This window comes from Microcoleus sp. K4-B3 (assembly GCF_036704615.1).
Taxonomy (GTDB): domain Bacteria; phylum Cyanobacteriota; class Cyanobacteriia; order Cyanobacteriales; family Microcoleaceae; genus Microcoleus.
This window is the reverse complement of record NZ_JAUBSF010000012.1, coordinates 1-57,076: the sequence shown is the minus strand read 5'-3', so window position 1 is coordinate 57,076 and position 57,076 is coordinate 1. Positions and strand designations below refer to the sequence as shown.

Here is a 57,076-nt window from a genome sequence, read left to right as displayed (position 1 = left end):
GAGCAGTTCCCGCGGGTTCTGTTGTGTCATGGGTAGCGCTCTTTTTTTGGGGGGGGTGGAGAGCCGGCAAATAATATTAACCGATCGGCATTCGGCGGACAATATTTATTTACCACATTAACTTCTACTTTGGCATTCTGAGAGTATTTCTAGTATCTATTGACCTTTGGGCCCGCGAGCCGGTATCAAGCACATAGCCGAAGAAAGAAATTTGTTGTAAAAATTTACAGTAAGGGGCCGATCCTGTGCCCTGTCGCGCATCAGCGAAACAAGCTAGAAAGTTCTATAACTTTGGTTTGCAGGGTTGAGATTTCTTCTCGCCCCCGTTTTAAAGAAGCTTCTAAGTCTAGCAGCAAGGGCAAACTTTTTTGCAGTTTTTCTAAGCTGGCGTTCTTGACTTCTTGTCGAAAATAGTATACTCGTTTCGGATTGCCTAGGTCTAGAGCTTGAGCAATTTTATCATCGCGATCGCCCGCTTGGATCATCGCCTTTACCCACAGCCAAATCCGAAACTTACCAGTCAAGCCAGCCACAATCCTCAAACCAGGCTCGCTGCGGCCAGTTAAGCCTGCCAATAAATCCAAAGCCGCGGAGGTATTGCCCTCGCGAATCGCATCGGCTAGCTGGAAAGTATTCTGGGCGTGACAGTGCACCAGTGCGGCAACTTCTTCGGGGTTCAGAGGTTGGCTGCGGTTGCCCGCAAACAGCAGCAATTTTTCGAGTTCGCTGTATAGCTGGCGGGTATCGCTGCCAATGGATCCGGCCAAAAGTTCGATCGCTGTGGCCGTCAATTTGACGTTCATTTCGCCGGCGACTTGGCGCACCCGCTGGGCTAATTCTTTGTCATTCCAAGGCGGAATCGGCGAAAATTCCCGCACTTGGGCGGACTGGACAAGTAACTTGGTAGACTTGAGCCGGCTGTCGGGTTTTTTGACGGATGTCAGCAGCAACACGGTGGTAGGGGGAATCACCGGCAGCGTCCGTTCAAATTGCGCTAACAGTTCTGGAGAGCACTGCTGCGTTACAGTCGTATTTGCCAGCCAGACAAAACGGCTGCCGGTACCGAAGGGGGGCGTCAAGGCTCGATCGAGCCCTTCGACCACAGCGTCGGCTCGATCGGCAATAATTTTGTCATAGTTAAAACTAGCCCAGTTGGGGTCGAGGACAGTTTGGCGCAAACTTGTCACAGCTTGCGCGATCGCAAAGTCGTCTTCCCCCCAAAACAGGTAAATTTGCATGAAAAACGCTCAGTAGCCAAAAAATCAGAGTTGCACGGGAGGCTTGTCCAACATATCCTGAATTGGGCTGTTGGAAGCCCGCACCATAATATAAAATTTGGTGTGGGAGTTTGTCACCGCGAGGAAATCAAGATTGGATGATACTTATCAAGCTTACGTAAATCGGGTGGCGCGAATGACGCTGCTGGACTCCTACAAGTCCCAGGTGGAACACATTCAGGAATCTCCTAAATTTAAGCCCGACGAAGCCGGTCACAGATATCCTGTACCTTTTCCGGGTTATTCGGTGATTACGCCACCTGCTGGGGAAGATCCAGAAAATGCTGCACTTTATAGTAATTTGCACTCGATCCAACAACGGCTATTGCAGGAAATAGCGGATGGTGCGCTCGTGGCACTGCCTCCTGATAGCTTCCATTTAACCGTAGCCGATTTGATTTGGAGCAGCGCTTTTCGAGATGCCTCCGATAAAAATCCAGAATTTGAGGAGCAACTGCGCTCGCGCATGGCCGATCGTTTTGCCGCCTGCAAACCCTTGGCGGGCGGCGCTCCCATTCGCTGGATAGTGCTGGGGTTGATGGTGATGACTAGAGCTGTGGGTGTTTGTTTGGCACCGACGGACGAAAACTCTTACAAGCAAATTCTTGAGTTGCGCCGATCGATCTATCAAAATCCCGATTTAATGGCTTTGGGAATCGAACAGCAATATCATTTTACGGCACACATTACTCTGGCTTATTTTGGGGACACCGGGCCGAACTTAGACCGCGATCGCTTGTGCGCTTTGCTGTCAGAGTTAAACGAGCAATGGCTGGACACGCCGCAAGAACAGTCCGTAAACCGAGTGGAACTGCGGAAGTTTGACGACATGACCACCTACCTCCGGCAACCGGATTGGCCTGTTTTTGAGTTTTAACGAAGGAAGAGGGAAGAAGGAAGAAGGAAGAGGGAAGAAGGAAGAAGGAAGAAGGAAGATTTTTTCCCATCTCCCACTCACCCCATCTCCCACTCACCCCATCTCCCACTCACCCACTCTCCCTCTCTCCCCTTTGACCAAAAAAATGGGATACAAGCCTCCCCCTTCTAAGGGGAATTTCGGTTGGGAATCTCTCCGAGAGGTTTTTGAATAAACAGCACCGCATTTATTCAGGCGGGTTATAAAATTGTTGTATGTTGAATCTAACCTACGAGTACAAGCTCATTCCTACCGATACGCAACGCCAAACTTTCGACCAGTGGCTCAATATTTGCCGCAAGGTCTACAACTTTGCATTGCGAGAACGAAAAGATTGGGTTAATTCTCGTAAGTGTGATATCAATTCGTGCAGTATTAAGCAGGAATACATTATCCCTGCTGATGCACCGCGTCCAACCTTTGCCCGCCAATGCAAATCATTGGCATTGGCAAAGAAGTTAATTCCTGAGTTGAAATTGCCTCACACCCATGTCTTGCAGCAGGCGTTGCGCCAACTAGAGGCAGCGTTTGTGGCGATGTGGGAACGAGGACACGGTTTCCCTAGATTCAAAAAACGGATGCGCTCATTTGTGTTCCCTCAATTGAATCTAGAATCCGTTAAACAGTTTGATGGTGCCGATTGGGTCAACTTGCCCAAGATTGGAAGCGTCAAAATGCACCTGTCGCGTCCAATCCCTCAAGGGTTTGATGTCAAGCAAATTCGCGTTGTTAAGAGGGCTTCTGGCTACTATGCCATGCTCACTTTGCAATGTGATATCCAAGTGCCTCAAGCCTCACCTTCAGGGCATGGATTAGGGATTGATTTAGGGTTAAAACATTTTTTGGCAACTTCTGATGGTGAATTGATTGATAGACCTCGATTCTTTGTGGATGGACAACGCAAGCTGAAATTGCTGCAACGTCAACTCAAGCGCAAGAAAAAAGGCTCTAGAAAGTTTCGTCAAATTCATCACCAAATAGCCTTGCACCACGAATACATCTCGAACAGTCGCAAAGACTTTCATTTCAAGACCGCACATCATTTATGTACCTCCGCCCAAACAGTATTTGCTGAGGACTTGAACCTCAAAGCAATGTCAGCCGGAATGATGAGCAAGCACACGCTTGATGCAGGGTTTGGTCAGTTCTTGAATATCTTGAGCCATGTTTGCTTTAAGCGAGGTGCGTACTTCGCGTCTGTAAACCCGAACGGAACAAGTCAAACTTGTCCAAGATGTCAAACTCATACAGGCAAAAAAGAACTATCTGAACGGGTGCATAAATGTCAAACGTGTGGCTATGAAACGAATCGAGATGTTGCAGCCGCGCAAGTAGTATTGCAGCGTGGATATACAGCGGTTGGGCAAATCGCAGTGAATTTTGGGGAGGGCAAGCTACGTGAGTGGTCCCAATGAACCAAGAATCCCTGCTCCTGTAGGACAGGGAGTTGTCAAAGTACACGTTGTTGGTATAGGTTTAGATGGAGCTGCTGGGCTGAGCGAATCGGCGCGGCAGGTTGTAGAAATGGCCGCTCTGCTAATAGGGAGCGAGCGCCATTTGAGCTATTTTCCCCAGCACGACGCAGAGCGCTGGGCGTTGGAAGATTTGACCGAAGCAATTCTGGAAATTCGGCGCTGGTGGGCGACTGAACCCGAATTAGATCCCTCTGCGGGAACGGTGGAACCCCGTGATCAACCGATCGTAATTTTAGTAGCCGGCGACCCGCTGTTCTACGGCTGGGGAAAGTTGCTAATTGCCCAATTGCCGGCAGAAAAATTGACTTTTTACCCCCACGTCAGTTCTGTGCAGTTGGCTTTTAATCGCTTGCAAATCCCTTGGCAAGACGCTCATTTTGTGGGTTCTCAAGGACGTTATTTTGAGGAACTGACTGCCAAACTCAAGCTCGGTGTCGAGAAAATTGCAGTGCTCGCCGACGAAACTCATACTCCGGCGGCCCTGGCAAATTGGGTAAAAGCTCTAGATTTGCCTACACGCTACGAGTTTTGGGTTTGCGAAAATTTGGGTTCTGCTGACGAGCGGGTGGGCCTGCGTTCTCTGTCAGCTTTGCTGGGAGAGTCTTTTGCACCGCTGAGCGTGGTTGTGATGCTGCGGGAGTCCCCGCCGAGGGCAGAACCTTTGGATTTGGAAAAGTTGCCTTTGTTGGGAATACCGGATGCAGCTTTTATCGGTTGTGGCGACAAGCCGGGTTTGACGGTGGAACGGGAAGTGCGGGTGTTGGTGCTGGGACAATTGGCTTTGCAACCGGGACAAGTTGTCTGGGATGTGGGCGCTGGTAACGGTTCTGTGTCGATCGAAATTGCTCGTTTATTCCCGCAGTCTGAGGTGTACGCGATCGAACAAACGGTTTCTGGTACTTCTGCGATCGAGTTCAACAACGGCCGTTTTGGGCTGCAAAATGTGTTTTCGATTTATGGAACTGCCCCGGAAATTTTGCACCGCTTGCGTCCTCCGCACCGGATTTTTATTGGCGGTAGTGGCGGAGGGTTGACTAAAATTTTGGGCGTTTGCGCGCTGCGGCTGATTCCTGGAGGCTCGATCGTGCTGGCTTTGGATGCTTTTGAGGATATTGCTACTGTTTTGAGCTGGATGGGCGATCGGGTGCGCCGGGAACCGCACTGGAGTTACCGAATCGTGCAAGTGCAGTTATCTCGTTCTGTGGCTGGGGGAAATTCAACTCGTTTTGACGCGCTGAATCCGGTTTCGATTGTGACGATCGATCGACATTTGAATTAATGTCTGAATTTTAACCGCCGATTAACGCAGATTAATGCCTGTGTTATCTGTGTTTTTTCTGGTTTTAGTTCTCGCTTGATTGAATCTAATCTTTTTTTACCGCAGAGGGCGCAGAGGGCGCAGAGGAAGAGAGGAAGAGAAGAGGTAATTTTAAAGGGGTTTGGGGTATTAGGTTTTAATTTTTAATTAAGAACAGTACGGCTGCTGTTGCTAGCAATAACAAAATTCCGGCGACACCGGCTAGGGGTTTTGCTGCTATTCCTGTAATCCATTCCGGTGCGCGGCCTGTGGGATTAATTGCGCCTTCTGTATCTACGGTAGTTATACCCCAAATCCAAGCTGCGTGAATGCCGATCGCCAATCCTAAACTGCCATTGTTGGCGATGCGGGCTAATGTTAAAACCATCCCCATCAGCCACAATCCGGGAAGTTGCGGTAGAGTTTCTTTGGCGGCCCAAATTAGGTGGGCGATCGCAAAAATGAAACTGGCGATCGCTGCTGCGATTAGCACTGAGTAATCTTGCTGGAGGATTGTTTGCAAGCAGCCGCGAAAGATTAACTCTTCTGTGGCGCTAATCCACAGTGCTAATAACAGAGTCAGCAGACTAGCAGGGTTAAAAATTAAAGTCCAAAAATTAATTGGTTTTTCGACTGTTTCGGTAGAATTTTCGCTTTTTTGTAGCTCGAGCCAGCCTGCGGTTAATTGCAGACCGAATAAAATTACTAAGCTGATTATTCCTAATCCTAAGCCCCGCAGTAATGACATCAAAACTGCGAGTTGCCAATCCCAACCCCAGTTAGTAAAAGATGTGTTTTCGATCCAACTTGTCGCCCATAAAATGAAGGGGACAATCACGTAGAGGGAAGCTAGTAAAGGTAGTTTTTTGTTTCCCAGGGGTTGGGGTGGATGCCATTTGAGGGCGATCGCCAGCACAATCGCTGCGGGAAGCCACACAACCATCCAAGTTGAGAAAAACAAGATTATTTTGACAATTGCTGGTATTGACGGCGACAGCAGTCGCAGGTTAGTTATACTATTCCACATTTAATGGGTTGCGATCGGTACGCGTCTAATCAGTTAAAAACTTGACATTACTGGACAAATGGCAATAAATGTAACCATCAAAATGGTGAATGGGCGTGGCAGGGTTTCCAACGAATACTCTGCAAGTCTACCTTTTCCACAGTCAAATCAAAAGCACCCGATTTCCTGACGGTAACTTTCGACACTTGGAGTTGGAGGGGTGTAAGTGTCCCCACACAGCCAGCATCGAGCCAGTGAGTGCTGAGAACCTAAATGCAGAATATAATCGAGCATAATATATAAGTGAGGGTGTGATGACACTAGATTTTCACAGATTTTTTAAAGCATCCAATCCCAGCCGGACTCTTGATATCAGCCAACCTGAAGATAGACAGTATTACATCGATTTTTCAGCAGTGCGAGGGAGCAATCTGATCAAAGAACTGGGTCGTGCTATAATCTTCTCCCAAGATGAGCCAACTTGTCAGTTATTCACCGGACATATCGGTTGCGGGAAATCCACTGAATTATCGCGACTAAAAGCAGAGTTAGAACAAAAAAGTTTCCACGTAGTTTATTTTGAGTCTTCTCAAGACTTCGATATGGGAGATGTGGATATCAGCGATATCTTACTGGCGATCGCCCGTCAAGTCAGCCAGAGTTTGGAGGCCGCTCACATCCAACTCCAACCAACCCGTTTCCAGAATTTACTCCAAGGAGCTGCCAACCTTTTAAACTCAGAAATCACCGGAATCAAAGCTAAAGTTCCTGTCGTGGGCGATATCGGCATAAATGCAGAACCAGGAAAGTTTTCCCTAGCAGTAGGAATAGGAGAAATCACCACCAAAGCAAAGGATAGTAAAGATATTCGCTCTCTGTTAAGACAACACTTGGAGCCGCGAGTCAATAATATCTTAGAAGCCATTAATCAGGAACTAATTGAACCAGCCCAAAAGCAGCTAAAGCAGCAAGGCAAAGCCGGAATGGTCGTGATTGTTGACAATCTAGACCGGATTGATAACAAGCCAAGGTCATCAGGAAGAACTCAACCTGAGTACCTTTTTGTAGACCGAGGAGAACAACTGAACAAACTCAAGTGCCACGTTGTCTACACCGTCCCCTTAGTTCTAGCGTAAGGATTCAGGTCAAAAAAACTTCAGTGTCAAAAGCTGGTAAAATAAACGAATGAAAAAGCCCGCAGCCACCAGAGAGCAGAAAAAAACCGAAATCCAGCAGTTGAGCCAAGCTGAACTGGTGGAAATGGTACTGGGGCTGCAAAAAATTATTGAAGAATTACAAGAAAAACTAGCCATTGCTACGGGGAAAAGTCGAACCACCAGTCAGACTTCATCAAAGCCCCCATCAACGGATCTGATCCAAAAATCAGAGAAACCAACAGTCCAACCAGAAGCAGACCAAAAAAAGAAACCAGGTGGACAACCAGGTCATCCCGGGAAAACCCGAAAAGGGTTTGGACGAGTAGACAGAACCGAAATTAGCTCACCCGACATCTGTCTCAATTGTGGCAGTAAAGAATTAAGTGAAGTAATTAACATTCATAGACAGCAAGTAGCAAGTCTAGTAGCAAAACCAATCGAAGTTGTTGAATATCAAACACAATCGTGTAAATGCCTCGAATGTGGTGCAGTAGTCAGAGGAGAACCACCAAGCGGAATAATTCCAGGACAAGACTTGAGCGTTAATCTTCAAGCACTCTTAGTCTGGCTGGGGAATTATGGACATCTTTCCTACGACAAGCTGACTGAATTGTTGTGGGAACTCGGCAGGATAGAAGTGTCCGTAGGAACACTCCAAAAAACCAATCAACGAGTAGCAGCAGCAGTAGAGCCAGCTATCAAAGCACTGTGGGAATGGGCCCCTCTACAATCAAACGTTCATGTAGATGAAACACCCCCGGTGTGTGATGGGGGTTAAAGAATGGCTATGGACGGCTAGTGGAGAAGGATTTTGTTTATTTCATGCCGCAGATACCAGGGGGCGCGTGGAACTAGAAACCATGCTGGGCAAAGAATTTGCGGGAGTCTTAAGCTCAGATGATTTCAGTGTTTATAATGGTGTGAAAGTCGCAGCTCAACAGAAGTGTCTGGCCCATTTACGACGGCATTTTAAGAAAGTGCTGGTACTTCCTGGCAATGATAATGCAGCAGTCGCTCAAATATTTCTGTCATTAATAGATGAAGCTTTTATCGCCCATGAGTCGTGGCGCAAGACGAAGGAGCAACTCACATACTACTCATGGGCTCAGGATTTCAAAATACGATTGAATCTTGCTTTGGAGACTTGGTTGAACAAAGTTGGTTATACCGCAGGTTTGTTACTCAAATCCTTACGGGATAAGGCAGAACAATGGTGGTATTTTCTCTCTGACCCCTCGGTTCCTCCAGATAATAATTTAGCAGAACGTTCTCTACGGTTAGCTGTAACTAAGCGGAAAGTTTCTGGCGGCTCTCGTTCGATGAAACGATTTGAGGAAACGGCTGATCTACTTAGTGTGATTCAAACCTGTCGTTTTCAAGCTCGTTCAGTAATGACTTTTTTCCGTGAGGCTATGAATGCCCATTCTTGTGACTTGGCTATGCCTGAGCTCATTCCCATTCTTCAGACCTGAATCCTTACGTTCTAGCTTTCTCCAATGACAAAGAAAATTTGACTAATCGCTTTGGCTCCGATCCTCAACTGTTGCCGATGGTGCGAGTGCATGAACGAGACGGCAGTGTATGTTCAGAAGGCATTACTTTGCTCCGACAAATGATTCTAGCAAGAGCTTTCCCTAATGTAGATTTAGACCAACGCATCAACTTAATCTCAGAAGTGTTTGACGCATCAGAAACGTTAGATTACCTCTGTCAAGTCAGCGGCGGTCATGTGCGGAACTTGTTAGTGCTGCTTAATAGCTGTATGAAAAAAGACGACCCGCCTTTTTCGCGCGATTTGGTAGAGCGAGTCATTAGCCAGCGGCGCAGCGAACTGAGTAAAGCAATCACGCCCCATGAATGGGAACTGCTACGGCTGGTAGCGCAACAAAAAACTGTCAGAGGTGAGGAAGAATATCAAACTTTACTGCGGAGTTTATTTGTCTTTGAGTATCGCGATGCAGATGAAAGTTGGTTTGATATCAACCCTATTTTAGCAGAGGCAAAGGAGTTGCAATTATGAATGATTCCTCACCCGAATTAATACAGATTAATCAAGAGTCTTTGAAAACCCTGATCCGGGGAATTACTTGCTTTCAAGAAGAGTTTTCCTTAATTTTAGCGGTTTGCAACTACAGAACATTGCGGGAACAAATTGTGCAGCGGTTGCGGGAACAATGTCCGGTTCAGATGCGGGAATTGGTGCTAGAAAAGTCCGTTCAAACTCTCTACACCCGGATTACAGAAGAACTGGGTACAGAACAACCTAATGCACTAATGATAGTTGGTCTGGAGTCTGTGCTCGAAATCGACCCGGTTTTGACGGCGACTAATCAGATTCGAGAGGAGTTTCGCAACTTTACTTTTCCTGTAGTGTTGTGGGTGACAGATGCGATCCTGTGCAAGCTGATTCGGTTGATTCCAGATTTCCACAGTTGGGCAACGACGGTGGAGTTTCAAATGACCGTGGATGAGTTGGTTCAATTCATTCGGCAAACGGTTGATGAGGTGTTTGCTAAGGTTTTAAATTCTCGCGATAACGTATTTTTAGATAATGCTGCACTAGGCATTGAGAAGGGTTCTCCGCGTTGCGCTGAGCTCAAGTCAGCTTGTGAAGAATTGCAACATCGAGGGGTGACGTTAGACCCTGAGTTGGAAGCTGGTTTGGAATTTATCTTGGGTCGAGTTGCGGATAATTCCGATGTTACATCTCGCCACCATTACGAGCAAAGTTTGGCTTTGTGGAAGCAAACAGGCGATCGCGCTCGTTGTGGACTTTTACTATTTTATATTGGACTGTGGTGGCGAAATTACGCAGTGCGACATCGTGTGGAACATCAGCAAGCTGGCGATCGCGCCAGAGAGTATTTTCAGCAGTCAATAGAGGCTTTTGAACAAGCCGATCGCCCCGACTTAGCGGCTAAATTTATCAATTTTTGGGCAGAGGTGCTGCACCGGCTGAAGCATTGGCACAAATTAGAACTCGTGGCGCAAAAAGCCTTAGTTCTCCATCAAACATATTACAACCAATTCAGACAAGCCCGAGTTTATGGCTTTCTCGCTGAAGTGGCGTTGTCTAAATCCTTGTGGATTGAGGCAAAACAAGCGGCCGGGCAGGCTCTGTTTCTACTAAATGATGCTACAGAGACTATATCAAATCCATCACCGGAACAAAGTGCTTTATTGGATTTAGAACTTTTTTTTCATCAGGGTTGGTATTTGTTTTCCCTAGCGAAAGCACAACAGCAACTCGGTCAGCTATTAGAGGCTATCGCCACTTTAGAAACTGCCAGAAATCAAACCAAATCTCAATACGACCCAGAGCTTTACATCCAGATTTTGACAAATTTGCGAGAATACTATTTCCAACAAGGACAATACCTCAATGCCTTTCAGATTAAACAAGAGCGACAAGCGATCGAAAGTCAGTTTGGTTTTCGAGCTTTTATCGGTGCAGGGAGGTTGCAGCCAAAACAACAGATTGCCAACCCAGCGTTACCCTCTGCTGAACCGCAAGACGAAGTTGCCCAGGAAATCGCCTCTTCGGGACGGTTGCACAGTGTCGAACGCTTGCTGGAACGAATCGAGCGAGATGACTGCAAACTGACGATCATCCACGGGGAATCAGGGGTTGGCAAAAGTTCAATTGAACAGGCTGGACTAATCCCTGCTTTAAAACAAAAGCCGATAAATGCCCGCAGTGTTCTGCCAGTTTTACAGCAGGTTTATGCAGATTGGGCTGATGAACTGGCTAAGTGTTTATCAAAGGAACTGGCCAATATTAAAAAAGGATTTTCTTTAACCATTTCTAGTGTCGAAGAAAGAGAAGATGACGAATCTAATTTTGGGCTTAACTCTCCTACCTTGAGTTTAACAGACTCTCTGCTCGCTCAATTACGGAAAAATGCGGAGCATAATCTGTTAACCATTCTGATTTTTGACCAATTTGAAGAATTTTTCTTTATTTGTAAAGACAGCGTACAAAGAAAAAAGTTTTATGATTTTTTACGCGCTTGTTTGGAGATTCCTTACGTCAAAGTAATTCTTTCCCTTCGAGAAGATTACCTGCATTATTTATTAGAGTGTACGCGCTTCACTAGATTTGATGTAATTCATGATAATATTTTGGATAAAAATATTATTTTTTACTTAGGTAACTTTAAGCCCGATGAGGCAAAGTTAGTTATTCAAAGTTTAACTGAAAGGACTCAGTTTGAGTTAGAACCTGCTTTGATTGATGAACTTGTCAAAGATTTAGCAGGAGAAGTTAACGAGGTGCGTCCAGTCGAACTGCAAATTGTGGGCGCACAATTACAATCTGAGAATATTACGACTTTAGCTCAATATCGACAAAAAGGGCCCAAAGCAGCACTGGTAGCCAGATTTTTAGAAGAAGTTATTAAAGACTGCGGTTCAGAAAATAAGCAGCTTGCTGAACTTGTTTTGTGGTTACTAACAGATGAAAATAGCACTCGTCCCCTCAGAACTCGTGATGATTTAAAAAAAGCTTTAGAAGACTTACTAACAGAGATCAGTCACCTAGAGTTAGTTCTGGAAATTTTTGTGAAGTCTGGGTTGGTATTGCTGTTACCTAGTTTTCCCGACAATCGCTATCAACTGGTTCACGATTATCTGGCTGATTTCGTGCGTCGCCAAAAAAATAATGAACTGATTGAAGAATTGGAAAAAGAAAGAGCGCAAAGAAAGCGCAGTGAAGCTGAGTTAAATCGGGTGCTAAAACGACAATTAAAACTGGCGATGGCCGGCGGGGCTATCATGGCAGTTCTCGCAGTTCTCGCAGGTGTATTTGGAGTTGAGGCGAAAATTGGTGAAACTAATGCTGAACTCAAACAAATTAGCGCTAATTCCGAATCCTTGCTGGCTTCAGAGAAAGAGTTAGAGGCGCTGGTAGAAGGTTTAAAAGCTGGGAAAAAGCTTAAACATGGATGGAGAGTAGAACCAAATACTAAGAATCAAGTGGTGTCGAGATTGCAGGAGGTTGTTTATAACGTAAGAGAGCGCAACCGATTGGAGGGTCATACCGATACTATCACAGATATTAGTTTTAGCCCTGATGGCAAATTCATTGCTTCTAGTAGTAAAGATAAAACTGTGAAACTTTGGAACCGCGACGGTAGCGAGAAAAAACCTCCTTTGGAAATAAAATATGGGAATGAATTTACAAGCGTCGCGTTTAGCCCTGACAGTCAAATTATTGCCGCTGGAAACAAGGATAGTAAAATTTACCTCTGGCGTCTGAATGGCACATTCATTAAAACTTTAAAAGGACACACAGATTGGGTAACAAATATTCGATTTAGTCCAGACGGTAAGACGATTATTTCTGCTAGCCGGGACAATAGTGTAAGACTTTGGAAAATTGATGGCACTCCAATTAAAACGCTGCCAGGGCATACTTCGACTGTTAACATCGTGCGTTTTAGCCCGGACGGTCAAAGGATTGCTTCAGCTAGTGAGGATGGTACTATCAAACTATGGAGTTTAGAGGGTAAGCAACTTCAATCTATAAATAGTTCTGGCGTTCTTGACTTGGCATTCAGTCCAGATAGCAAAACTCTGAGTGTAGCTAGTCGGGACAATACCCTCAAAATTTGGAAAATTGATGGTATTTTACTCACAACATTTAATATAGCAGATTTTTACATTCCTGTTTTCGCTTGTTTCAGTTCTGATGGTAAGTTGCTGGCCGCTTTTCACAAATTCGATGGGGAAAGTCTTTGGAAGATAGAAGGTAGTAAAAGTGAACAGTTGAAAATTTTAAGTATGGCCGCTCCGACAACTGGCAACTTGAGCCCCGATGCTAAAACTATTGCCTTAGCTAGTAAGGATAATGTAGTTAAACTTGTGAGTCTTGATTCAGAGACTTTGGATAACCAGGAAGATCGAATGAAGAGAAGCAAAATTGTCGGCTTCAGCCCTGACAATTTTCCCGTTTCTATTGATGATAACCAGTTGAATTTTTGGAACAGCGACGGAACAGTAAAAAATTCGCTAGAACTTGCCGACCGCATGGAAAACGCAAGTTTTAGTTCCGACGGTAAGGTAATTGCTTTAATGGGTACTCAGGCGACGACAAAACTCTGGAACAGTACAAACAAATTACTGAATACCTTCGAGCTGAATTCGTCATTTCCCGAATTCAGTCCGGATGGTAAGCTCATGGTTACTGTAGAGAGAAATAATACAGCCAAGCTGTGGAGATCGGATGGCAAGCTAATTAGAAGTCTGCAAGGTCAGAAAGCACGCATTACGAAGGTAATTTTTAGTCCTGACAGTCGGCTGATTGCTACTGTCAGCCAAGACAATATAGTAAAGCTGTGGAACCAAGATGGCAAGTTCATAGGCACTTTGCAAGGTCACACAAAGAAGATTTCAGAAGTTATTTTTAGTCCTGACAGTCAGCTTATTGCTACTGTCAGTTTGGATGATATAGTGAAGCTGTGGAATCGCGACGGTTTACTGATTCAAACAATTGAAAAGTCGAGTGGCAGATTAAATCGAAGGAATCCTTCCGATAACAGTCAAGTAAGATTCAGCCCCGACAGTCAGATGTTATTTGTCCCTAGAAATTACAATGACGTGCAACTTTGGGGTCGAAATGGAAAAGTGATTCAAACCCTCAAGGGGCATAATGGGCTAATTTATAGCGCGATTTTCAGCCCCAACAGTCAGATTATTGCTACCAGGAGTTCCGATGGCCTGGTGAAACTTTGGAGGCGGAATGGGGCTTTGATTACCACTTTACCGGAAGACTTCTATAACGTTAATGTCAGTTTTAGCCTTGACAACCAATTGCTTGTATCAGTTGATTCTAGTAGTGTCAAACTTTGGGGTAGTGACGGTAAAAAAATCGCGCCTCTCGCAGAGAATAGCGATGATTCCCCTAAAATTAGTTTCAGTCCTGACAGCACAATTATTATATTGAGATCTGAGGATAACGTCAAACTTTACAACAGAGAAGGTGGGGTAATTAAAACTATTAAAAATGACGGCGGTGACGTTCCTAAAATTAGTGTTAGTCAAGATGGAAGACGAATTGCCTCTGTTGAAAGGAATAATGTAGTAAACCTTTGGAGTAGTAATGGTAAGCTTATTCAATCCCTGACGGGACATCACAGTAAAATTACTTTAGTCAGTTTTAGCCCGGATAGTAAGATGCTTGCCACTGCGGACAAAGATAATACCGTAAAGCTTTGGCAGAGCGACGGTACACTCGTTCTAACTCTTAAGGGACACGGGAACCGGGTTGAAAGTGTGCACTTTGGAGCGGATGGCAAGACATTTGCTGTTTCCGGTGTAGAAGATGTGGTGCAACTCTGGAACAGCGATTACAAAAAGATAGTTGCCACATTAAAAGGACACGGCGATCGCATCAATAGTGTCAGTTTTAGTCCTACCAGTCAGCTAGTTGCCTCTGCCAGTGATGATAAAACAGTGAGACTGTGGGATTTTAATGGTAATGCACTCCATATTTTAGACAAGCATACAGATAAAGTAAATCGCGTCCGTTTTAGTCCAAACGGTAAGATACTTGCATCTGCCAGTGATGACAAAACCGTAAAACTTTGGAACTTAAAAGGTGGATTGATTAAAACTCTTGAAAAACATAAAAGTCCTGTTCGGGATGTAATTTTCAATCCGAATAGTTCAAAGATCGCCTCAGCTAGCGATGACAGCACTGTTATCCTCTGGGATTATCAAAGTGGCCAGGGCGAACGCATCTAAATTTCATGTTAACAGAATCTGGTATATTGGAGAAGAATTATTGAGTAACTACAAAACATTTAATTAGGGTTTACCTGTATGAAACTCAAACCTAAAATCACGATCGCCGACCATTTTGCTGACTTAGAAGATCCCCGAATTGAGCGAACGAAGCATCATCAATTAATTGATATTATCACCCTCTCAATTTGTGCCGTGATTTGCGGTGCTGATACATGGGTGGATATCGAAAGTTACGGGCGTGCTAAATACGAATGGTTAAAGACAATTTTAGAATTGCCGAATGGCATCCCTTCGCATGACACAATTGCGCGAGTATTTTCTCGGCTCAAACCGGAGCAATTTCAGAAATGTTTTTTGAGTTGGATTCAATCTATTAGTTGCTTCAATCCCGGAGAAGTAATCGCAATTGATGGCAAAACTCTTCGCCATTCTTACTCACGGGGAGGAGATAAAAAAGCAATTCATATGGTCAGTGCTTGGGCGACGAGTCAAAGATTAGTTTTAGGACAAGTTAAGGTTGATAAAAAGTCGAATGAAATCACAGCTATTCCGACTTTACTCAAAGCATTAGAATTAAATGGAAGCATTGTCACCATTGATGCTATGGGCTGTCAGAAGTCAATTGTGAAGTCAATTGTCGAACAAAAAGGAGATTATGTAATCACCTTAAAAAAGAACCAACCATCCCTGTATGCCAGAGTAGAAGAGTTGTTTAAACAAGCAATTAGACAAGGATTTTCGGGATTTACCCATACAGCTTATTCGACGAATAAAGAGAGTAAGCATGGTCGCTCAGAAATTCGACATCACTTAATGTTGAGTGACATCAAAGAGCTGATTGACCCCGACAATCAATGGGAGAAATTCCCGAGTATAGGTATGATAGAATCCGTGAGGATAGTGAAGGGAAAAACAACTATTGAAACTCGTTATTACATTAGTAGTTTACCAAATGATGCTCAAAACCTGGGTGAATCAGTCCGCAGCCATTGGGGAATTGAAAATTCTTTACATTGGGTATTAGATGTGGGTTTTCGTGAAGATGAGTGTCGGATTAGAAAAGATAATGCTCCGCAAAACTTTGCTATGATTAGACACATCTCGCTCAATCTTTTGAATCAAGAGAAAACTTCAAAAACTGGAGCAAAAAATAAGCGACTTCGAGCCGGGTGGGATGATGACTATTTGACCAAGATCCTCGCTGTTGCAGTCAACTAAATTCTCACGAATAACTCATTATTAACTCTTATACAACTTGGAAACAGTGGTTGTAATAGTTTTATTTTCTCAAAATTAGCAGAAGCGTAAAAACCACCATTAATCAGTTACTGTTTTCTTACTAAAGTCATTAGAAAGCGTGTCTGTAGCTTCTTTGAATGGTGAATTTATCTCAAAATATACTCACCACTGATGAACAGTGTTCAATAAGATGCGTTTCCCCTGTCAAAGTGGCAAGCTTGAGCATCGCCTATCAGGACACAGTGCGTCTGTTAAAAGTCTTAGTTTCAGCCCAAACGGTGAGATGCTTGCCTCGGCTGATGATAGTGGTGCAGTTAAAATTTGGAGCCGTGATGGGATAATGTTAAAAAGCTTTAAACAGGATAGCTTTACTGGTGATAACATCAGCTTAAACTCTGATGGGCAGCAGATTTTTACTTGGATGCGGGGCAAAGATAATTACTATTACCGTAAACCCTTGCTTTGGAGTATGAATCTCAATAATCTTTTAAAGATTGGTTGCCAGAAAGCAGGGGATTATCTGAAGAATAACCCGAATTTACAGGACGATCGCTCTCTTTGCGACAAGCTCTGAAATGGATAGTCAATAATTTCGGTATACTGAATTAAGTGTACCCTGTCAGGCGCGCGTGAATAAGACCCTCAAACCGTCGAAAAATCCTTGCGGGCGTTAAATATTCTTCTTTTAACAGGTGATATCATGTCCGGTTGATTCGTCCTTATATGGGGGGGCGGGTTTATAAAGCTGCGGGCTTTAAAATTAAGAAAACTCGTGAATCCGCCCCTACACAACTTGACATTATACAAGAATGAATCAAGATGTTTAAGTATATAACTAATGACTACCGATCGAGCTTGCGCTGAATTTGCCTCAAAGATTGGTACATTTCCGGCAAACGGTTGTATACGGCTGCGGCTTTGAGAAATAGTTTGTGGGGAATTGCTGGAACGCCCGTCACGATCGCACCTGCGGGCACGTCGCTGTGAATTCCGGCTTTAGCAGTGGCGATCGCCCCATCTCCGATTTTGGCTTGATTAGCAATTCCCACTTGACCTGCCAAAATTACATTGTTGCCAATTTTTACCCCGCCAGCCATGCCAACGTGAGCGGCAAACGCACAATTTTTCCCTACTTGACAGCCGTGACCTACGTGTACTAAATTGTCGATTTTTGTATTTTGGCCGATCCGGGTTTCTCCGACAGCGGGCCTGTCGATCGTGCTGTTGCAGCCAACCTCAACGCCCTCTTCTAATACAGTGCACCCAGACTGCTCCATTTTCACCCATCCTGTGGCTGTCGGCACGAACCCAAAACCTTCGCTGCCGATCGCCGCACCGCTGTGAATCACGCAATTTGCCCCGATGCGAGTACGTTCGTGAATGACACAATTAGCGTGTAAAACTGTGCCGTGGCCTATTTCCGCATCTGGGTAAATTACGACATTTGGATGAATGCAAACGTTGCTGCCAATTTTGACTTTTGCTTGAATCACGGCGTGGGGGCCGATATAGACATTTTCACCAATTTCTGCTGAGGGGTGAACGACGGCTGAGGGATGAATTTCGGATGCTGGGCGAAACGGTTGATAGAAAAGGGCGATCGTTTCAGCAAACAGCAATCGCGGATCTGCTGCGGCAATCCAAGCAATGTTGCGATCGTCACATTGAGCTTGGAGGCTTTCATCTAAGGGCAAAATTAAAGCAGAAGCATTTGTCGAGGCTGTATGAGCGGCAAATTTAGCACCTTCTATGTAACTGATTGTGCCCGATGCAGCTTCATCGACTGGGGCCGCGCCAGTAATTTCCGGATCGGCAGCAACCGACGCTGTGAGGCTGTGACTGGTGGCTAAGTTAAGTTTTTGTACTATTTCGCTAAACTTCATCTATAAAAATTTGTTGTTAGCACAGATGGATCATAGTTAAAATTACCAGCTTTAGAGCACGATCTGAGCAGTTGCCATTTAAAAAACAAAAACCCCGGTTTCTTGAAGAAGTCGGGGTTGTAGCGCTCGATTATTTTTGGCAATTATTTTACAGAAACTGCATCTACGTCAACGGTGCTGCCGTTGGCTTCAGAATAATTGGCACCGGTGGCTTCGGATGCTGAAGCTGTCTCTGTTTGGCGAGATTTAAAGTAGTCGATCGCCATTTGTGAAACTTCGGAAATCAGCAAGACTGCGATCGCCACATCGTCAATTTGTCCGACGACGGGGAGAAAGTCTGGGGCAATGTCGATCGGGCTTACCAGATATGCCAGCGTTCCCAGAATAATCCACCAGCGGTATTTGGGGTTGCGGAGGGTGTCGCGGTACCAGTTGTAAACAGATTGTATAGAAAAGTTCATGGGGTTGTCCTCTACTTATATTTTCAATCTTGACAAATTCTCGCTCGAAATGCTTGTGGAGATATCCCCCCTAGGGTTGGGAAGAGAATTCTACCTGGGAGTATAGGGAATCGGGGAGGGAGAAGTTGTCAAGCTGTGTCGGAAGGGCGGGGACTCTTGACAACGCCCCTACAGAAACCTGACAGATGAAAGCCGATGGAATTAATCTGTATTTATCTGCGCTGATTTGTGGTTTAAAAAAACATTCATATTGTTGACGGTAGATTCGTAATCTATTACTTGTATATCGTGATTAAAGCAAGTTACTTAGATTGGGATTTTTTAACCGCAGATGTCAGCAGATAAACACAAATGAACGCCGATGGGATTTATCTGTGTTTATCTGCTGTTTAAAAAAATCTTCATCTCTCTCACTCACGAATTTTGAAATATCCATTTTTGGTCGCCGATCGCAATTTCGCAACCATTTGGCAGCCAAAAAGGCTCGTTAGCAGCCAGCCTCTGCCCACCCACAAAAGTGCCGTTGGAACTGCCGCTATCGACAAGCTGATATCGCTGTTTACCAAGTTCGTCAGTGGCGCGGCGGATTTGAGCGTGGTAGCGCGAACTTTGCGGATCTTGTAATACTAATGTGTTGGTTGGTTCGCGTCCAATTGTAAAGGGATTGGCTGTTAGGGCGATCGCTTCTCCAGAAAGTTTGTAGATTAAATATGCGGTTGTTTTGCGATCGCTGCTTGCGAGTACGGTTGGTGCAAGTTGGGGAGGATTTCTCCCAGCAGGGAGGCTGTTTTGAGCAAGTTGTTCTGTCAGTTGTTGTAAATCTCGATCGAACCCTGCTGCTGTGTCAGAAGCTGGAAGACTCGCAGGAGAATGACCTGAAATTAAGTTTAACTGCTGTACGGGAGATTGAGGAACAATCGGACGGCCAGCTTCGGCAATTCTCATTTGCAGTGCGGCCGCATTTTCTGCTTCCTGTCGGGCACTCATTCCCTCAACTTGGCGAATAACTCCGTTGGTTTCGGGAAAGCTGACATCGCCAATTCGCACGTCTTCTAAGTTAAAACCTAGAGTATAAAAATCTTGGACGCGATCGAGCAAATTTTGGCGCAGCAACAGCCGTCCTTGACTGATAAGCTGTTGTAGGGGTATTTGCCCGATCGCTAATCCCATACAATCCTTAACTGCACTTGCTAAAACAGCTAAAGGATCGGACAATTCCAAAGCTACTCGTTTCGGATCTATAACTTGATAAATAACAGTCAGAGTGGCATCAATTAAAAACCGATCCTTAGACAAAAAATCTCCGTGCGACTGTACGTCTAAATTGCGGAGTTTGGTGTCTACGATGACAATTTGACACTGTTCCAGCAGGGGAAGGGCAAAGCTGAAATGCCGCCCGGATTTCAGGGTACGCACGGCGCGGCCGTTTTTGACCAACAAACCCGTGTAACCCGCCCCTATAAAGTCCATACTAAAGCCGGCCCAGCGTTCGGGTGTGACGGTTTGAATCAGTGGAGAAGCGTTGTTCATGGGAGGGAGTTGAGGGAGCGAAGATTCTAATTTTAGGGTAACAAATTGCTGGGGACGAGCGATCGGGCGGTGTGCCGGTTCAGCAACCTCTATTCTATACTTCTGGACTCCCCGCGATTCAGGCCGGACTGGATCTAGCTTGCATCTAGTTGGTGGTGAGGGCGATCGAAATACTGTTCGTAGGGTGCGTCTGATCCTTCAAACCTGTTGAAATCGAAAGAATTAATGTCTAACGCACCCTACAATTTGGTTTAACGGTGACTAAAGGTCAGTGATTTATTGGCTATACTTAAGGCATCATGCTAGGAGCGTAAGTCAGATGAATACGATCGCGATCGCCCTTTCAGATGAGCGCCTCCTGAAGTTACAAAAACTCGCCAACGACTTGAATGTATCGATAGAAGAATTAGTTTTAATAGGCATAGAAAACTTACTCGCACAGCCAGAAAGTCTTTCACCAAATACTGCTCAAAATATTCTCAACAAAAATGCTAAAATTCCCCCTGATATAGTTGACAACTTTTATGTATCAGCTTGGATAGATTGGGGGAGAAATCAAGGCTACGCGATTGAAGAGAATGTAGAGAAGACCAGAATTTGAACATGAACTCGATGGATTGGTTGGCGACAGGTACGGAGTTGTAGGTCAAATTCTTAAACGTGCGGTAAATCAGTATTTTAAATAGATGACGCGGGATGTCGGCGGCAATTAAAGTTTCCAGAGCGCGATCGCGCTGCATCTGTTTGTGCTAAGATTAAAGAGCTTAAACATTACTGATTAAGAGCGTTTAACTAAGATGTCTAAGGAATCAGTCATCACAGAACATATCGAAATTACGCCTGGGGTACTTGGTGGTAAGCCACGCATTGCGGGCCATCGAATTGCTGTAGCACACATCGCCGAAATGTATCTAAAAATGGGAATTTCTATAGAAGAAATTGCCGGCAAGTATGACTTACCACTTGCCTCAGTTCATGCTGCAATGACCTATTATTACGATCGTCGAGAAGAAATCGATCGTCGCACTGCTGAAAGTCGAGCTATTGTGGAAGAATTAAAGCGAAATAGTTCACCATCTCCGTTACAAGAAAAATTGAGGGCAATTAGAGGTGAGTGAGCCAATTCGTTTTCATTTAGACGAACATATTGACTCTAACATTGCGCGTGGTTTGCGTCGTTACGGGATAGATGTTACAACAACAGTTGATGCAGGATTGCGTACTAAAAGCGATGAGTCACACCTGGCATTTATTCGCGAACAGCAGCGCGTGATAGTAACGCACGATGACGATTTTTTAATTATGGCAAGCGATACCACAGATTATCCGGGGATTGTCTATTGTCCTCCTAATTCTCGTTCGGTGGGCGAGATTATCCGTAGTTTGATTTTAATTTATGAAGTGTATGCGCCTGAAGAAATGATGGGGAGGATTGAATATATTTGACATGATTTTAAGGAGATCGCACTTTCGGAAAATAAGGGCAATCGCACTTTGAAAAAGGGACAATTGCGCTACACCCAAAGCATTATCAGACTGCTTTGAGGTATTGCGTTACAGGCTTCAAATCGATGTCATCGTTGGAAATCAGTATTTTAAATAAATGGCAGGTGATGCCTGCTGCAATCAAAGCTTCCAAATTGCGAGCTTTGAGCAGTCCTCATAAATGCCGACTTGCCTGACTTACGCAAGCTAAACAGGCTTTTCATTCTCCCGCGAACTAAATGCAGAAAGCGATCGCCCATTGATAGAGTTTCAGTGCTACACTAAAATTACAGCATTGTTCGGTGGCAATTGCGTGATACCCTACTTGCACGAGGAAAATATATGGTAACTACGCTCGAAATTGACAAAACTCTCCTTCAAGAAGCCCTTGATTTGAGTAACCATCCAACACCTACTACATTAATCGAAGCAGCTTTACGCGAGTACATTCAACGTCGCCGCAAACAACTAAAAGTAATGGAATTGTTTGGGACTATTGACTACGATGAAGATTATAACTACAAGCAACAGCGACAAACTTTATGAATGTTCTTGTTGATAGTTACTTTTGGTCGTTGGCCTTGCGGCGCAACACAACAAATGATGCGATCGCTATTGTTAATGTACTGCGTGATTTGATTGCAGATGGACGAGTTGTTTTACTGGGTGCCATTCGTCAGGAGGTGCTTTCTGGGGTACGCTACAAGGAACAGTTTGCTCGATTGCGAGAGTATCTTCGTGCTTTTCCTGATTTAGAGCTAACAACTGAAGATTATGAGTTAGCCGCAGAGTTTTTCAATACCTGTCGCAGTAATGGCGTTCAGGGTTCAAATACAGATTTTCTGTTATGTGCCGTTGCTCATCGTCGCGGTTACAGCATTTTCACTACAGATAAAGATTTTGAGAATTTCCGATCTCACATTCCTGTCGTATTACTATCAGGGTGATTTCTCAGTTTATATCTTAACTTAGGGATACCGATCGCACTTTTGGATTTGAGATGTCCGAGGGACGATCGTACTTTAGGAAAAGGGACAATTGCGCTACACCCAAAACATTATGACACTGCTTTGAGGTATTGCGTTACAGGTTTCAAATCGATGTCATCGTTGGAAGTCAGTATTTTAAATAAATGACGCGGGATGCCGGCTGCAATCAAAACTTCCAAATCGCGATCGCACTTTGACAAGTCCTCATAGATGCCGACACTGAAAGTAGCATCGCACTTTGGGAAAAAGACCATCGCCCCTAAGAAGAAAAGGGGCGATACCACAACATTTCAAAGCAGAATAGGGGAAAGTGGGGAATCAGGAAACGAAACATCAGGAGGCACAAACACAGGCGTATCTGGTCGAGGTATAGGCGTACTCAGAAGAGGTGGCTGATTAGCTAACAAGTTTGCAGTTGTGATACTGGAAGCCTGAACATTATTCAGTTGGGCTAATTGTTCACCTGTACTTTTCACAGTAAGGAGAGTATTAGCACCTGCGGTTTGAATCAAGATGTCACCGATATTTAAATTGGCTGGTACTTGGATGAAATCAGTCGTATTGTCAAAGTCGGTGATGATGTCTAAACCGCCACCTGTTAACAGGGCAAATGTATCTCTTCCCTGTCCGCCAGTGAGTGTATCAATGTCCCTGTCACCTGAGAGAAAATCATCGCCTGCATCACCAAAAAGTTGATCGTTGCCTTTGCCACCAAATAAACTGTCGTTTCCTTCTCCACCTGAAATGCTATCTTGACCGTCGTTTCCGAGAATTAGTTCGCTGATGGTAGAGCCTGTAACTGTATCATTGCCACCTAGAACAAAGACACCACCAGAAATATCTGTTAGTAGTCTAGGGGATAATTCGATTAATTCTGCTGTGTTATCGCCGAACAAGCGAAATAGACCATTATTATTGATGAATCTTAATGCCATCGTTATTTGTTCTCAACTGTAAATTTGACTGGATTGGAGAGGGATAAAATTAGGAGCGAGCGCTCTTTCAAGATACGAATGGCGAGCGCTCAGATGTAGTCTCGATCTAAATTATAGGGGGCATAAAGGATGCAGAGATGCTTAGATTATGCCCAATATGAGCGGAGCAATCGGCATTAATTGTTACCTAAGTCCAGGTTCTTTGATTGCTACCGTTAGACACATAATCTAAACCAGTTATACTTGAGTTTCCGTTACTTAAATCGGCTGAGATAACACCCTCATGAGCCCGATCAAATACAAACAGAGAAGGCTGTACTTTACCGAAGTTATCAAATCGATTAAGAGTGAGAAGAGATGGGAAAGATAATGATGGTTTTGAAGCCAAGTCTTTGAAAACATCAATAACACGGTTATGATAATCTCTCGCAGCGTCTTCCCCTACATAACCAGTGAAATTAACTAGGTAGGAATAATCCGCAGTTGTAGCTTGCTCATTATCACCTGCTATAGCGCCCACGTTAGGACTACTACTATCTGAAACGACCAATGCAATAGATTTAGTAGCGGTCTTACTAAATTCTACGATACCATCATCTCCTGGGTTATTGCCATCAATGTCGTAATCGCCAGCAGGAGAAGCTGGATCGAGTGCAACAAGATTCTTAACACCTCCACTTATTCTTCCTATCTCAGAGGCAACGTAAGAGCCTAAACTATGACCTAAAAGAATAGTTCGTTTAGGATCTATTCCTAATTCTTTCAACTTATTAGTAGCCCATTGAGCAACTGGCCTAATCCGCTTCGCAGCGTCGTAAGGAATCGTCAAAAGAGCCGGCTTACCAGGGTCATTTGCTGCCTCTTTCCAGTCTAAGTAAAGTACCTGAGAGTTTGGGTAATATTGACTAGCTGCTACTGTTTCCGCTAAGTTAATTATATTGCCATCTTCCGTACCATTACCACGACCATGAATCACTACAACGGTGTCTTTGTTGGAGTCAATATTGCTACGAGCTGCTGTCCCTTTTTTACCATCCTTATCGTAAAGCAATAGCTCGACTGGAAATGGCTGGTTTTCTACCGTGATATCTTTGTTACTATCCCAAGAGAGGGAAAAACTGGCATCGCCTCTTTCTTCAGCATATCCAAAATTTACCCAATATTTACCATTTTGTGTAGGAGTAAATGTGTAGTTTTTACCATCATAAGCATTCTTAAGCCAAGCCCCATTTTGACCACTAACATTAATCCATTCATTCCCACTATTAGCGTTAACTGGTATGGTTCTTAGATAGTAATAATCATCTGCTTTTACTGAAAAGTTGTAGGTTACACCTGCTTCAAAATCTGCTTCTCTGTATAAATCCACCCCAAATTTATCAGAACTTACACCGACATTACTCGGAGCCCCATTACCCCAATTTCGAGAAATAACGTTTCCGTAAGAAGCAGCATCCCTGTCATTATTACGAGTAAATGGAATGAATCCTTTTTCAACGATTTCTCCTGAACTCCAATCAAAAATGTTTCCTCCCCAGTCTTGGGAAAAATTAATTCCGTATAATGTTGCATACTCTACTGAAAGTATTTTTCCATCTATCGCAACAGTCCCCCGATCGTCCTCACTCTTCAACCCCTGAAGCTCACCCTCACTCAACTCCTTCCCCTGAACGATCGCCCCAAAAATCGCCCCCTCATCTCCCAGTGAATCCGTAACATTCAACCGCGCATCAACAGAGTGCCCTATCTCTTCCAGCAACACATCCGCCACCGCCGCCGGATTCGCCCCATTCCGAGTCAAAAATTCCTTCGATAAATAAATCGTATCCGTCGCCGCTGCAAAAGCCCCATTCGCCCCATCAATCTCAGCAGACGAGACAACCTTCACCGGCGGGATATCACTAAAATCTCCCTGAAACCATCCTTCAGCTAAGGCTTTCGCACCCACAGCATCCCAGTTTTCCCCAAAAGCCAAATTCATCTTAGCCACGAAATCTGGCCCGGCCGCAAACTTACTCAGATCCCCATAAACCTCGGACATCGCCTGACCTGTTAGCAAATCGACAGAGCTATCCGGTAAACTGCTGTTGGAGTCGGCGATCGCCCCATTAGCCATCCGGGTTAGCGCAGCATCGGGCAAGATGATATTTTCATAGGCTTCTGGCGTTAAAGTCGGGATATTAACTTCCTCACCAACACCCCCGGTTAGGACGCGGTTAGCATCTAGCTGCGGGATAATTGCCTTAGTCGGTTCTAGGCTGGCATTCCAAGGGGCGATCGCACTTTCGTTATTAAATTCAGGCGTGAAAAAATTAGACACGTTATTCTCCCGTGTTGATTAGAGACAAGTACATAGACTTGCCCTGTGTTTGCTTGGATTAAATAAACTGTTTGTTGTAAAAGCCGATCGGCCGATCGCCCTCATGAACCCTTAGCCCCGAAGTAGCGCAACAGTAGCGGTACTTCTCAAGCTCTATTTATCTATCAGGCTGAGTCCGCAAGTTTTATGCAAAATACTGCTTTTTTGTTACAAAACTTTACTTAGCGCCCTCTGACTTTTGCAAATACTAGCTTTGACGTTAGTTGAAGCGATCGCGCCTCCCCGTTTATCTAAGTATTTACACTTATATATTTAGTCTTAGTAAAATAATACACTAGCTACCGCTACCAAGCAACTAACAAACGCTAGCAATTTCGGTTATGCTGTCGTTAGTCACATCTCAACACACCCGACAATGGTACCAAAGGAAGATTTATTTGCCGAAGCCGCGAAACACTGGGACTTAGAAAGACTATACCAAGCTTTTGCGGAAGCTAAACGGCAAATCTCTCCTCGATCGCGCAGGGGACTAACAGAAACAGAAAAACTTTACCTCCGAGGATTGCTTTCCGGTTGCAGTCCCGCCGAAATCGCCCGCCAACTGTTTCAGAGTTCCAAAAGTGCAGAGGTTTATTTATGTAAAACTTTATACCAATATGTTAAAAAACTCGCAGATGTACCTAACGAACCTGTAGGCAATTGGCGCAATATTTGCGATCGGCTACAGGCAGCCGGATATAAAACTCAGTCTTCTCCTGAATTTAAAATAAATAATTCTGTACCTACAGAAGCATTAGTAAAAATAGTTAATATAGGTTTTGATTCTAATACAGGAACAATTGATATTAACATCCGGGTTTCAATCCCCTCAACTTCAGAAACTCCGAAAACAGAAGATTTGGATAAAGATGGTTAGATGGGCGATCGCCCCTCAACAAACCAATCTAACTGAAGGCGTAAAGCGCCGCTATCCCGTAGGGAATCGCCTACAATAGAATCAACACTCCTCATCTCAAACACCATGCAAATTGTTTTGCCACCTGAAGTCGAAGCCCTCGTGCAGCGCCAACTCACCAGCGGCAAATACAACAGCGCGATAGACGTTATCCTTGCAGCCATTAAACTACTCGAACAACAGCAAGACATTTATCAAGGACGACTGCAAGAACTCCAACAAGACGCACTGATTGGTCAGCAAGCATCCCAACGCGGTGAAGTCGTAGACGGTGCAACCGCAATGGCACAAATTCGAGCTAATTTGCGATCGCGTTACACTTCCTCAGAAGCATGACTTCACAATTCCGCCTCACTCAACCCGCAATTCAAGACATCGAGCAAATTGCAGACTACATCGCCAGTCAATCGGGACTGGATCGAGCCGATCGCTTTTTAAGCAATCTTGACGCTAAATTCGCCAAAATTGCTCAGTTTCCCAATATTGGACGACAAAGACACGAAATTTTACCATAGCTTCGCAGCCTCTCCACAGACAACTATCTCATCCTCTATATGCCGATCGGACAAAATGTAGAAATCTTTCGAGTTGTCAGTGGTTATCGAGATTTATCCGCCCTCTTCGCCGATGCTGATGATTGAATTTAACTAAACAACGATCGCCCTTTCATTCACCTGACCAAAAACGCCGCACACTCAACATGAGAAGTCTGAGGAAAGAAATCCGCCGGCTGCACTCGCGCTAACTTATAATCCCCATTTTCGCACAAAATCTTCAGGTCGCGAGCCAAAGTAGCCGGCTTGCAGCTAACATAAACAATACGATTTGGTTTGATTTCCTTGATAGCTTCCAAAACCGCGCGATCGCACCCTTTCCTCGGCGGATCTAGCAGCACAATATCCGGTGTCAATCCCAAGGAAGGCAGCAAACTCTCTACAGTTCCCACCTGAAACTCGACATTTCTCACGTCATTTAACTCACCATTTAATGTGGCTTGTTCTATCGCCGCCGGTTGCACTTCTAAACCTATGGCTATTTTTACTTGTTTTGCCAGGGGTAAAGTAAAAGTCCCAATTCCGCAGTAAGCGTCAACCAAAACCTCGTTGCCCTGCAAATTCAATTCCCCTACAATTACCTCTAACAATGCTTCAGCCGCCTCTGTATTTACCTGGAAAAAAGTATCAGCCCTTAGCTGAAAATTCAAACCAGCAAAGCTTTCTCGCAGATAAGCACGACCCGCAATGCAGCGAGTTTCTGCACCAAAAATCACATTAGTTTGAGCTGGATTTATATTCAAACAAACACCTGCCAGTTGAGGATATTGTTTCAGCCACTCTGATGCTTGCTCTTCAATTCCCGGCAAGTCTCCAGTGCGAACTATTAAAGTTAGCAGCATCTCGCCAGTGCGCCGTCCGATCCGCAAGGACAAATGACGCAATTCTCCTGTATGTTTCTTTTCGTCGTAGACTTGCCAATCCCGCCAGTGGATGTCTTCTTTGACTTCTTTTAACAAAGGATTGAGGCGCGGGTCTTGCACCGGGCACTGATTGAGATTGACTAATTTGTGGGTGCTTTTTTGATAGTAACCTGCTTGGACTTGACCTGTTGCAGATATTGCCACGGGATAAGTCGCTTTGTTGCGGTATCCCAAAAATTGGGGAAATCCCTCGATTTTTCCCGTTAAAATTTCATCAACTTGCGGATTGGTAAATCCGCCAATCCGTTCTAAGGCTTGAATGATTTGATTTTGCTTGGCTGCAAGCTGATATTGATAATCTACGTGCTGCCACTGACAGCCGCCGCACTTGTCGGCGACAATGCAGTTAGCTCGGATGCGGTGTTCGGATGTTTCGAGAAGTGTGTCCAGCTTGCCTGTAGCATAGGTGGATTTGACTTGCACGAGGCGGACAAGGACTCGATCGCCCGTCACGGTATCGGGCACAAACACTACTAACTCACCAAAACGACCAACTCCGTCGCCGGTGTCTGTCAAGTCGGTAATCTCTATCTCAATCAGTTGACCTTGCTGGCAAGGGTTTGCCAATTTCGTCGAGTTTGGGGTGGGGAATTTAGATTTGGTCACAAGTAGTCGTGGTAGGATTTAATATGGTAATGCAATATCGCTCTCTCTTTCCTGAGATAAGTCGTAGCGAAGCGGGGCGCAAGCCATCGCACTCAAGCTCAATTGCAGGCTGTCTTCCTGCTGCTGAACGTCTTGCTGCTAAAGCCAAGCTTCAACCGGGGAGTCGAGCTTGCCGCGAGTTGCCTCGATCCCGTCGGTGCGATAGGCTGTTGGGGCGATGTAGCAAAAACTCGTTAAATAGTCAAAGTGTCTGCCGACATCCAAACTCTCAGTCGCAGTTTTTGAGATTTTCCCCCAGTACCCTGGAACACAAGGAAACTGGCTTGAACATCAAGCATAACGCTTGGGGAGATTTACCCTCTACTTCTAGGATTGATAAATGTTAGGAGCAAGGCCAGTCTGCGAACCAAGAATCCCGTCGCCAACAGATGGGAATGTTTATTAATGTTATCCTCAAATTTGAATAACAGTCAACGACCCAGGTCTAAAGACACTGGGCTTCTAGCCTAAGACTTAAACCACAGTTGACCAGACTAAGTACCTTGTGTACTACGTTAACGGTAAGAGTTTAAGACCTACCAAGGAATACGAAGCTAGTTCCTTGCTCTAGAAATTTAGGATTAAACAGATTTATTGGGTTAAGTCAGTGTCCTAAATATAGTACCGGCCGTTAACTTTGTCGAAGCTCACATCACCCCGAAAGGGAGGCTCGAAAGAGCAAAACCGTTATGCGATCGCGGGTTGCGAAATTTGAGGTAGTAATGGTCAAGAGTGAAACTGCATTACATTCATTACACTCCCATCAAGCAATCCCCGTTTAATGGAAAGATTAACGGCGGTTGAAACCGCCCGCGTCGTTTCCATCTCAGCCCTGAAGAAACTGAGTTTCCCACTTACCGAGTTTTTTTTATGAGCGTAGTTAGCCAATTTATTCTCCAAGCCGACGACGAACTTCGTTATCCCAGTACCGGCGAACTCCAAAGTATCAATGATTTCTTTAAAACCGGAGAACAGCGGGTGCGTATTGCTACTGCGCTGTCTGACAGTGAGAAGAAAATTGTTGAAGAAGCTAGTAAAAAACTCTGGAAAAAACGACCTGATTTTATCTCTCCTGGGGGCAATGCTTACGGCCAGCGCGAACGGGCTTTGTGTCTGCGCGACTACGGCTGGTACTTGCGCCTGATTACTTACGGTATCTTGGCGGGTGACAAGGAGCCTATCGAAAGCATCGGTTTGATTGGCGTTCGGGAAATGTATAATTCTCTGGGCGTTCCTGTTCCTGGCATGGTCGAAGCTATCCGCTGTTTGAAGGAAGCTTCTTTGGCTTTGCTCAATCAGGATGATGCTAAGGAAGCAGCTCCTTATTTCGATTATATCGCTCAGGCAATGTCTTAATTGCTTTGGTGATTGCTTTCATGAATGTGGCGGAGCATTCGCGGGTGATTTTTGGGGTGATTTGATCTCGCAATTGCTCGCAAATGTTTCGCTTCTGTTTTTGGCAAGGAAATCTGCCTAATTTCTGCTAGGAAGCAATGCTGTTTAAGCTTTCCCAGATGTTGAGTTCGTATTGTCTTTTAATGCACATTTGATTTAAAAAGTCAAGGTTTTTTGGGAGACATTGTTTTTTGAATTTCCGGCTGTCGTAGTGAATAGATGTTTTGAGCTGCGAGAGTTCTCCCAGGGTGGGGCAGGTTTGGATATGATGGGCGATCGCATTTTGCCATTCTTCCAGCTTCCGGTAGCTGAGAAATTGTCCGCCTCTGTCTTGCCGGTGCACAAACACCACGAAAGCCCAGGATTCGACTCGCTTAATTTGATTTTGGCTGATTTTGAGCAGTTGGGCGATCGACCTGACGGTGATGCGGAGCTTTTTCGAGGGTTGGATGCGGCGAAATAGTGGTGTCATAGCTGTCTATTTAGTTTGTTCCAACATTGTAACACAATATGCTTAACTTGCAAACTTAAAAAGTGAAACTAGAAAGTCAGGCGTGATAGCTTAGCTTTATGCAGATAGGTGATGACTGATGGTTGTAGCAGAAGCTAGGCGAGAAAAAGAATACTTGAGACGGAGATTTACTGATACCGGGCTGCGGCGGTTGGGTAAATTCCTGCGATCGTGGCGGGAAGCTAGGGGGTGGAGCGTTCACGAACTGAGCGAAAAGACCAAGCAGCATGAGGCTCAATTTTATAATCTAGGGGGAGAGCCTTTGCCCAAAGTTTTGGGGGTCAGCATTGCAGGCATTTCGAGAATCGAAAATGGCTATTACAACAAGCCTGCACCCGATCTTTTGTGGCTGTTCCTCGATGTTCTCGAACCAGTTCACCCGGTTGAAAAGCGGTTGGTTACTCTAGAAGACTTACTGTTGATCGGAACTGAATTTTGGAACCCAAACGTCGAGGCGTAGGATTGACTTAATAGTTAAATTGGATCTGTAAAATGCCCGGATTTCTTGACTTTAAGGCTGTCGTCGATCGGGAAAAACTGCGCCCTGTGCGATTTACGGATACGGGACGCGGTAGATTGGGCAAACTTCTGAAAGCAGCTAGAGAGATTCGGGGCTGGTCAATTATTGAAACAGAAATGGTCACAAAAGAATACGAGGCCGCTCTGTTTCGGACAGCCGGAGATCCTGTACCAAAAGATGTCGGTATTAGTAATGCTACTGTTAGTCGCTACGAACGCGGGAAGTTAGAAAGTTTGGATTGGCGATCGCTCTCTCTGTTATGCTTTGTCCTCAAGCCGATCGATCCGGTGACTGGGGAAGCCCTGGAACCGACAAATGCGCTTTATATCGCCTGCGAACATCCGCCGTATAATGACGCGAAGCTCTATGACTAGATTATTTGCAGATAGGTAATGTCAGGACTCTCTAACAAGGCTGTGGTAGACAAAGAGCAGGAATTGCGTCCCGTTCGCTTCACTGAAACGGGGCGGATGCGTTTGGGGAAGATTTTAAAAGCAGCAAGACAGACAACAGGCTGGTCTGTCAGCGAAACAGAGTTCAAAACAAAGGGATATGAAGAGGCGCTGTTCACAGCTACAAATCAACCCGTACCCAAAGATGTGGGTATCAGTGCCGCAACAGTCAACCGTTACGAACGTGGGAAGCTGGATAATTTGGATTGGCGATCGCTCTCTCTGTTATGCTTTGTCCTCAAGCCGATCGATCCGGTGACAGGGGAAGCCCTGGAACCGACAAATGCGCTTTATATCGCTTGCGAACATCCGCCGTACAATGACGCGAAGCTTTACCAAGATAATTGGGTCTAAAGCCCCTTCTTAATAGGACGGCTTTAATTGATTGCCGATTTTTGTTTTAATCGTTTAGTTGCGTCAATATCTATTTTTCAAATTTCATTGCATTCTATTTAAAATAGAATACAATGATACTATACCACAGGTAGAATAACCGCCGATACACATGAGACACCAAGCTCAAACGACTGGTCGGGAAACAATAATGGTTAGTGGGTGGCGAAAACCACGAAAAACATAGCTAGGCTGACTAAGGTAAGCCAAAACCAGAAAAATAAATTTTGGGAAGTTAAAACGTACCGTAGGGCATCCGGTAACATGAGAAGTAATTCTCGAACGCTTGGGGAGATAAAACCCTCTGGGACTAACTAAATTAGGCTCAATATTTGGTTCCTTTGAACGGATATTTGGTTTAAGTATTGCCGCAAGGATAGATAGTTTTAAGGTATGTCGCCAGAACCAAGAATCCCCACGCCTTGAGGCCCGGGAGTGTCAAGAGTAGTTGATTGCTGACATCTGGCAGTATTGTTAATCAGCTTTTCAGGGCGGGCTAGAAGCCCACCCCACAAGCAAAATATTGAGTTGTTGTGGAACAGGCATCTTGCCTGTTCTTAACAATAGTGCGGGCTAGAAGCCCACCCCACAAGCAAAATATTGAGTTGTTGTGGAACAGGCATCTTGCCTGTTCTTAACAATAGCGATCGGGAGTGATTGATTACCGATCGCCCTTTTGTTTAGCAATTAAAGCTTTAGCTTGCTGCCACAGAGATTCTAACTCTTCTGGGGCATAATCTGACAAAGGTCGATCGCACGCAGCCTCTACCTTGGCAAACCGCTGCACGAAGCGATCGTTTGTTCCTTGCAAAGCAGCCGACGGATCTAAATTGTACCAGCGAGCTAATTGAATCAAGACAAACATAATATCTCCCAATTCTGACTGCTGCGCTGCCTTATCCTCGTGTTTGAGAGCGTGTTCAAATTCTGCCATTTCTTCGTGAAATTTATCCCAAACGCCCTCTACACTGTCCCAGTCAAAACTCACTTCCGCAGCTTTTTGAGAGATTTTCATCCCGGCGGCGATCGGCGGCAAAGTGCTGGCATAACGGCTCATTTTCGAGGCTAAAGTTGGTGGCTTTTCTGAAGTTATGCCTTTTTCTGCTGCTTTGATTTTTTCCCAGTTTTCGTTGACTTCATCCACGCTGTTGAGTGCGACATCGCCAAAGACGTGGGGATGTCGCCGAATTAGTTTTTCGGTAATCCCCGCAGCGATTTCGGCGAAGGTAAACTGATTGGATTCGCTGGCAATTTGAGCTTGCAGAATTACCTGTAACAGTAAGTCGCCCAATTCTTCGACGATCGCATCTTTATCTCCTTTGCGAATCGCGTCGGCGGTTTCATAAGCTTCTTCGATGATGTGAGGAATTAGAGTTTGGGGAGTTTGGGCTAAATCCCAAGGACATCCGCCGTCTGGCGATCGCAATTTAGCCACAACTTCTATAAGTTCTTTGAGTGCTGTGAGCGATCGACTTTCAGAATTAGACATAATAATTTACCTTTTATATCAACCGCCAAGACGGTTATAACGTTGTTAATGGCTCCAACCATTGATTGTATTACTTCTTCCTTCTTCCTTCTTCCTTCTTCCTTCTTCCTTCTTCCTTCTTCCTTCTCTCCTTTACATCCGTTACATCCGTTACAGAATCCGTTGCCGAACTTCCTTCTTCCTTCTTCCTTCTTCCTTCTGCTATGGATTTGCTAGATGTGCGAGTGGGAGCTTTGATTTTAGGCCTCTTAATTGTCTTAGGAGGGCGCAACCCGCTCAATCCTTTCTTTTTGAATCTTTTGTAAGCCGAGCCGCCCCAATCGCTCAGATAGTGGCTCATAGCGCCCAATTCTAGACCGATGTAAACGGCTAAAATTTCGATGTGGTGTTCCCAGATCGATAGCCCGTAAGTCAAAACCACATCCTGCCAATTCCCGCCGAAGTTCCCGACTTTTTCGGCAACTGCCAATCCCAAGATTCCGAGAACCGCAATCCAGATAGCGAGGTACAAGATTCGCAAAGCAGTGCCGATGAGTGGGCCGTGGGACAAAAAAGAGCGGTGGCGCAGGCTTTTTTGGTACGGGAGCCAAATCGCTTTGAACCATCCCCAGCGCTGATACTGGCAGGAGTAGATATCCAAGTCGGGGCCAAACATCAGCCCGCCGAATAAGAAGCTGCCGGAAACGAGCAAAGTCAGGTTGCTGCTCTGAGTCTGGCCAAAGGTGAGGGCTGCCACTAAGGGCAAACTCCACATGGTTATTTGATCGTGGGTGCGGCCAGAGGGCATTTAAAGTTTAGGATTTTTTTTACTTGATCTTTCTGAGTTACTGTGATATGATAAATCCCTGTGAGTGCAATTGGGTGATTAGCTCAGTGGTAGAGCGCCTGCTTTACACGCAGGATGCCGTAGGTTCAAATCCTACATTACCCATCGGATAACTCAAGATCAACAGTTTCAGCCGTTTTTAGCCGTCAAGCCGAGAACGGCTTTAACTGTTGCTGTTGACGGTTGACTTTTGAATTTGGTGACGACTAAATTTAACATTCTGTGGCGGATGTCTCAAAAGTTGGCACGCAATGCTAGAAAATGAATTTATTGATTTTCTTTTTTAGAACCGTGTATATGAAGCCTAAAATAACTAGCCCGATCGCGTGGCAGCAAGCTGAACTGCTTATGCAGCCAGCGATGATCCGAGTGCTCGACAACATCCGCAAACAATTAGAAGAGTCAGTTTGGACGGGCACTTATCAAGAAGTGCAGATTCCGATTCCGGGCTATCAACTAATTTTAGAGCATCAAGGCGAGCAAATATGCGTCGATATTTGGGAACTTTGCTATCGAGTCTGCTTTGTCAACTACCAGCCCGCTCACACTCAACTGCAAAGTCAGGAAGTAGTAATTGATACTAGCTTGATTGAGGATGACACTGGCGATGTAGATTGGAATCGTCTTGATGCCAAAGCCAGCAAATTAATACAAGAAATATTCGCCAATTTGGGCAAATAGTCAGTTGACAGTTGTCAGTTGTCTGTTGTCAGTTATCTGTTGTCAGTGGTGAGCTTTCCAGCCAACAGCGAACAGCCAACAGTCAACAGCGAACAGTCAACATTTAAGACTCAACAGTCAACAGTCATCAGTTAACAGTTAACAACCAACAGTCAACAGTCAACAGTCAACAGTCAACAAAATTTTATGGTGATTCAAGAATTGCACGACATTCAAGCAGCGGCCGGTGCTACTTTTGCAGAGTTAACAACCAAAGAAATTGTGCCAGTCAGTTTTGGTAACGACGCAGAAGCGATCGCAGCAACGAAACAAGGTGCCGCTTTGTACGATCGCACTCACTGGGGACGCATTCAAATCTCAGACAGCGATCGCCTGCGGTTCTTGCACAATCAAAGTACCAATAACTTTAATATACTCAAACCCGGTCAAGGTTGCGACACCGTTTTCGTGACTTCCACCGCCCGGACGATCGACCTTGCCACTGCTTACGCTACAGAAGATGCCGTACTGCTGTTAGTTTCGCCCAACCGCCACCGCCAACTGCTGGAATTGCTCGATCGCTATATTTTCCCAATGGATCGCGTCGAGTTAACAGATTTAACCGATACAACTGTTGCTTTCAGTTTCCTCGGCCCGGAAAGCACTCAACTATTAGAAAAAATCGGAGTTACCGAACTAGAAAATCAACCTTACGCTACTCACAAATTGATAAATTTTGCAGGTATGGAAGTCCGAGTTGCGGTGGGTAGCGGTTTAGCAACTCCCGGATACACGTTAATTGCGTCAGCAAGCGATGCCGCCAACTTGTGGCAGGAATTAGTCAAAGCTGGGGCCGTACCGATGGGCGATCGAGTTTGGGAACAACTGCGAATCGAACAAGGACGCCCCGCACCAGATTTTGAACTCACAGATGATTACAACCCCTTAGAAGCCCGCCTTTTAAACACGATTACCTATGACAAAGGCTGCTACATCGGTCAAGAAACTATTGCCCGGTTGAACACCTACAAAGGAGTCAAACAGGAACTTTGGGGCGTGCAGTTGAGCGGTGCGGTTGAACCCGGAACAACAGTCACAATCGGAGAGGAAAAAGTCGGCAAACTCACCAGTTTTACGGAAACTGAATCCGGCTTTTTTGGCCTCGCTTACATCCGCACAAAAGCGGGCGGCGAAGGCTTAAAAGTGCAACTAGGAGAGATTGCCGGGGAAGTAGTAAACGTGCCTTTTTTAAGTTTGTAAGCTTTGGTTTGTCGTGAGGACTAAAGTCCTCAGAATTTTATGAGGATTGAAGCCCTGACGGCGAACCTATAGCGGGTGTTCTACTGGACACCATAAGCTCGCTCAGTATTTAAATTGCACATCAACAAATAATCAAACTCTTGTGGGGTTGGGGCTGCGACGCCGCCCCAAGTATGCAGTTTAAATACACAATATAGCAATCCTCAATCATTTGTAAATTTCTTACTCCCGAGCGAGCGGGTTCGGGGAGGGTTGGGGTGCGGTAACAAATTTACGACTCCTGCAAGGATTGCTATAGCTGATTAAATGATGACATAATCTTCGCCCCAAACAGCTTGACTGGCCTGTGGTTCCGGCTCTACTGGGTCGCTGTAATGAGTGTCAATGTGTCTGATGAAACTTTCTCGATAAGCTTTGAGATGCGAGTTAAGTGCTTCGATATCCTGCTGTCCGGTCGCGAAACTGCTATCTCTTCTAAATTGACCAGATTCCTTAACAAAAGCCATGTCCACTTGCCACAAAGCTCTATCAGTCGGGCGATATGACAAATCAACAATATCGTAAGCTGCGAAGCCTTGGGACTTCATAAAACTCATTACATCATACATCTGACCGAACAAAGTAACTTCTACAATTACATATTCAGTCTGCTGCAAAATTTCAGTTGCTCCCGCTAAAACATCTAATTCCTGTCCGTCTACATCAACTTTAATTAAATACGGGCCTGACAAGTTTCTTTCCCGGCATATTCCATCCAGGGTAATTGCTGGTATGTTTCTCAAATAAGAATTGCTGCTGTCAGTAACGCGATTTTCAGAAAGTGAAGAATGCACCATACCGGGACTGACGTTGAGGGTGAAAACTCCCGATTCTTTGGTCGCTGCTGCAATAATGTATTCTGCACTTTTGAGCTTGCGGCAAATTTTGGCGAGATAAGGTTCATTTTCAGCGATAGGCTCAATTAGCAAATGTCGCGAATCGGGGAAAGTTTCGTAAAGGTTAAAAGTTCCCAAAGCCGCACCGACATCAATCACAGTTTTTGGTTCAAAACCTAAGTTTTTAGCCAGCAGCAAGCTCCCGGACATCGAGTTTCTGAGAATTCCTGTTTGTTGTTGGCTCACAATTTTTTCCTGATTTCAATGTGGATAAAGTTAATATTATGTCTTGCAGCAGAGTTACTGTATGTCCGAAGAGAGAAACGAAGCAATCGCCGAGGTTTGCGATTGCTTCGTTTCCGATCGCAATGACAGAAATAGGTTTTAACGTAACCTGCTACTATTTTGCCGACTTCTGCGCCTTGTTTTCCGGTTCGACAGATTGCAAAGCTTCGTCGAGAATTGCCCGCGCTTCTTCAGCTTTACTTCTAGCTTCTCGATAGCGGACGTTAGCTTGAGCGAAGTTTTTGAGAACTTTGAAACCATCTTTCAAGCGACCAATTTCCTCGGCAGTCACAGCCTCATCTGTAAACAAAATGTCGATCGCCGCCCGGATTTTGAGTGCTTCTTCGCGGGATTCCATCACTTTCAATTTGAGACTTGCCAAATTGCTCAAAATCTGCACAGCTTCAGTAATCGCGTCCTCGCCGTCAGACGCAGCATCTTCGATATCCTTAACTTCAACAAACTGCTTGGGCCCAAATCCCTCCACGAGTTGCGTAGGCAGCTTGCCCTCATCCATGAGATCCATCAGCCGATCCATCGCTTCTTCGCGGGCTTTGGCTGAATCTTTCCCTTTGACAGTTAAAATAATTTCGGGGCTTTGAGGAAGTGTATAGCGAACCATATTTTGACAGCCTGTGCGCGAAAACAATTGAATGATATTTTATCTTTATTCGATCGCCAGTTGCAGCTATCAATCTGCTTCATTACCAACCGCTTGGCAAAACTTGACACATATACACTCAAAAGGAACCCTCGACAATGAAAGATAAATTTCTTAACTTTCTCAACTTGATTTTAGTAGCTGATGTATTTTTCGTCTTTGCCAGTTTTGCGTGGTTTGCGATCGCAGTAGCGGGTCGATCGACCGGGGTGAATCTCGGTTTTGATTTGTGGTACAGTCTCTGGCAGCCCGTATTTAATCCCGCCCTCGGAATTCTTATGGGCGGTGCTATTCTCAGCGGTATAATTAACCAAGTTTCTAAACGCCTCAATCCCAAGTAAAATTGATGTTTTGTTGGAGACGGTGATTGGCTGTGCTACTTAGTTGCCGATCGAACTTGTAGCGTGCGTCAGAGATGAGGCACTAAATTAGGTCGATTAAGCTTGAAAATAAATAAGTAGTCAAAAGCGAGTGAAACGCTCCCCGAAGGAGCGATATCTTATGAAAGCCATCACAAAAGTTATGATAGCTTTACATTCCGTTACAGGGTAAAGTTTATTTTCGCCTACCTATGTTACGTCGAAAATAAGGATTGGACGATCGGACTCTAAAAATATCAACTCATGTTCTGAGTAAGAAAAGTCGGGCATTAATTATGGGAGAACAAAAATGTATCGGTATCCTCACCAGCGGAGGTGACTGTGCAGGCTTAAACGCAGTTATTCGAGCCGTTGTCCACCGCGCAACGGGAACTTACAATTGGAAAGTGAGGGGAATTCGTCAAGCCACCAACGGATTGATGAGTCGTCCCCCTCAAGCAATTCCCTTGGATATTGAGAAAGTAGACTCGTGGCTCACCATTGGCGGTACGATGCTAGGCACGACAAATGAGGGCAACCCTTTTGCTTTCCCGATGTCTGATGGGACTCTACGCGATCGTTCTGACGACATTATCGAAGGCTATCATCAACTAGGTCTGGATGCCTTAATTGGCATTGGTGGCGACGGCAGTCTCGCCATTCTCAGAAAGATTGCTCAACACGGCAATTTGAATTTAGTTGCTATTCCTAAAACTATTGATAATGATGTCGGAATTACCGAGCGTTCCATCGGTTTTGATACTGCTGTCAATATTGCGACTGAAGCACTCGATCGCTTGCATTTTACTGCGGCCAGTCACAGTCGCGTCATGATTGTTGAAGTCATGGGACGCGACGCCGGACATATTGCGATCAGTGCCGGAATTTCTGGGGGAGCTGATATAATTCTGATTCCCGAAATCCCTTACACAATTTCCAAAATCTGCGCCCAAATCCAAGATCGCCAAGACCGGGGAAAAAACTACTGTTTAATTATAGTAGCGGAGGCAGTTCGCACTGAAGAAGGCGAATTAGTAATGCACACAAATCGCTTAGGTCAAAGTCGATTAGGCGGAATTGGTCAGTATTTAGCTGATACAATTTCTGACTGCAGCGGTGCAGAAACTCGCGTCACCGTTTTGGGACATATTCAACGCGGAGGAACTCCTTCATCGCTAGAAAGATTAATTGCTTCTGCTTTTGGCATCGCAGCAGTTGATTTAATTGCCGAAGAGAAATACGACTGCATGGTATCTTGGCAAAAGCGGGAAGTTGTGAGCGTTCCTCTGGAAGATGCGATCGCCAAATACAGACCTGTAGACTTCGATGGGACTCTGGTTAAAACGGCTCGCGGTTTGGGAATTTGTCTGGGAGACTAGACAATTACCCGTCCGATTTCTCAAAGATTAACAATTTGTAGTGAGGGCTAAAGTGCTTTCTTTCTCAACTCAACAGCAAAGACTAAAGTCCTTACTACAAAAATTTTGCACTTGTGAAAAAGGTTTAGGGTGTAATCCGCCCAAAAGTCGCATCGCCCGCCTGCCAGTTTGGATGCCGCAGAGGTACGATGGAATATAGGGAAGGGAGGCCAAGCCCGGTAAGGTTAAGCTTGGCGAAAATACCCACAGGAAGGGAAAAATGACACTTAACTTGCGGCGACCGATTTTAATTGGGGGAATAGGACTTTCAGCAGCGCTGTGGCTGTTGGAAACTCTACAGCATTCGGGTTCAGAAATGGGCGAAACGGCACTCATCGGCTTGGCGGCTGCCGGTGCGGGGTATTGGTGGTGGAAACAACAATCCCCCAAACTCGAACTCGCACTCCCGCAACCCCTAGCGAACAGGGAAGCAGCCGAAAAAGCGATCGCGGCTTCGGAAGCCGCAATTAATTTGCTAGCCTCAGAAGCTCCAAACTCCGCAAATCCAGCTAATCTAACAGCAAAGCTCGATCGGCTCAGAGCCGAATTAGACAGACAAGATTTGCGGATTACCGTAACTGGCGGCAAAGCTGTCGGCAAAACTGCCTTAATTCAAGTTTTAAATTCTAATTGGGCTTCTCAACACCCGCAAAAGCTTAGTTTACAAGAAACAGCACCGCTGTTTGCTAATACAAATGCCGATGCCAAAATCAACGGTGATTTAGTGCTGTTTGTGACAGCGGGCGACATCACGGATTCCGAATTTAAAACATTATCTCAGCTAGCGTCTGCCAGTCAGCGCGTGCTGTTAGTCTGGAACAAACAAGACCAATATTTGCCAGAACAGCAGTCGCAGGTTTTGCACTCTTTGCAGCAAAGAATGGAAGGCATATTGCCGACAGAAGATATAATTGCGATCGCAGCTTCTCCCAATTCTATTAAAGTGCGCCAGCACCAAGCAGACGGCACATTTAAAGAACGCATCGAAAATCAAGTCTCTCAACTCGACGCGCTGACGGAAAGATTGACTAAAATCTTAACTGAAGAACGGCAACAGTTGGTCTGGGCTAGTGCAGTGCGCGAAGCTGCAAGTATCAAATTAGAGGCGAAAACCTTCTTAAATGCAGTCAGGCGCGATCGGGCACTTCCCATTATCGAACAATATCAGTACATCGCCGCCGCCGCCGTTTTTACTAACCCGGTTCCAGCTTTAGACTTGCTAGCAACAACCGCCATCAGCACCCAACTCGTAATCGACCTCGGCGCCATCTACCAGCAAAAGTTTTCCTTAGAGCAAGCTAAGACAGTAGCAGCAACTTTGGCTAATCAAATGTTCAAATTGGGATTAGTAGAACTGTCTACTCAAACTATTACTGGACTGCTGAAAAGCAATGCTGTCACCTACGTAGCCGGAGGCGCAGTGCAGGGAATTAGTGCAGCATATTTTACCAGAATAGCTGGACTGAGTTTAATTGAATATTTCCAAAGTCGAGAACTGGAAAATGCTGGAATAGGCATTTTAAATATCGACCAGTTGACTAAAACTTTGCAAGCAGTATTTACGCAAAATCAGCAAGTTTCCTTCTTGCAATCTTTCGTCAACCAAGTGGCGAGTCGCCTTTCATCTCAGGTATCTGGGCCCGAAACCGTTAAGTCCGCGGTCAATTAGAAGTAGCCCAGCATCTGATGTTGTTAAATTCGGTCGATCGCCCATGATATCCGTAGGGACACGGCAGTGCCGTGTCCTAGCCGCAGCCCATTAAGAAACCGTTAATTCACGGGTTAATTAAAATTAGTTCAGCATCTGATATTAAATCCGCTCAATCGCCCAGGATATCTGATATTAAATCCGGTCGGTTGCCCAGGATATCCGTAGGGACACGGCAGTGCCGTGTCCCTACCTAATTCCCCAATAAAAAATAATAAATTTATGAAAAATTGTATTAAAATAAGAAATAGGATTTATAATTCGACGATCAATTATACCTGCTTAAAAAAGCCGATCGCCAATGGCTGACAATTCCCTTCAAGAAAATCGCTTATCCCTTGCCCGCGCCAGTTTGCGCGAATCCCTGGCGCGCTATTCCCACCTGCGTCAAGGGAAAAAAAACTCCAATAATACAGAATTAGAAGCGGCGCTTCAATATCAGTTAGATATCTTAACTTCCACCTCAGAAAAACTCGACCACAACATAATCCGCATTGCTACTTTCGGCCTAGTCAGCCGCGGCAAGTCAGCCGTATTAAACGCGCTTTTAGGTCAAAAAATTCTGCAAACAGGCCCTCTCAACGGCGTGACTCAGTGGCCGCGTTCCGTGCGCTGGAGTGTGCCTTTATCCTTCCTTGACAGCGACGAATCCCCTCAACCCCCCCTTGGCAAGGGGGGGAAAGGAGGGGTGCAAGTTGAATTAATCGATACTCCCGGACTTGATGAAGTTGGCGGCGAAGTGCGCGGCGAAATGGCGAAACAAGTAACTCGCCAAGCTGACTTAATTCTGTTTGTCGTTGCAGGCGATATCACCCGAACTGAATATCAAGCACTGTGCGAATTGCAAACAGCTCAAAAACCGGTAATTTTAGTTTTTAATAAAATTGACCTTTATCCAGAATTAGACAGAAAAGCTATTTACCAAAGTTTGCAAGCGCTGGCAAATTCTGAAGAGTTAGCAGCCGCTGCGGTAACAGAGGAAATAGATAGCGAAAATTTGTCCGATCGCCCAAACAACTCCTCCGATAAATCTACTGCCAAATCACCGCCTAAAACTTCCAAATCATTAGAAATAGTCATGGTAGCCGCCGAACCAGCGCCGGTGCAAGTGCGGGTGGAATGGTCTGACGGAAGAGTAACTAACGAATGGGAGTCACCGCCCGCGCAGATAGACGAACTCAAACATAAAATTTTGACAATTCTTAATAGAGAAGGTCGATCGCTCCTCGCTCTAAATGCTTTAGTTGAAGCTAGAGATGCCGAAGCAAACATTGCCCGTCACGTTCTCAAATTGCGACAAACAGAAGCCGAAGATTTAATCTGGCAATTTGCGAAATATAAAGCTTTGGCTGTCGGTTTAAATCCGGTGGCATTCTTGGATGTAATGGGAGCAACTGTCGCAGATTTAGCCTTAATTCGCTCTTTATCCAGACTTTACGGCTTACCCATGACTGGTTACGAAGCGGGGAAACTTTGGCAGACTATTTTCTCCAGTGCTGGCGGCGTACTTTTGGGAGAATTGGGTAGCAGTTTTCTGTTGGGATTTGGCAAAAGTGCGGCTGCTGCGGCCCCGCAAATCGGCTTTTCTACTTTTGCCGGAGTTGCTGTCACTCAAGCTAGTTTAGCAGCTTACGGAACCTACGCTGTCGGTCGCGCTGCCCAAGTTTATTTAGAGAAAGGCTGCACCTGGGGCCCCCTGGGGCAAGATACGGTAATTCAAGAAATTCTCGCCACCATCGAGCGCAATACAATTATCGATCGCTTGCAGCAAGAGTTTAAAATATGACACAAACAACAGCCATTACTGAAATCATTCAAACTTTAGCAGATGTTGAATCTCGATTCAATATTACGCGAACTGAATCCGAGGGATTTTTCCCAGAATGGTATGCAGATTTACCCGAAATTACAGAAGTCGATAAAGCCGCTCTCAATTTAATTCGGCGGCGATATCTTGATCGTTTAAATGATGGAAGCCTTACAGAAGGAACTGTTACGCTAATCCTGGGTTCGCCTCTATTGGAACGAGCGGGTTTTTACGATCCACCTTTTAAAATGATGGCTGAAAAATCTGTACAAATTGTTTTAGATGACGAGGATAATGAAGTAGAAACTCTCAAGGGACGGATTGATGTTTTAGTGATACAAAATCAGTTTTGGGTGACACTCTTAGAGTCGCAGCGCACCACCATTTCAGTAATGTCTGCACTTCCCCAAACACTAGCATACATGACCGCCAATCCCCGCAAGGATAGACCGAGTTTTGCTGCGATGACAAATGGCAGTGAAATTGTATTCGTCAAGCTAGACTTTCAGAATCCACCTAAATATGACTTATCAAGAATATTTTCACCTGTTCCTCTAATGAACGAACTTTATACGGTTCTTCAAGTCTTGATAAAAATTGGTCGATCGTTCAGCCCTAAAAATCGCAGTTGACTAGGGTGCGTCAGAAGAGCGTTATTTCTTAATAATCGAAGAGCTAGGATCGGACGCACCCTACTGCTTTTATTCTTATACAATTGTCATATCAATTCCGTTAGCATCGGAATGATATAAACGGAGGACACGGCACTGCCGTGTCCCTACAATTGATCGTGGTAGGGACACGGCACTGCCGTGTCCTCTATATCATAAGGAGTGCAGCCGGAATAGATATCAAAAAAGGATGCAACTGTAGGTAAACTCCAAACCACCATACTCATCAGTGATTACCAATTTTTTAATCGCAAATCGAAAATTGAAAATGGTATTACCGTCTCGCAATTCTAACACCTTCTCTAAAATGAGCGATCGTCGCAATTACCGCTATAGAAAAGTAAAAAATTCTAATCAGCCAAAAACAAACCCGCATTGACCAAGAAACAATAGTTGGAGCAATACCGGTTAGCTGTACAAATCTGGAATTAACTTTTTTTTCAAAGCTGTCGAGGTCTTTCATCTCCGATTGTTTCGTCGGGATAACCGGAAACTGACCAGTATATACGTAATAACCGATAAAACCAGGCAATCCTACCTTTCTGTTCAAAAATGAGTTAGTTAATGTTGCAGTTTGCGCGGGTAATAAGTTATCCGACTCCTCTACTTTTTCCAGCCAAGAATTATATCTAATGGCTGGCGTAATCATGAACACTAAAGGAACTATAACTATCAACAAAGCTGCACTAATTTTGCGACCGTATTGAGGGTGTAGAAGCCTTGCCGCCACACCCACTCCCATACCGATAAAAGCAAATATTAATATATTTAACAGTTCAATAATTTCGATGCCTCTCAACAAATCGCCGATAATCAGAATTGTATATAATAATTTGTCTGCCAGTAGCAGAGCTGCCCACTTGATGAGAATTGAAACGCCTACAATAGTAGCTACAATCGCCACATACCCGATGGCACCTAGAACGTACAGTAAAATCGAACCGGCTTGTTTGAATGATTGCATGGAATTATTCACTCTTGTGAAAGTTTAGGAGTCTGATTGACAAAAAAAATTAAAATTTTAGAGCAATCTGGAGATCCAAATTAGATTTTTAAAATTGATTAGCTTGACATCTTGAAATCAATCTAAAATCTACAATCTACAATCGATCGACAAGTTCCCGTGCTGCCGCTTTGGTGACTTGTGCGATCCGTTCCTTCACAACATCCTCTTCGATCGCCCTCGGCTCTGGCTCCTGTTCGCGATCGATCCCCAACCATAAAAGATACTCGATATTACCCGCCGGGCCAAGTAAAGGCGACCACGTTAAGCCGCGTTGCTGCCATCCTAAAGCTGTGGCTGCCTTCCGCACTTGAAAAATCGCATCGGCTTGAGTTGCTGAGTCTCTCACTACGCCTTTTTTCCCTACTCTCTCGCGCCCTACCTCAAACTGCGGCTTTACCAGCAACACCGCTTCTCGCGGTGGTGCCAACAATTCCCACAGCGCCGGTAAAATCTTATCCAGGGAAATAAACGACACATCTACTACCGCTAAATCTGCTCGCTCAGAGTCGCCGTAAAGCTCAGTAGCAGTCATGTACCGCAAATTGGTGCGTTCTTTCAAAATTACCCTCGGATCGTTACGCAAGCCCCAATCTGCTTGACCGTAGCCAACATCTACGCCGTAGACTAGGGCGGCGCCGGCTTGCAGGAGACAGTCGGTAAAACCGCCTGTGGAAATGCCGCCGTCGAGACAAATTCTGCCTGCAACGGGAATCGCAAAAACTTCTAAAGCTTTGGCTAATTTGTCGCCGCCTCTAGAAACATAGCGCGATCGCTCTTTGATCTGAATTTTTGCTGCAATGTCAACCTCAGTGCCCGGTTTGTCAACTACCTGTTGGTTGATGGAGACTTTCCCCGTCCGAATCAATGCCTGAGCTTGCTGTCTGGAACTGCACAAATCTAGGCTGACCAATAAAGTGTCTAGTCGCTGTTTAGCCAAGGTTTTTAATCTGTACGGATAGGGTTAAGAACAGTACCAGATTAGCACTTACGGACAAGCCCGACTGCTGATTTTTGGCGACCATTTTGGTTTTGCGCTCATCGAGGGGCGATCGCCCCCACCTCACATTATGTGACTGAGATCGCTCTGATTGTGTAGTTGGATCACAGATATACCTTCATAAAATCACACAAAAATTTTGGCGACTAGCGCATGATTTAGATGCAGCTAAAAGCACTACAAATATCCGCAGGGCGATCGACAATGAAACCAATTAACTTTCCTATCAGAAATCAGGGCAATTGTCAAGAAAATCCCCTGGCCTTCATCAGCGGTGATATCATCCACATTCTTTACCCCAACGGCGAAGTAGAAGCAAGAACCGCCGAACAAGTCAATCTGGGCCAAACCAAAAATCCCCTGGACAAATGCCTCGTCTGGGGATCTGTTGGCGATTTTTAACACCCGTTTCAAGAAAGAATGCAATTGTAGGGAAGCTCCAAACCTTTAATTCATAAGTCATTCCCAATTATTCAAATCTTTAATCTCAAATTTTTAATCTCAAATCTTTAATCTCAAATTGTCTAACCCATAAAAAAAGATCGCTTGGAGGCTGTGAGGCCAAAAAAAGCGATCGATCCAACTGCTACTAACTGCAAACCACAAGTGCAATTTGCTGTTAAAAGAAGTAGCAAATTGACTTAAATATCTTGTTCGCTCAATTCGCGAATCAAGTAATCAAAAGGCTGCTCCAAAAAAGGCCCCACAGACAAGCCAGCAGCTTCCACCTGAGCCTTAACCATCTCCTTCATAATGCCAATCCCCATCACCGTCGGGCCAATGGGAACGCTGAGAGAATTGTAAGTTTCGCGCAAACCTTGCAGCACGCGCTCGTCGAGTACGTCGGTACTTCCGGCCACCAAGGCGTAAGTAGCATAGCGCAAGTAGTAGTCCATATCCCGCAGACAAGCCGCGTAGCGGCGAGTCGTGTAGGCATTTCCGCCCGGACGGATCAATTCAGGCTGTTCGGCAAATAGCTGAATACCAGCTTGCTTGACAATTGTCGCAGCATTGCTGTTAATCGCCGCCGCCGCCTGTACCCGTGCCGTGCCTGTTGCAAAATAAGATTTCAACCGATCGATACCATCTCGGTCTAAATACCTACCAGCAACATCATAATTTTCAATCAGGCTCGTCACTGCATCGCGCATAAGTTTCTCTCCCAAAAATCTTTATCAATACTTTGCTATCTGAGACAGACCGCCTATTGTAGACTACTACAAATCGGCGTTTGATTAAGATTTGAGATAGGATTTTCACGAAGGGTAGTCTATCCCCGGCAAACGGCCGCAAAATTCAGCCGTTTGCCTAGTATCTTCAGCCGAAAAATCGACAGGGCAAGAATCTCGAACTGCCCGACTGCACTGGGCCCCTATTTCTAAATTTTGTAGCCATAGATACAAAATAGTGGATACTGAAGGCCTACGATCGCCCAAACAGTCTGAAATCGGCCGATCGCCAAGACACAACCAATATCAGGAGTAAGTCATGTTCCAGACGCCCCAAGAAGCCTTAAATTACATAAAAGAAAATAAAATCCAGATCGTTGACCTAAAGTTCATCGATATGCCGGGGATCTGGCAGCACCTTTCCCTGTTCCACGACCAAATCGACGAAACCGCATTCACAGACGGGGTACCCTTCGACGGTTCCAGCATTCGGGGCTGGAAAGCCATCAACGAATCTGACATGACGATGGTCATCGATCCGACCACCGCTTGGATGGACCCGTTCATGGCAGAACCGACCATCAGCTTCATTTGCAGCATCAAAGAACCCCGCACCGGCGAACCGTACAGTCGCTGTCCCCGCACCATTGCCCAAAAAGCCATAGACTACTTGCTTTCGACCGGTCTCGGCGATACAGCATTCTTTGGCCCGGAAGCAGAATTCTTCATTTTTGACGACGTTCGCTTCGACCAAACCCAAAATTCCGGCTACTATTACGTAGATTCGATCGAAGGTCGCTGGAATTCCGGCAAAGAAGAAGCAGGCGGCAACCTCGGCTACAAACCGCGTTACAAAGAAGGTTATTTCCCAGTAGCACCAACCGATACCTCACAAGACATGAGAACGGAAATGCTGCTGACAATGGCAAAATGCGGCGTACCCATCGAAAAACACCACCACGAAGTCGCCACCGGCGGTCAATGCGAACTCGGTTTCCGCTTTGCAACTTTAGTTCAAGCCGCTGACTACTTGCTGACTTACAAATACGTCATCAAAAACGTCGGCAAAAAATACGGCAAAACCATCACCTTCATGCCCAAACCGCTGTTTAACGACAACGGTTCCGGGATGCACGTTCACCAGTCGATTTGGAAAGACGGCCAACCTCTATTTGCAGGCGATCAATATGCTGGTTTCAGCCAAATGGGACTGCATTACATCGGCGGCATTCTCAAGCACGCACCGGCACTTTTGGCAATCACCAACCCCACGACCAATTCCTACAAGCGTTTAGTTCCGGGCTTTGAAGCGCCTGTAAACTTAGCTTACTCTCAAGGGAATCGATCGGCATCAGTGCGGATTCCTTTGTCGGGAACCAACCCCAAAGCCAAGCGGTTAGAATTCCGCTGTCCGGATGCCACTTCCAACCCCTATTTAGCATTTGCAGCCATGCTGTGCGCCGGCATAGACGGCATCAAGAATCAAATCGATCCGGGCGAACCTTTGGACGTGGATATCTACGACCTTTCCCCGGAAGAATTGAGCAAAATTCCTTCGACTCCCGGTTCCTTGGAAGGCGCTTTAGAAGCTTTAGAAAAAGACCACAGTTTCTTAACTGAAACCGGCGTATTTACCGAAGACTTCATCCAAACCTGGATTTCCTACAAACTAGACAATGAAGTCAACCCGATGCGGCTGCGTCCTCACCCCTACGAGTTTGCTTTGTACTACGATTGTTAGAAAATTAATAATTAAAAATTAAAAGTTAAAAATGGGAATTGTACTATTTTTAACCTGTAATTTTTAATTAATCAGAACGCCGCACTTAAAAGCGGCGTTTTTTTGGAATTTAGAACTTCTGGATCGGCGACCAAACTCTCCCGTCACCCGACACTATCTGGGCAACGCTGTTAGTAGTAGGGCCCATTGTAGCCTCAGAGACATCCTCTACAGCCCATTTATTTGCTTTCTCATCAACAATAAACAAATCGTCAGCGGTAGTGCCTTCCTGAACCCGATATATCTTATTCAGAATGAAACGTGCCCTTGCCTCAGCTTTTGGTATGCCCGTAACTTCATCAGAATCGACTGATATGGCACTGCCTTCTTTTAATGTACCTTTTGAGTTGGTTAACTTGCGACCGCTCTTTTCTGCTATTTGCAGGCTGTGAAACTGCAAACAAGGCTCAGTCTCAGAGATATTCGAGGCAGTAGCTAGCGCCCCACTTTTTCCCCCCAGAACCGCTGCACTAGCCGTCAAAATTAGTAAAAGCTTGAAATAATGCACAGTATTTATGCTTCTTTGTTTGTTAGGTGCTGCTTTGATTATAAATTAGCAATTAGCAATTACCAATGACCAAACGATGTCCGATATTTTTGTGATGATCCGCAATCAGAGTAACGTCGCCATGACTTCAGTTGACGGCATTGCGTTTGTCACTTTACTGACTCAAGAAGGACGAGTGCTTGCCGAGGAGACAGTTGACCTGTTTGAGGCAGATGTGAATTTTGATAACCTGAAGCAGGGAAAATATACTGTAGTTGTCAGGCACGAAGGCGTTGAACCTCGATCGGCAACCTGTAGTGTTACAATCACCGATGAAGATAAAGTAATCATGCTGACATTTGTTTACTTGGAGCTAGAACGGGTGCTGCTCCGCATTCAAACTTCAACCGAAGAAAGACTATGACCGTGAAAGTTACTCCGCCAAATTCAATTAAAATGTTTCGCTATCGAGTACATTTCTTGGCGAAAGACCTCTGGAGGGAAAAAAACCCGATTTGTCGGATGAATCTGGCTTTACAGTTAGCCGATGTGGCGACAACTCTGGCTAGATTAGAAGTAGAAGAGGCGCGAAAATTTCAACAAGAGTCTGCTAGTGTTGAGGCCCAAGACTCGACGGAACCTGAAAAGTTTTGAGTGTATGAGGTTGCTTTGTGTGATCCGCGCAACCCTTGCGTGATAGCAGTTTCAAAAAATAATCTAACTGTAGAAAAGCTCCAAACCCTGATAGTCATCAGTCATTTTTAATCTAAAATCTAAAGTCTAAAATCTAAAATGGTATGACTCGCAACTCAAAACTATTGTCATTGGTTGAGCTAGTAAAAACATTCTCTGTATAAAATTGAATCTCCGTGCTAAACAATAACTTTCTGCCTTGCGAGGTAATTGGTTGTCGAAAAAACTGCGTTACACTTATACAAGTATCTTTACAAAACAACATAAAAGCATGACTGTTGCCTATCCCCGCAAGCTTCGCAACGCAATGGGAGCGCGCGAAATTTTAGCTCAAGTAGTGCGCGATCGCGAAATTCACCTAATCACCCTCAACCGCTACCGCTACAGCGAACAGCGCAGTTGCAAAGACCTCACGGACTTGATCGAACAGCTAGACGGGAACCCGGCAGAACTGGTGCGCGACCTCTCCCGGCACATTTCCGACGAAGCGCGGCACGCCATGTGGCTCACCGACTTGCTGGTAGACATCGGCCAAAATGTGGGAACGCCGCCGGGAGTCTCCTACATTGACGAATTTGAAAGGTTGTATGACAGCGAGCAACAAGACCCTACCAAAGACCGCGAAGACTTCGTAATTTCTTCCCTCGCCGCGATTAACGTCACGGAGAAGCGGGGATGCGAGTATTTCGGCGCGCACATCCACGCCCTCAAACAGGCTCCCCAAACCGACGAAAACGTCAAAATCCGCGAAACCATCGAAAAGATTTTTCCTGAAGAAGCTGGTCACGTCCGCTGGGGGAACCGCTGGCTGGCCCAAATCGCCGACAAAAGCCCGGAACACCGCCAAAAGGTGGAACAGGCCAAGCGCAAGTATATGGCGATCGAACAAGCAGCATTTGAATCGGGAATGGATATCATGCTGGGGGCAGAACTCCGCCGCGTCACCCGCCTCGTGGACATTGCCAACACCATGCCGATGTGGGAACGCCCGCAATACCTGATGGAACGCTTGCCCAGAACCCTGCTGGCCCCCGACTTGCAAATGACCAGAGTCGATGTCGCTCAGCGGGCCTGGAACCGCGACCCGCAGGCATTTGTGGAGAAATTTGTGCCGATGTTCCTCAACGGCATGAAAACCATTGAGAAGAAGCCGACGGCAACTAAGACCAGCGCTTAAACACAGGTGAGCAATTGTGGGCGGGGGGAGTATAAACCCGGTTTCTTCTTGGCTGCTTCGTTGAGGGGCACAATATTTTTGTGAGAAACCGGGTTTCTTTTTGTAAGTCCTAAAGGTGAACGGGAACCAGAGGCGGTTGAAAACCGATTTCCTTTCTCTTGCTAATCCCCGAATGGTTGGCATTGTATAGGTGAGATTTTGGACAAATCCAAAATTTAAAATCTACAATCTCAACCTGTAGGAAGTAAACTGATTAGTGGAAGACTTTCCGTCAAATCATAACTATGACTACTAGCGAGCCGAACATACAAACAGTTTCCACAGAAAGCCTATCGAGTGAAAGCGCGATCGCCTCCGAGCAGGTCGAAAAAGCCACAGCCGTCACCTATGCAGAAGAAATTGAAACTGTCATCGCCAGCATGGCTGTAGACCAAAAAGTGATGGTCGGTCAAAGTGAAGCTGGCGGACATCTTTGGAAGTTTAAGTACGGCAGTGTTGAAGTGTTCGTGCAACTCACCGGCGAAACCGAAGATGATACTTTGACTGTTTGGGCTTTTGTACTGCAGTTGCCGGCGAAGAATGAAGCTCAATTAATGCGGAAAATCCTAGAAATGAATTGGCTGTCTACTTTGGAATCTCATTTTGCCATTGTTGACAATAAAGTTGCTGTAGTATCGACTCGGACGATCGCCGAAATCTCGGCCGGGGAAATTTCTCGGGTTATTACTATTGTCGCCACGATCGCCGATGACAACGACGACGTACTGCAAGCAGAATTCGGTCAGTAGTCATTAGTTAACAGTTAACAGTCAACATTTAACAGTTAACCGTTAACTAATATGCAGGCCCTGCGATCCAAGCAATAGTGATTCCCAGCCCCAAACCTACAAGCACTTGAAAAGGAGTGTGTCCCAACAACTCTTTGAGGCGAGCCTCATTAAGGTTGTGATCTTCCTCAAAAAACTCGTCAATAATTTGGTTGAGGATGCGAGCTTGCTTGCCTGCTGCTTGGCGGACGCCTGCTGCGTCGTACATCACAATAATTGCAAAGATCGCAGCGATCGCAAACTCCGGACTTTCCCATCCCATCGTTTGTCCGACTCCAGCAGCCAAAGCGCCCACAAAAGACGAGTGAGCGCTGGGCATTCCCCCCGTTGTTACCAAATACCGAAGATTAAACTTGCGATTTTTGACCAACTCGATCGGCAGCTTAATGATCTGAGCCGCCAGACAAGCGATCAAAGCAACTACCAGTACATGATTGTTTAATACGCCGCTGCAAATTTCCTGCATAGTGTTTGATATTTCTAGTTACTGCGGCTGGTAATAAAATCGGCGATCGCCAGCAGCGGTAGAGCTTTGCTCCCAAATACTGCCAATTGAGCCTTAGCATCAGCAACAAGCTGCGAAGCTTGGCGCCGAGACTCCTCAATTCCCCACAAACTCGGATAAGTGACTTTTCCTGCTTGAACATCTTTGCCAGCAGTTTTGCCCAGTTCTTCTTGGGTAGCAGTAATATCCAGAATGTCGTCAACGATCTGGAAAGCCAACCCAATATTTTTAGCGAAACGAGACAGCCGCTGCAAATCTGCCTCAGATGCAGATGCCAGAATTGCCCCACAAACTACGCAGGCCTCTAACAGCGCGCCTGTTTTGTGAGCGTGAATGTAATTCAAAGTTTCCAGAGAAACATCTGTCTTTCCTTCCGATTCCAAGTCAACCACCTGACCGCCTACAAGTCCAGCAGCCCCGGATGCCCGCGCTAAATGGGCGATCGTCTGCAACACCTGCTGGGGGGGTACATTCTGAGTTTTAGTGGCGATAAATTCAAAAGCATAGGTCAGCAAACCATCGCCAGCCATAATGGCCATATTCTCGCCGTAGACTTTGTGGTTCGTCAGTTTGCCACGCCGGTAGTCGTCATTGTCCATTGCCGGCAAATCGTCGTGGATCAGCGACATCGTGTGGATCATTTCCACAGCGCAAGCTGTCGGAATTGCCATAGATGTAGTGCCGCCGGCCAGTTCGCAGCTAGCGAGACACAGGATCGGACGCAGGCGCTTGCCCCCCGCTAGCAGCGAGTAGCGCATTGCTTCGTAAATTTTCTCTGGGTAGATGACCGGGAGTGCACTGTCGAGAGCTACCTCGATCGCCTCTTTTCGCTTGACTAGATAAGTACATAAATCGAAAGAGGATTCCGGTTGGGACGAACCCATTTCTGTTGCCAATACCATCCCTTGCTCTCTTTTACTGAATAATTACGTGGGATATTCTGAGCCGTTGGGGTCGGATTGTGCCGACTTTTACGGCGGTAGTTGCTCGAACTGCGAGCATCAATTAATCATTCTACGGGTGTTGTTGCACAGAAAATCTTTGAGTTTTAATAACTTTGTCAAATTACGAGTCAATATAAAATTTACAATCTCAAATATCAAATCTCAAATCCGCTGCTGCTGTCTGGCGACTTCCAAAAACCGCTGCACCGCGGCCGTTGGATCGCTGCGCCAAATCAGAGCGATCGCCACAATGCAGGTTGATTCTGGCAGCGCTTTGTAAACAACCCCGCTGCGCTGGAAATTTTGCATCGACGCCGGGACGATCGCCACTCCCATCTCGGCGGCTACCAGACTCACAATGGTTTGCATTTGAATTGCTTCTTGAGCCGCGATCGGGCTAAAACCTGCTTGCTGACAAAGACTGACGATCGCATCGTACAACCCCGGAGCCAGAGAACGCGGAAATAAAATGAACGGTTCGGTAGAGAGTTCGCGCAATTCCACCTTCGCGCGATCGGCCGCCGGATGCGTTTCTGGCAGTGCCACGATCAGCGGTTCTCGAAAAACGATTTCAGAATTTATCGCATCTTCCTCAACCGGAGGGCGCACGAAGCCGATATCAATTTGCCCGAACCGCAGCCGCTGCAACTGTTCGTTTGTCGTCAGTTCGTGCAGTTCGAGCTTGACGGCGGGACACCGAGTGCGAAAGGCCTGCAAAATCGCTGGAACCACGTTGTGTGCTGCGGAACTCACAAAGCCGATGGTCAGTTGACCGAGTTCGCCCCGACTGGTTTGTCGGCCGAGTTGAATTGCTCGATCGACTTGCAGCAGAATTTTCCCGGCCTCCTCGAAAAAAACCTGTCCCGCTGCCGTTAACTGCACCGTCCGCTTGGTGCGGCGAAACAGTTGAAACCCCAACTCTGCCTCCAAATGCTGGATTTGTTGGCTCAGCGGAGGTTGGGCAATATGCAGTTTTTCGGCTGCGCGAGTGAAATTCAGTTCCTCTGCAACTGCAATGAAATAACGCAAATGCCGAAGTTCCATAGCTCCCCAATCATTGATATTTTAAAAGTCTAAGTTGTTAGTTAAACATATATTGGACATTTATGATGGCATTTAATACAGTGATTAATAGGCGAGATTGAGAATTAAACAATGGCTAATTTGGATAGCATAATTAGAGAAGTAGAGCTGGCAGATTTGGAATTAATCGTGAATTTTATTTCACAAAAAAGCGATTTTGATGGATGTAGAAATCTGTTGGCAGCAACAGCAGATAAATTGCAAAAAACGTTGTTTTTCCAGCCTCCGCTAGTGCGGCTTTTGTTGGCGGAGGTTGCGAAAAAAGCGGTAGGATTTGCTCTTTTTTATTCCTCCTATTCAAGTTTATTGACGCAGCCGTGCCTTTGGCTTGATGATTTATTTGTGCAAGCTCCTATGCGCGGTATGGGAGTCGGGACAGCGCTGTTAAAGTATTTGGCACAAATTGCTGAGTCAACACATTGCGGGCGTATGGAATGGACTGTTAATACTGGCAATGCGCCGGGAATTGCTTTTTATGAAAAGCAGGGAGCGCAGATTTTGGAAAATATTAGGGTTTGCCGTATTGATGGGATGGAATTGGTCTGCTTGCTGGTAAATAATTTAATAACGAACCGCGAAGGCGCAAAGAACGCGAATAGAAGAAAAGAGAAAAGAGAAAAGAGAAGAGGAAAGAAGAGAAGAGATGTCAGAAAATTCTTGGAATTCAGCTCTTTATGAGCAAAATCATGCTTTTGTTTGGCAGTACGGCGAATCTCTTTTGGAGTTACTCGCTCCGAAGGCTGGAGAACGAATTCTGGATTTGGGCTGCGGTACGGGACAGTTAACTGAAAAGATTGCTCAAAGTGGTGCTTTTGTGCAAGGTATTGATTCATCTTTGTCGATGATTTCCACGGCAAAAGTAAACTATCCTCACATTAACTTTGCCGCAGCGGATGCGAGGAATTTTCAAGTAGAATATCCGTTAGATGCTGTGTTTTCTAATGCGGTTTTGCACTGGATTAAACAGCCGGATGCTGTGATTAATTGTGTGGAAAAAGCGCTGAAGCCGGGAGGGCGTTTTGTGGCTGAGTTTGGCGGTAAGGGGAACGTGGGGGCGATCGTCCGGGGGCTTTTGAGTGTTTTGTCAGAAATTGGCTGCCAGGAGCCTGAAGCGCTTAATCCTTGGTATTTTCCGAGTATTGGCGAGTATGCTGGGCTTTGGGAAAAGCAGGGATTTGATGTGGGTTATGGGGTTTTATTCGATCGCCCGACTCCCCTAGAAGGCGGCAGCGCGGGTATAGTAAATTGGATTGAGATGTTTGCTGGCGGGTTTTTGTTGGGGTTGTCTGATGATGTGCGATCGCAGGTAATTAACGCAGTTGAAGAGCGTTTGCGGCCGGCGCTTTACCGTGATGGTAATTGGATTGCAGATTATCGCCGAATTCGCGTTGTTGCTGTCAAAAATTCCTATTTAAATTTTGTATGAAGAGCAAAATTAGGTTCAAATAACCCGGCCCTGTCAAATTAAGTTGACACGTTTTCTATGCCTACCTTAAAAGAACCTCAATCCATCTTTCAGCCTCCCACCTTTGCTACGGTTGAGGAAGAACGCCGTCATCGCAAGCAGCGCCTTGCTGCCGCCTTACGTCTGTTTGGATACTTTGGGTTTAGTGAGGGCCTCGCAGGGCACATTACCGTCCGCGACCCTGAACACCTGGATTGCTTCTGGGTCAATCCGTTGGGTAAACACTTCAGTCTCATCCGGGTCAGCGACCTGCTCATGATGAACCATCAGGGTGAAGTTATAGATGGCCACAAGCCTATTAACACGGCAGCTTATGCAATCCATTCTCAAATTCATGAGGAAGGCAAGCGCATAGCCCAAGCACTAGGGGAGAAGAAAGCCATTATCCTCCGAAACCACGGTCTACTCACGGTGAGTCATTCAGTTGATGAAGCCGCTTGGTGGTTTGTCGCAATGGAACGCTCTTGTCAGGCGCAGTTGATGGCAGAGGCGGCTGGCACCCCCATCCTCATCGACTCTGACAATGCTCGTCTGACGCAGCGCCTGGTAGGCTCACATCAGGTAGGCTGGTTTAGCTTTCAACCGCTTTACGAATTAATCGTACATCAACAACCTGAACTGCTGGAGTAAAGCTGGTTTGATGAATTTTGAATTGAGGAATATCTTAGAAATATCAAGGAATCTGCACTGATTTTTTTAACCACACTCTGTACAAAATAGAAACTAGCTAAGCTGTTTCGCATTTAAATTGTGATAATAGCATTTCCTTTGTTTTTAAGTTTCCGTCCCCATTTGATAACCAATTCTCCTTCATTTAAAAGCTTATGCAACAAAACTTCTAATTCTTCAATTGATTTAAA

The 57,076-nt window shown here is 45.5% G+C and carries 57 protein-coding genes, 1 tRNA gene and 3 pseudogenes (1 of these 61 cut by a window edge); 38 read left to right on the top strand and 23 right to left on the bottom strand.

Translation table 11 applies throughout. From position 1 onward, the window contains the following. Together QUA78_RS08465 and holA are read right to left on the bottom strand one after the other, a co-directional pair. Positions 1–30, bottom strand: the 5' end (the start) of a protein-coding gene (locus QUA78_RS08465; RefSeq protein ID WP_333300843.1) for a hypothetical protein. The gene continues 1,008 nt to the left of window position 1, outside the view; 30 of the gene's 1,038 nt are visible here — the first part of the coding sequence; its start codon is at positions 28–30; the stop codon falls past the left edge of the window. A 230-nt stretch (positions 31–260) separates the two neighbouring features. Continuing rightward, positions 261–1,238 carry a DNA polymerase III subunit delta gene (gene holA / locus QUA78_RS08460; RefSeq protein ID WP_333300845.1) on the bottom strand — a complete coding sequence of 326 codons (978 nt, stop codon included), beginning with the start codon at positions 1,236–1,238 and terminating at the stop codon, positions 261–263. Positions 1,239–1,413: 175 nt separating this feature from the next. Between holA and QUA78_RS08455 the strand changes: the two genes are divergently transcribed. From QUA78_RS08455 to cbiE, 3 genes are all read left to right on the top strand, one after another. Beyond that, positions 1,414–2,154, top strand: coding sequence for a DUF1868 domain-containing protein (locus QUA78_RS08455; RefSeq protein ID WP_333300855.1), 741 nt, complete (start codon positions 1,414–1,416; stop codon positions 2,152–2,154). Between the two features lie 254 nt (positions 2,155–2,408). After that, positions 2,409–3,608: a transposase gene (locus tag QUA78_RS08450; protein ID WP_333300846.1), complete on the top strand. Its 1,200-nt coding sequence runs from the start codon at positions 2,409–2,411 to the stop codon at positions 3,606–3,608. Then, a complete protein-coding gene (cbiE, locus tag QUA78_RS08445) occupies positions 3,592–4,947 on the top strand; it encodes a precorrin-6y C5,15-methyltransferase (decarboxylating) subunit CbiE (RefSeq protein ID WP_333300848.1) in 1,356 nt (451 codons plus the stop codon). The genes QUA78_RS08450 and cbiE overlap by 17 nt, the downstream gene beginning before the upstream one ends. Before the next feature lie 175 nt (positions 4,948–5,122). On the opposite strand, the gene QUA78_RS08440 is transcribed toward cbiE, so the two are convergent. Beyond that, a complete protein-coding gene (locus QUA78_RS08440; protein WP_333300850.1) occupies positions 5,123–5,992 on the bottom strand; it encodes a CPBP family glutamic-type intramembrane protease in 870 nt (289 codons plus the stop codon). Between the two features lie 293 nt (positions 5,993–6,285). Between QUA78_RS08440 and QUA78_RS08435 the strand changes: the two are divergent. The 6 genes and pseudogenes from QUA78_RS08435 to QUA78_RS08410 all read left to right on the top strand — a co-directional run. Beyond that, a pseudogene (locus QUA78_RS08435) lies at positions 6,286–7,101 on the top strand (P-loop NTPase fold protein); the annotation flags it as partial. A 55-nt stretch (positions 7,102–7,156) separates the two neighbouring features. After that, positions 7,157–8,600 (top strand): annotated as a pseudogene (tnpC, locus tag QUA78_RS08430) (IS66 family transposase). A 38-nt stretch (positions 8,601–8,638) separates the two neighbouring features. Next, entirely contained in the window at positions 8,639–9,148 is a 510-nt protein-coding gene (locus QUA78_RS08425; RefSeq protein ID WP_333305538.1) for a hypothetical protein, read from the top strand. Further along, on the top strand, positions 9,145–14,871 hold the full coding sequence (locus QUA78_RS08420; protein WP_333305536.1) for a WD40 domain-containing protein: 5,727 nt from the start codon (positions 9,145–9,147) through the stop codon (positions 14,869–14,871). The genes QUA78_RS08425 and QUA78_RS08420 overlap by 4 nt, the downstream gene beginning before the upstream one ends. 78 nt (positions 14,872–14,949) lie before the next feature. Beyond that, the gene (locus tag QUA78_RS08415; protein ID WP_333305535.1) at positions 14,950–16,092 is read left to right on the top strand and encodes an ISAs1 family transposase; all 1,143 of its coding nucleotides are present in this window, start codon (positions 14,950–14,952) and stop codon (positions 16,090–16,092) included. A gap of 199 nt (positions 16,093–16,291) precedes the next feature. Next, the gene (locus tag QUA78_RS08410) at positions 16,292–16,687 is read left to right on the top strand and encodes a WD40 repeat domain-containing protein (protein WP_333305533.1); all 396 of its coding nucleotides are present in this window, start codon (positions 16,292–16,294) and stop codon (positions 16,685–16,687) included. A gap of 268 nt (positions 16,688–16,955) precedes the next feature. Here QUA78_RS08410 and lpxD read toward each other — a convergent pair whose 3' ends face one another. The 3 genes from lpxD to QUA78_RS08395 form a co-directional block, all read right to left on the bottom strand. Then, positions 16,956–17,996 carry a UDP-3-O-(3-hydroxymyristoyl)glucosamine N-acyltransferase gene (gene lpxD, locus QUA78_RS08405; protein WP_333305531.1) on the bottom strand — a complete coding sequence of 347 codons (1,041 nt, stop codon included), beginning with the start codon at positions 17,994–17,996 and terminating at the stop codon, positions 16,956–16,958. Positions 17,997–18,139: 143 nt separating this feature from the next. Continuing rightward, the gene (locus tag QUA78_RS08400) at positions 18,140–18,457 is read right to left on the bottom strand and encodes a YkvA family protein (RefSeq protein ID WP_333140663.1); all 318 of its coding nucleotides are present in this window, start codon (positions 18,455–18,457) and stop codon (positions 18,140–18,142) included. Positions 18,458–18,871: 414 nt separating this feature from the next. Then, the gene (locus QUA78_RS08395; protein ID WP_333398718.1) at positions 18,872–19,987 is read right to left on the bottom strand and encodes an SPFH domain-containing protein; all 1,116 of its coding nucleotides are present in this window, start codon (positions 19,985–19,987) and stop codon (positions 18,872–18,874) included. A 319-nt stretch (positions 19,988–20,306) separates the two neighbouring features. Between QUA78_RS08395 and QUA78_RS08390 the strand changes: the two genes are divergently transcribed. The 5 genes from QUA78_RS08390 (at position 20,307) to vapC (ending at position 22,419) form a co-directional block, all read left to right on the top strand. Then, entirely contained in the window at positions 20,307–20,588 is a 282-nt protein-coding gene (locus QUA78_RS08390; RefSeq protein ID WP_333306188.1) for a hypothetical protein, read from the top strand. Between the two features lie 196 nt (positions 20,589–20,784). Next, positions 20,785–21,105 (top strand): DUF433 domain-containing protein, encoded by a 321-nt coding sequence (locus QUA78_RS08385; protein WP_333306186.1) that lies wholly within the window; start codon positions 20,785–20,787, stop codon positions 21,103–21,105. Then, the gene (locus QUA78_RS08380) at positions 21,098–21,433 is read left to right on the top strand and encodes a DUF5615 family PIN-like protein (RefSeq protein ID WP_333306185.1); all 336 of its coding nucleotides are present in this window, start codon (positions 21,098–21,100) and stop codon (positions 21,431–21,433) included. Before QUA78_RS08385 ends, QUA78_RS08380 begins: the two co-directional genes overlap by 8 nt. A gap of 381 nt (positions 21,434–21,814) precedes the next feature. Further along, positions 21,815–22,018 carry a type II toxin-antitoxin system VapB family antitoxin gene (locus QUA78_RS08375; RefSeq protein ID WP_333306183.1) on the top strand — a complete coding sequence of 68 codons (204 nt, stop codon included), beginning with the start codon at positions 21,815–21,817 and terminating at the stop codon, positions 22,016–22,018. After that, positions 22,015–22,419, top strand: coding sequence for a type II toxin-antitoxin system VapC family toxin (gene vapC / locus QUA78_RS08370; protein ID WP_333306181.1), 405 nt, complete (start codon positions 22,015–22,017; stop codon positions 22,417–22,419). The genes QUA78_RS08375 and vapC overlap by 4 nt, the downstream gene beginning before the upstream one ends. Positions 22,420–22,529: 110 nt before the next feature. On the opposite strand, the gene QUA78_RS08365 is transcribed toward vapC, so the two are convergent. From QUA78_RS08365 to QUA78_RS08355, 3 genes are all read right to left on the bottom strand, one after another. Then, positions 22,530–22,745, bottom strand: a complete 216-nt coding sequence (locus QUA78_RS08365; protein ID WP_333306179.1) for a hypothetical protein — start codon at positions 22,743–22,745, stop codon at positions 22,530–22,532. Between the two features lie 6 nt (positions 22,746–22,751). Further along, positions 22,752–23,396, bottom strand: coding sequence for a hypothetical protein (locus QUA78_RS08360; RefSeq protein ID WP_333306177.1), 645 nt, complete (start codon positions 23,394–23,396; stop codon positions 22,752–22,754). Between the two features lie 187 nt (positions 23,397–23,583). After that, positions 23,584–25,716 carry a hypothetical protein gene (locus QUA78_RS08355; protein ID WP_333306175.1) on the bottom strand — a complete coding sequence of 711 codons (2,133 nt, stop codon included), beginning with the start codon at positions 25,714–25,716 and terminating at the stop codon, positions 23,584–23,586. 415 nt (positions 25,717–26,131) lie between these two features. On the opposite strand from QUA78_RS08355, the gene QUA78_RS08350 reads away from it, so the two are divergent. The 3 genes from QUA78_RS08350 to QUA78_RS08340 all read left to right on the top strand — a co-directional run bounded on the left by QUA78_RS08350 (position 26,132) and on the right by QUA78_RS08340 (position 27,186). After that, on the top strand, positions 26,132–26,632 hold the full coding sequence (locus QUA78_RS08350) for a DNA-binding response regulator (protein ID WP_333306173.1): 501 nt from the start codon (positions 26,132–26,134) through the stop codon (positions 26,630–26,632). Between the two features lie 105 nt (positions 26,633–26,737). Then, complete coding sequence (locus QUA78_RS08345; RefSeq protein ID WP_333306171.1) at positions 26,738–27,007, top strand: type II toxin-antitoxin system ParD family antitoxin; 270 nt, start codon at positions 26,738–26,740, stop codon at positions 27,005–27,007. Continuing rightward, positions 27,004–27,186 (top strand): type II toxin-antitoxin system RelE/ParE family toxin, encoded by a 183-nt coding sequence (locus QUA78_RS08340; RefSeq protein WP_333306168.1) that lies wholly within the window; start codon positions 27,004–27,006, stop codon positions 27,184–27,186. The genes QUA78_RS08345 and QUA78_RS08340 overlap by 4 nt, the downstream gene beginning before the upstream one ends. 155 nt (positions 27,187–27,341) lie before the next feature. On the opposite strand, the gene rlmD is transcribed toward QUA78_RS08340, so the two are convergent. After that, on the bottom strand, positions 27,342–28,754 hold the full coding sequence (gene rlmD, locus QUA78_RS08335) for a 23S rRNA (uracil(1939)-C(5))-methyltransferase RlmD (RefSeq protein WP_333398717.1): 1,413 nt from the start codon (positions 28,752–28,754) through the stop codon (positions 27,342–27,344). Positions 28,755–29,663: 909 nt separating this feature from the next. Between rlmD and QUA78_RS08330 the strand changes: the two genes are divergently transcribed. Continuing rightward, positions 29,664–30,149, top strand: a complete 486-nt coding sequence (locus QUA78_RS08330) for an allophycocyanin subunit alpha-B (protein WP_293336342.1) — start codon at positions 29,664–29,666, stop codon at positions 30,147–30,149. 127 nt (positions 30,150–30,276) lie between these two features. Here QUA78_RS08330 and QUA78_RS08325 read toward each other — a convergent pair whose 3' ends face one another. Continuing rightward, on the bottom strand, positions 30,277–30,660 hold the full coding sequence (locus QUA78_RS08325; protein ID WP_333304328.1) for a hypothetical protein: 384 nt from the start codon (positions 30,658–30,660) through the stop codon (positions 30,277–30,279). 118 nt (positions 30,661–30,778) lie between these two features. Between QUA78_RS08325 and QUA78_RS08320 the strand changes: the two genes are divergently transcribed. From QUA78_RS08320 to QUA78_RS08310, 3 genes are read left to right on the top strand one after another with little or no spacing between them, the layout of a single operon-like run. Beyond that, positions 30,779–31,159, top strand: a complete 381-nt coding sequence (locus QUA78_RS08320; protein ID WP_333030075.1) for a helix-turn-helix domain-containing protein — start codon at positions 30,779–30,781, stop codon at positions 31,157–31,159. 32 nt (positions 31,160–31,191) lie between these two features. Continuing rightward, the gene (locus tag QUA78_RS08315; RefSeq protein ID WP_332952988.1) at positions 31,192–31,593 is read left to right on the top strand and encodes a helix-turn-helix transcriptional regulator; all 402 of its coding nucleotides are present in this window, start codon (positions 31,192–31,194) and stop codon (positions 31,591–31,593) included. 18 nt (positions 31,594–31,611) lie between these two features. Continuing rightward, on the top strand, positions 31,612–32,025 hold the full coding sequence (locus QUA78_RS08310; protein WP_333304329.1) for a helix-turn-helix transcriptional regulator: 414 nt from the start codon (positions 31,612–31,614) through the stop codon (positions 32,023–32,025). A 700-nt stretch (positions 32,026–32,725) separates the two neighbouring features. Here the strand turns inward: QUA78_RS08310 and mazG are convergent. Together mazG and QUA78_RS08300 are read right to left on the bottom strand one after the other, a co-directional pair. Next, entirely contained in the window at positions 32,726–33,553 is an 828-nt protein-coding gene (mazG, locus tag QUA78_RS08305) for a nucleoside triphosphate pyrophosphohydrolase (protein WP_333304330.1), read from the bottom strand. A gap of 70 nt (positions 33,554–33,623) precedes the next feature. Continuing rightward, on the bottom strand, positions 33,624–34,340 hold the full coding sequence (locus QUA78_RS08300; protein ID WP_333304331.1) for a metal-binding protein: 717 nt from the start codon (positions 34,338–34,340) through the stop codon (positions 33,624–33,626). A gap of 72 nt (positions 34,341–34,412) precedes the next feature. Between QUA78_RS08300 and QUA78_RS08295 the strand changes: the two genes are divergently transcribed. The 3 genes from QUA78_RS08295 to ygfZ all read left to right on the top strand — a co-directional run bounded on the left by QUA78_RS08295 (position 34,413) and on the right by ygfZ (position 36,299). Then, positions 34,413–34,484, top strand: a tRNA-Val gene (locus QUA78_RS08295). Between the two features lie 192 nt (positions 34,485–34,676). Next, a complete protein-coding gene (locus QUA78_RS08290) occupies positions 34,677–35,060 on the top strand; it encodes a hypothetical protein (protein ID WP_333304332.1) in 384 nt (127 codons plus the stop codon). Positions 35,061–35,249: 189 nt separating this feature from the next. Beyond that, positions 35,250–36,299: a CAF17-like 4Fe-4S cluster assembly/insertion protein YgfZ gene (gene ygfZ / locus QUA78_RS08285; RefSeq protein WP_333304342.1), complete on the top strand. Its 1,050-nt coding sequence runs from the start codon at positions 35,250–35,252 to the stop codon at positions 36,297–36,299. Between the two features lie 302 nt (positions 36,300–36,601). Here the strand turns inward: ygfZ and QUA78_RS08280 are convergent, their stop codons facing one another. Together QUA78_RS08280 and QUA78_RS08275 are read right to left on the bottom strand one after the other, a co-directional pair. After that, positions 36,602–37,420 (bottom strand): FkbM family methyltransferase, encoded by an 819-nt coding sequence (locus QUA78_RS08280; RefSeq protein WP_333304333.1) that lies wholly within the window; start codon positions 37,418–37,420, stop codon positions 36,602–36,604. Positions 37,421–37,574: 154 nt separating this feature from the next. Beyond that, positions 37,575–38,081, bottom strand: coding sequence for a hypothetical protein (locus QUA78_RS08275; protein WP_333077855.1), 507 nt, complete (start codon positions 38,079–38,081; stop codon positions 37,575–37,577). A 137-nt stretch (positions 38,082–38,218) separates the two neighbouring features. Here QUA78_RS08275 and QUA78_RS08270 point away from each other — a divergent pair, with 137 nt between their 5' ends. From QUA78_RS08270 to QUA78_RS08250, 5 genes are all read left to right on the top strand, one after another. Next, positions 38,219–38,461 (top strand): hypothetical protein, encoded by a 243-nt coding sequence (locus tag QUA78_RS08270; protein ID WP_190735043.1) that lies wholly within the window; start codon positions 38,219–38,221, stop codon positions 38,459–38,461. Positions 38,462–38,775: 314 nt separating this feature from the next. Next, complete coding sequence (locus QUA78_RS08265) at positions 38,776–39,858, top strand: ATP-dependent 6-phosphofructokinase (RefSeq protein WP_333304334.1); 1,083 nt, start codon at positions 38,776–38,778, stop codon at positions 39,856–39,858. 259 nt (positions 39,859–40,117) lie between these two features. Beyond that, positions 40,118–41,566, top strand: coding sequence for a slr1306 family protein (locus tag QUA78_RS08260; protein WP_333304335.1), 1,449 nt, complete (start codon positions 40,118–40,120; stop codon positions 41,564–41,566). A gap of 340 nt (positions 41,567–41,906) precedes the next feature. Then, complete coding sequence (locus QUA78_RS08255; protein WP_333304336.1) at positions 41,907–43,391, top strand: DUF697 domain-containing protein; 1,485 nt, start codon at positions 41,907–41,909, stop codon at positions 43,389–43,391. After that, a complete protein-coding gene (locus QUA78_RS08250) occupies positions 43,388–44,044 on the top strand; it encodes a type I restriction endonuclease subunit R (RefSeq protein ID WP_333304337.1) in 657 nt (218 codons plus the stop codon). The genes QUA78_RS08255 and QUA78_RS08250 overlap by 4 nt, the downstream gene beginning before the upstream one ends. Positions 44,045–44,357: 313 nt before the next feature. On the opposite strand, the gene QUA78_RS08245 is transcribed toward QUA78_RS08250, so the two are convergent. Both QUA78_RS08245 and QUA78_RS08240 read right to left on the bottom strand, forming a co-directional pair. Then, positions 44,358–45,047: a hypothetical protein gene (locus QUA78_RS08245; protein ID WP_333304338.1), complete on the bottom strand. Its 690-nt coding sequence runs from the start codon at positions 45,045–45,047 to the stop codon at positions 44,358–44,360. Positions 45,048–45,183: 136 nt separating this feature from the next. Next, entirely contained in the window at positions 45,184–46,026 is an 843-nt protein-coding gene (locus QUA78_RS08240; RefSeq protein ID WP_333304339.1) for a TlyA family RNA methyltransferase, read from the bottom strand. A gap of 222 nt (positions 46,027–46,248) precedes the next feature. Between QUA78_RS08240 and QUA78_RS08235 the strand changes: the two genes are divergently transcribed. Beyond that, positions 46,249–46,488, top strand: a complete 240-nt coding sequence (locus QUA78_RS08235) for a hypothetical protein (RefSeq protein WP_333304340.1) — start codon at positions 46,249–46,251, stop codon at positions 46,486–46,488. 239 nt (positions 46,489–46,727) lie between these two features. Here QUA78_RS08235 and apcB read toward each other — a convergent pair whose 3' ends face one another. Continuing rightward, positions 46,728–47,237: an allophycocyanin subunit beta gene (gene apcB / locus QUA78_RS08230; protein WP_333242076.1), complete on the bottom strand. Its 510-nt coding sequence runs from the start codon at positions 47,235–47,237 to the stop codon at positions 46,728–46,730. Positions 47,238–47,574: 337 nt separating this feature from the next. Here apcB and glnA point away from each other — a divergent pair, with 337 nt between their 5' ends. Then, entirely contained in the window at positions 47,575–48,996 is a 1,422-nt protein-coding gene (gene glnA / locus QUA78_RS08225; protein WP_333398715.1) for a type I glutamate--ammonia ligase, read from the top strand. A gap of 109 nt (positions 48,997–49,105) precedes the next feature. Here the strand turns inward: glnA and QUA78_RS08220 are convergent, their stop codons facing one another. Then, positions 49,106–49,543 (bottom strand): hypothetical protein, encoded by a 438-nt coding sequence (locus QUA78_RS08220; RefSeq protein ID WP_333306316.1) that lies wholly within the window; start codon positions 49,541–49,543, stop codon positions 49,106–49,108. A 76-nt stretch (positions 49,544–49,619) separates the two neighbouring features. Between QUA78_RS08220 and QUA78_RS08215 the strand changes: the two genes are divergently transcribed. The 4 genes from QUA78_RS08215 to QUA78_RS08200 all read left to right on the top strand — a co-directional run bounded on the left by QUA78_RS08215 (position 49,620) and on the right by QUA78_RS08200 (position 52,180). Next, entirely contained in the window at positions 49,620–49,946 is a 327-nt protein-coding gene (locus tag QUA78_RS08215; protein ID WP_015178761.1) for a hypothetical protein, read from the top strand. Beyond that, a complete protein-coding gene (locus QUA78_RS08210) occupies positions 49,943–50,176 on the top strand; it encodes a hypothetical protein (RefSeq protein WP_333104836.1) in 234 nt (77 codons plus the stop codon). The genes QUA78_RS08215 and QUA78_RS08210 overlap by 4 nt, the downstream gene beginning before the upstream one ends. Positions 50,177–50,486: 310 nt before the next feature. Continuing rightward, the gene (locus QUA78_RS08205) at positions 50,487–51,392 is read left to right on the top strand and encodes a ferritin-like domain-containing protein (protein ID WP_333306314.1); all 906 of its coding nucleotides are present in this window, start codon (positions 50,487–50,489) and stop codon (positions 51,390–51,392) included. A gap of 284 nt (positions 51,393–51,676) precedes the next feature. Next, positions 51,677–52,180 carry a YbjN domain-containing protein gene (locus QUA78_RS08200; RefSeq protein ID WP_333306311.1) on the top strand — a complete coding sequence of 168 codons (504 nt, stop codon included), beginning with the start codon at positions 51,677–51,679 and terminating at the stop codon, positions 52,178–52,180. Positions 52,181–52,226: 46 nt separating this feature from the next. On the opposite strand, the gene QUA78_RS08195 is transcribed toward QUA78_RS08200, so the two are convergent. The 3 genes from QUA78_RS08195 to QUA78_RS08185 form a co-directional block, all read right to left on the bottom strand. Continuing rightward, complete coding sequence (locus tag QUA78_RS08195) at positions 52,227–52,685, bottom strand: divergent PAP2 family protein (protein WP_333306309.1); 459 nt, start codon at positions 52,683–52,685, stop codon at positions 52,227–52,229. 14 nt (positions 52,686–52,699) lie between these two features. Further along, positions 52,700–53,626, bottom strand: coding sequence for a geranylgeranyl diphosphate synthase CrtE (crtE, locus tag QUA78_RS08190; protein ID WP_333306307.1), 927 nt, complete (start codon positions 53,624–53,626; stop codon positions 52,700–52,702). Between the two features lie 204 nt (positions 53,627–53,830). Then, positions 53,831–54,712, bottom strand: coding sequence for a LysR family transcriptional regulator (locus QUA78_RS08185; RefSeq protein WP_333306305.1), 882 nt, complete (start codon positions 54,710–54,712; stop codon positions 53,831–53,833). A gap of 111 nt (positions 54,713–54,823) precedes the next feature. Between QUA78_RS08185 and QUA78_RS08180 the strand changes: the two genes are divergently transcribed. The 3 genes from QUA78_RS08180 to QUA78_RS08170 are packed head-to-tail and all read left to right on the top strand — an operon-like array spanning position 54,824 to position 56,846. Continuing rightward, on the top strand, positions 54,824–55,429 hold the full coding sequence (locus tag QUA78_RS08180) for a GNAT family N-acetyltransferase (RefSeq protein WP_333306303.1): 606 nt from the start codon (positions 54,824–54,826) through the stop codon (positions 55,427–55,429). Further along, entirely contained in the window at positions 55,395–56,177 is a 783-nt protein-coding gene (locus QUA78_RS08175) for a methyltransferase domain-containing protein (protein ID WP_333306301.1), read from the top strand. The genes QUA78_RS08180 and QUA78_RS08175 overlap by 35 nt, the downstream gene beginning before the upstream one ends. 57 nt (positions 56,178–56,234) lie before the next feature. Beyond that, positions 56,235–56,846: a class II aldolase/adducin family protein gene (locus tag QUA78_RS08170; RefSeq protein ID WP_333306299.1), complete on the top strand. Its 612-nt coding sequence runs from the start codon at positions 56,235–56,237 to the stop codon at positions 56,844–56,846. 113 nt (positions 56,847–56,959) lie between these two features. Here QUA78_RS08170 and QUA78_RS08165 read toward each other — a convergent pair. Further along, a pseudogene (locus tag QUA78_RS08165) lies at positions 56,960–57,076 on the bottom strand (IS630 family transposase); the annotation flags it as partial.

Coding starts and splice junctions, on each gene's coding strand:
- holA (WP_333300845.1), bottom strand. CDS start 1,238: ATGCAAATTTACCTGTTTTGGGGGGAAGACGACTTTGCGATCGCGCAA.
- QUA78_RS08455 (WP_333300855.1), top strand. CDS start 1,414: ATGACGCTGCTGGACTCCTACAAGTCCCAGGTGGAACACATTCAGGAA.
- QUA78_RS08450 (WP_333300846.1), top strand. CDS start 2,409: ATGTTGAATCTAACCTACGAGTACAAGCTCATTCCTACCGATACGCAA.
- QUA78_RS08440 (WP_333300850.1), bottom strand. CDS start 5,992: ATGTGGAATAGTATAACTAACCTGCGACTGCTGTCGCCGTCAATACCA.
- QUA78_RS08420 (WP_333305536.1), top strand. CDS start 9,145: ATGAATGATTCCTCACCCGAATTAATACAGATTAATCAAGAGTCTTTG.
- QUA78_RS08415 (WP_333305535.1), top strand. CDS start 14,950: ATGAAACTCAAACCTAAAATCACGATCGCCGACCATTTTGCTGACTTA.
- lpxD (WP_333305531.1), bottom strand. CDS start 17,996: ATGAAGTTTAGCGAAATAGTACAAAAACTTAACTTAGCCACCAGTCAC.
- QUA78_RS08400 (WP_333140663.1), bottom strand. CDS start 18,457: ATGAACTTTTCTATACAATCTGTTTACAACTGGTACCGCGACACCCTC.
- QUA78_RS08395 (WP_333398718.1), bottom strand. CDS start 19,987: ATGAACAACGCTTCTCCACTGATTCAAACCGTCACACCCGAACGCTGG.
- QUA78_RS08390 (WP_333306188.1), top strand. CDS start 20,307: ATGAATACGATCGCGATCGCCCTTTCAGATGAGCGCCTCCTGAAGTTA.
- QUA78_RS08385 (WP_333306186.1), top strand. CDS start 20,785: ATGTCTAAGGAATCAGTCATCACAGAACATATCGAAATTACGCCTGGG.
- QUA78_RS08375 (WP_333306183.1), top strand. CDS start 21,815: ATGGTAACTACGCTCGAAATTGACAAAACTCTCCTTCAAGAAGCCCTT.
- vapC (WP_333306181.1), top strand. CDS start 22,015: ATGAATGTTCTTGTTGATAGTTACTTTTGGTCGTTGGCCTTGCGGCGC.
- QUA78_RS08360 (WP_333306177.1), bottom strand. CDS start 23,396: ATGGCATTAAGATTCATCAATAATAATGGTCTATTTCGCTTGTTCGGC.
- QUA78_RS08350 (WP_333306173.1), top strand. CDS start 26,132: ATGGTACCAAAGGAAGATTTATTTGCCGAAGCCGCGAAACACTGGGAC.
- QUA78_RS08345 (WP_333306171.1), top strand. CDS start 26,738: ATGCAAATTGTTTTGCCACCTGAAGTCGAAGCCCTCGTGCAGCGCCAA.
- QUA78_RS08340 (WP_333306168.1), top strand. CDS start 27,004: ATGACTTCACAATTCCGCCTCACTCAACCCGCAATTCAAGACATCGAG.
- QUA78_RS08330 (WP_293336342.1), top strand. CDS start 29,664: ATGAGCGTAGTTAGCCAATTTATTCTCCAAGCCGACGACGAACTTCGT.
- QUA78_RS08325 (WP_333304328.1), bottom strand. CDS start 30,660: ATGACACCACTATTTCGCCGCATCCAACCCTCGAAAAAGCTCCGCATC.
- QUA78_RS08320 (WP_333030075.1), top strand. CDS start 30,779: ATGGTTGTAGCAGAAGCTAGGCGAGAAAAAGAATACTTGAGACGGAGA.
- QUA78_RS08315 (WP_332952988.1), top strand. CDS start 31,192: ATGCCCGGATTTCTTGACTTTAAGGCTGTCGTCGATCGGGAAAAACTG.
- QUA78_RS08310 (WP_333304329.1), top strand. CDS start 31,612: ATGTCAGGACTCTCTAACAAGGCTGTGGTAGACAAAGAGCAGGAATTG.
- mazG (WP_333304330.1), bottom strand. CDS start 33,553: ATGTCTAATTCTGAAAGTCGATCGCTCACAGCACTCAAAGAACTTATA.
- QUA78_RS08300 (WP_333304331.1), bottom strand. CDS start 34,340: ATGCCCTCTGGCCGCACCCACGATCAAATAACCATGTGGAGTTTGCCC.
- QUA78_RS08290 (WP_333304332.1), top strand. CDS start 34,677: ATGAAGCCTAAAATAACTAGCCCGATCGCGTGGCAGCAAGCTGAACTG.
- QUA78_RS08275 (WP_333077855.1), bottom strand. CDS start 38,081: ATGGTTCGCTATACACTTCCTCAAAGCCCCGAAATTATTTTAACTGTC.
- QUA78_RS08270 (WP_190735043.1), top strand. CDS start 38,219: ATGAAAGATAAATTTCTTAACTTTCTCAACTTGATTTTAGTAGCTGAT.
- QUA78_RS08265 (WP_333304334.1), top strand. CDS start 38,776: ATGGGAGAACAAAAATGTATCGGTATCCTCACCAGCGGAGGTGACTGT.
- QUA78_RS08260 (WP_333304335.1), top strand. CDS start 40,118: ATGACACTTAACTTGCGGCGACCGATTTTAATTGGGGGAATAGGACTT.
- QUA78_RS08255 (WP_333304336.1), top strand. CDS start 41,907: ATGGCTGACAATTCCCTTCAAGAAAATCGCTTATCCCTTGCCCGCGCC.
- QUA78_RS08250 (WP_333304337.1), top strand. CDS start 43,388: ATGACACAAACAACAGCCATTACTGAAATCATTCAAACTTTAGCAGAT.
- QUA78_RS08245 (WP_333304338.1), bottom strand. CDS start 45,047: ATGCAATCATTCAAACAAGCCGGTTCGATTTTACTGTACGTTCTAGGT.
- QUA78_RS08235 (WP_333304340.1), top strand. CDS start 46,249: ATGCAGCTAAAAGCACTACAAATATCCGCAGGGCGATCGACAATGAAA.
- apcB (WP_333242076.1), bottom strand. CDS start 47,237: ATGCGCGATGCAGTGACGAGCCTGATTGAAAATTATGATGTTGCTGGT.
- glnA (WP_333398715.1), top strand. CDS start 47,575: ATGTTCCAGACGCCCCAAGAAGCCTTAAATTACATAAAAGAAAATAAA.
- QUA78_RS08215 (WP_015178761.1), top strand. CDS start 49,620: ATGTCCGATATTTTTGTGATGATCCGCAATCAGAGTAACGTCGCCATG.
- QUA78_RS08210 (WP_333104836.1), top strand. CDS start 49,943: ATGACCGTGAAAGTTACTCCGCCAAATTCAATTAAAATGTTTCGCTAT.
- QUA78_RS08205 (WP_333306314.1), top strand. CDS start 50,487: ATGACTGTTGCCTATCCCCGCAAGCTTCGCAACGCAATGGGAGCGCGC.
- QUA78_RS08200 (WP_333306311.1), top strand. CDS start 51,677: ATGACTACTAGCGAGCCGAACATACAAACAGTTTCCACAGAAAGCCTA.
- QUA78_RS08195 (WP_333306309.1), bottom strand. CDS start 52,685: ATGCAGGAAATTTGCAGCGGCGTATTAAACAATCATGTACTGGTAGTT.
- crtE (WP_333306307.1), bottom strand. CDS start 53,626: ATGGTATTGGCAACAGAAATGGGTTCGTCCCAACCGGAATCCTCTTTC.
- QUA78_RS08185 (WP_333306305.1), bottom strand. CDS start 54,712: ATGGAACTTCGGCATTTGCGTTATTTCATTGCAGTTGCAGAGGAACTG.
- QUA78_RS08180 (WP_333306303.1), top strand. CDS start 54,824: ATGGCTAATTTGGATAGCATAATTAGAGAAGTAGAGCTGGCAGATTTG.
- QUA78_RS08175 (WP_333306301.1), top strand. CDS start 55,395: ATGTCAGAAAATTCTTGGAATTCAGCTCTTTATGAGCAAAATCATGCT.
- QUA78_RS08170 (WP_333306299.1), top strand. CDS start 56,235: ATGCCTACCTTAAAAGAACCTCAATCCATCTTTCAGCCTCCCACCTTT.